Origin of the sequence: Ancylobacter sp. (assembly GCF_965279025.1) — a bacterium.
Lineage (GTDB): Bacteria > Pseudomonadota > Alphaproteobacteria > Rhizobiales > Xanthobacteraceae > Ancylobacter.
Window position 1 is genome coordinate 1,278,308 of record NZ_OZ257132.1, and the last position, 49,193, is coordinate 1,327,500.

The 49,193-nt window shown below is 66.3% G+C and carries 45 protein-coding genes, 1 tRNA gene, 2 rRNA genes and 1 riboswitch (2 of these 49 running past the window's edge); of the genes, 19 read left to right on the forward strand and 29 right to left on the reverse strand.

Translation table 11 applies throughout. The features are described from left to right. Positions 1-574, forward strand: the end of a protein-coding gene (locus ACQY76_RS05950; RefSeq protein WP_428031976.1) for a cupin domain-containing protein. It extends 674 nt beyond the left edge of the window; the window shows 574 of its 1,248 coding nt (coding positions 675-1,248); its start codon lies off the left edge, out of view; its stop codon occupies positions 572-574. A 328-nt stretch (positions 575-902) separates the two neighbouring features. Then, positions 903-1,739, forward strand: a complete 837-nt coding sequence (locus tag ACQY76_RS05955; RefSeq protein ID WP_428031977.1) for an alpha/beta fold hydrolase — start codon at positions 903-905, stop codon at positions 1,737-1,739. A gap of 87 nt (positions 1,740-1,826) precedes the next feature. Here ACQY76_RS05955 and ACQY76_RS05960 read toward each other — a convergent pair whose 3' ends face one another. The 5 genes from ACQY76_RS05960 to ACQY76_RS05980 all read right to left on the reverse strand — a co-directional run bounded on the left by ACQY76_RS05960 (position 1,827) and on the right by ACQY76_RS05980 (position 7,390). Continuing rightward, positions 1,827-2,714 carry an ABC transporter permease gene (locus ACQY76_RS05960; RefSeq protein ID WP_428031978.1) on the reverse strand — a complete coding sequence of 296 codons (888 nt, stop codon included), beginning with the start codon at positions 2,712-2,714 and terminating at the stop codon, positions 1,827-1,829. Beyond that, entirely contained in the window at positions 2,711-3,721 is a 1,011-nt protein-coding gene (locus tag ACQY76_RS05965; RefSeq protein ID WP_428031979.1) for an ABC transporter permease, read from the reverse strand. Before ACQY76_RS05965 ends, ACQY76_RS05960 begins: the two co-directional genes overlap by 4 nt. A 1-nt stretch (position 3,722) precedes the next feature. Further along, positions 3,723-4,802, reverse strand: a complete 1,080-nt coding sequence (locus ACQY76_RS05970) for an ABC transporter ATP-binding protein (RefSeq protein ID WP_428031980.1) — start codon at positions 4,800-4,802, stop codon at positions 3,723-3,725. Between the two features lie 220 nt (positions 4,803-5,022). Next, positions 5,023-6,195 (reverse strand): extracellular solute-binding protein, encoded by a 1,173-nt coding sequence (locus tag ACQY76_RS05975; RefSeq protein WP_428031981.1) that lies wholly within the window; start codon positions 6,193-6,195, stop codon positions 5,023-5,025. 178 nt (positions 6,196-6,373) lie between these two features. Next, complete coding sequence (locus tag ACQY76_RS05980) at positions 6,374-7,390, reverse strand: serine hydrolase domain-containing protein (protein WP_428031982.1); 1,017 nt, start codon at positions 7,388-7,390, stop codon at positions 6,374-6,376. A gap of 175 nt (positions 7,391-7,565) precedes the next feature. Here ACQY76_RS05980 and ACQY76_RS05985 point away from each other — a divergent pair, with 175 nt between their 5' ends. Beyond that, positions 7,566-8,708: a hypothetical protein gene (locus ACQY76_RS05985; RefSeq protein WP_428031983.1), complete on the forward strand. Its 1,143-nt coding sequence runs from the start codon at positions 7,566-7,568 to the stop codon at positions 8,706-8,708. 56 nt (positions 8,709-8,764) lie between these two features. Continuing rightward, positions 8,765-8,852: transfer RNA gene (locus ACQY76_RS05990), tRNA-OTHER, on the forward strand. A 3-nt stretch (positions 8,853-8,855) separates the two neighbouring features. Here ACQY76_RS05990 and proB read toward each other — a convergent pair. The 5 genes from proB to rplU all read right to left on the reverse strand — a co-directional run bounded on the left by proB (position 8,856) and on the right by rplU (position 12,779). Further along, positions 8,856-10,037, reverse strand: coding sequence for a glutamate 5-kinase (gene proB, locus ACQY76_RS05995; protein WP_428031984.1), 1,182 nt, complete (start codon positions 10,035-10,037; stop codon positions 8,856-8,858). A 212-nt stretch (positions 10,038-10,249) separates the two neighbouring features. Further along, positions 10,250-11,287, reverse strand: a complete 1,038-nt coding sequence (obgE, locus tag ACQY76_RS06000) for a GTPase ObgE (protein WP_428031985.1) — start codon at positions 11,285-11,287, stop codon at positions 10,250-10,252. Positions 11,288-11,355: 68 nt separating this feature from the next. After that, the gene (locus ACQY76_RS06005) at positions 11,356-12,027 is read right to left on the reverse strand and encodes a GNAT family N-acetyltransferase (protein ID WP_428031986.1); all 672 of its coding nucleotides are present in this window, start codon (positions 12,025-12,027) and stop codon (positions 11,356-11,358) included. Between the two features lie 144 nt (positions 12,028-12,171). Then, the gene (gene rpmA, locus ACQY76_RS06010; RefSeq protein ID WP_307058070.1) at positions 12,172-12,441 is read right to left on the reverse strand and encodes a 50S ribosomal protein L27; all 270 of its coding nucleotides are present in this window, start codon (positions 12,439-12,441) and stop codon (positions 12,172-12,174) included. Positions 12,442-12,470: 29 nt separating this feature from the next. After that, positions 12,471-12,779, reverse strand: a complete 309-nt coding sequence (rplU, locus tag ACQY76_RS06015; RefSeq protein ID WP_428031987.1) for a 50S ribosomal protein L21 — start codon at positions 12,777-12,779, stop codon at positions 12,471-12,473. Between the two features lie 256 nt (positions 12,780-13,035). On the opposite strand from rplU, the gene ACQY76_RS06020 reads away from it, so the two are divergent. Next, on the forward strand, positions 13,036-14,274 hold the full coding sequence (locus ACQY76_RS06020) for a CaiB/BaiF CoA transferase family protein (RefSeq protein WP_428031988.1): 1,239 nt from the start codon (positions 13,036-13,038) through the stop codon (positions 14,272-14,274). 62 nt (positions 14,275-14,336) lie between these two features. On the opposite strand, the gene ACQY76_RS06025 is transcribed toward ACQY76_RS06020, so the two are convergent. The 9 genes from ACQY76_RS06025 to ACQY76_RS06065 form a co-directional block, all read right to left on the reverse strand. Continuing rightward, the gene (locus ACQY76_RS06025; protein WP_428031989.1) at positions 14,337-15,350 is read right to left on the reverse strand and encodes an ABC transporter substrate-binding protein; all 1,014 of its coding nucleotides are present in this window, start codon (positions 15,348-15,350) and stop codon (positions 14,337-14,339) included. 32 nt (positions 15,351-15,382) lie between these two features. Then, positions 15,383-16,177, reverse strand: coding sequence for an ABC transporter permease (locus tag ACQY76_RS06030; protein ID WP_428031990.1), 795 nt, complete (start codon positions 16,175-16,177; stop codon positions 15,383-15,385). After that, positions 16,174-17,046, reverse strand: a complete 873-nt coding sequence (locus ACQY76_RS06035; protein ID WP_428031991.1) for an ABC transporter ATP-binding protein — start codon at positions 17,044-17,046, stop codon at positions 16,174-16,176. Before ACQY76_RS06035 ends, ACQY76_RS06030 begins: the two co-directional genes overlap by 4 nt. A gap of 8 nt (positions 17,047-17,054) precedes the next feature. Continuing rightward, positions 17,055-17,999 carry a hydroxymethylglutaryl-CoA lyase gene (locus ACQY76_RS06040; protein WP_428031992.1) on the reverse strand — a complete coding sequence of 315 codons (945 nt, stop codon included), beginning with the start codon at positions 17,997-17,999 and terminating at the stop codon, positions 17,055-17,057. Continuing rightward, the gene (locus ACQY76_RS06045) at positions 17,996-19,246 is read right to left on the reverse strand and encodes a CaiB/BaiF CoA transferase family protein (protein ID WP_428031993.1); all 1,251 of its coding nucleotides are present in this window, start codon (positions 19,244-19,246) and stop codon (positions 17,996-17,998) included. The genes ACQY76_RS06040 and ACQY76_RS06045 overlap by 4 nt, the downstream gene beginning before the upstream one ends. A gap of 188 nt (positions 19,247-19,434) precedes the next feature. After that, positions 19,435-20,112 (reverse strand): energy-coupling factor ABC transporter permease, encoded by a 678-nt coding sequence (locus ACQY76_RS06050; RefSeq protein ID WP_428031994.1) that lies wholly within the window; start codon positions 20,110-20,112, stop codon positions 19,435-19,437. Positions 20,113-20,147: 35 nt separating this feature from the next. Continuing rightward, a riboswitch (cobalamin riboswitch) is annotated at positions 20,148-20,385 on the reverse strand. A gap of 183 nt (positions 20,386-20,568) precedes the next feature. Continuing rightward, complete coding sequence (locus tag ACQY76_RS06055) at positions 20,569-21,813, reverse strand: class I SAM-dependent methyltransferase (RefSeq protein WP_428031995.1); 1,245 nt, start codon at positions 21,811-21,813, stop codon at positions 20,569-20,571. 12 nt (positions 21,814-21,825) lie between these two features. Further along, the gene (locus ACQY76_RS06060) at positions 21,826-22,608 is read right to left on the reverse strand and encodes a DUF1365 domain-containing protein (RefSeq protein ID WP_428031996.1); all 783 of its coding nucleotides are present in this window, start codon (positions 22,606-22,608) and stop codon (positions 21,826-21,828) included. After that, entirely contained in the window at positions 22,605-23,951 is a 1,347-nt protein-coding gene (locus ACQY76_RS06065; protein ID WP_428031997.1) for an NAD(P)/FAD-dependent oxidoreductase, read from the reverse strand. Before ACQY76_RS06065 ends, ACQY76_RS06060 begins: the two co-directional genes overlap by 4 nt. Before the next feature lie 197 nt (positions 23,952-24,148). On the opposite strand from ACQY76_RS06065, the gene ACQY76_RS06070 reads away from it, so the two are divergent. The 4 genes from ACQY76_RS06070 to ACQY76_RS06085 are packed head-to-tail and all read left to right on the forward strand — an operon-like array spanning position 24,149 to position 27,074. Continuing rightward, complete coding sequence (locus ACQY76_RS06070) at positions 24,149-24,727, forward strand: sigma-70 family RNA polymerase sigma factor (protein ID WP_428031998.1); 579 nt, start codon at positions 24,149-24,151, stop codon at positions 24,725-24,727. Beyond that, positions 24,724-25,383 carry a ChrR family anti-sigma-E factor gene (locus tag ACQY76_RS06075; protein ID WP_428031999.1) on the forward strand — a complete coding sequence of 220 codons (660 nt, stop codon included), beginning with the start codon at positions 24,724-24,726 and terminating at the stop codon, positions 25,381-25,383. The genes ACQY76_RS06070 and ACQY76_RS06075 overlap by 4 nt, the downstream gene beginning before the upstream one ends. Positions 25,384-25,389: 6 nt before the next feature. Next, positions 25,390-26,277, forward strand: coding sequence for an alpha/beta hydrolase (locus ACQY76_RS06080; protein ID WP_428032000.1), 888 nt, complete (start codon positions 25,390-25,392; stop codon positions 26,275-26,277). Continuing rightward, positions 26,274-27,074 carry a DUF1295 domain-containing protein gene (locus ACQY76_RS06085; protein WP_428032001.1) on the forward strand — a complete coding sequence of 267 codons (801 nt, stop codon included), beginning with the start codon at positions 26,274-26,276 and terminating at the stop codon, positions 27,072-27,074. Before ACQY76_RS06080 ends, ACQY76_RS06085 begins: the two co-directional genes overlap by 4 nt. 6 nt (positions 27,075-27,080) lie before the next feature. Here the strand turns inward: ACQY76_RS06085 and ACQY76_RS06090 are convergent, their stop codons facing one another. Next, positions 27,081-27,482 (reverse strand): DUF2177 family protein, encoded by a 402-nt coding sequence (locus ACQY76_RS06090; RefSeq protein ID WP_428032002.1) that lies wholly within the window; start codon positions 27,480-27,482, stop codon positions 27,081-27,083. An 89-nt stretch (positions 27,483-27,571) separates the two neighbouring features. Beyond that, the gene (locus ACQY76_RS06095; protein WP_428032003.1) at positions 27,572-28,630 is read right to left on the reverse strand and encodes a DNA topoisomerase IB; all 1,059 of its coding nucleotides are present in this window, start codon (positions 28,628-28,630) and stop codon (positions 27,572-27,574) included. A gap of 226 nt (positions 28,631-28,856) precedes the next feature. Between ACQY76_RS06095 and ACQY76_RS06100 the strand changes: the two genes are divergently transcribed. The 3 genes from ACQY76_RS06100 (at position 28,857) to ACQY76_RS06110 (ending at position 31,535) form a co-directional block, all read left to right on the forward strand. Next, a complete protein-coding gene (locus ACQY76_RS06100) occupies positions 28,857-29,354 on the forward strand; it encodes a ferritin-like domain-containing protein (RefSeq protein WP_428032004.1) in 498 nt (165 codons plus the stop codon). A 224-nt stretch (positions 29,355-29,578) separates the two neighbouring features. After that, positions 29,579-30,952 carry an NAD(P)/FAD-dependent oxidoreductase gene (locus tag ACQY76_RS06105; RefSeq protein ID WP_428032005.1) on the forward strand — a complete coding sequence of 458 codons (1,374 nt, stop codon included), beginning with the start codon at positions 29,579-29,581 and terminating at the stop codon, positions 30,950-30,952. Positions 30,953-31,256: 304 nt separating this feature from the next. After that, positions 31,257-31,535 (forward strand): hypothetical protein, encoded by a 279-nt coding sequence (locus ACQY76_RS06110; RefSeq protein WP_428032006.1) that lies wholly within the window; start codon positions 31,257-31,259, stop codon positions 31,533-31,535. Between the two features lie 34 nt (positions 31,536-31,569). Here the strand turns inward: ACQY76_RS06110 and ACQY76_RS06115 are convergent, their stop codons facing one another. Further along, on the reverse strand, positions 31,570-31,746 hold the full coding sequence (locus ACQY76_RS06115) for a hypothetical protein (RefSeq protein ID WP_428032007.1): 177 nt from the start codon (positions 31,744-31,746) through the stop codon (positions 31,570-31,572). Between the two features lie 485 nt (positions 31,747-32,231). Beyond that, positions 32,232-33,287: a GlxA family transcriptional regulator gene (locus ACQY76_RS06120; protein WP_428032008.1), complete on the reverse strand. Its 1,056-nt coding sequence runs from the start codon at positions 33,285-33,287 to the stop codon at positions 32,232-32,234. A gap of 87 nt (positions 33,288-33,374) precedes the next feature. On the opposite strand from ACQY76_RS06120, the gene ACQY76_RS06125 reads away from it, so the two are divergent. The 7 genes from ACQY76_RS06125 (at position 33,375) to ACQY76_RS06155 (ending at position 41,112) form a co-directional block, all read left to right on the forward strand. Further along, positions 33,375-34,415 carry an ABC transporter substrate-binding protein gene (locus tag ACQY76_RS06125; protein ID WP_428032009.1) on the forward strand — a complete coding sequence of 347 codons (1,041 nt, stop codon included), beginning with the start codon at positions 33,375-33,377 and terminating at the stop codon, positions 34,413-34,415. A 130-nt stretch (positions 34,416-34,545) separates the two neighbouring features. Beyond that, a complete protein-coding gene (locus ACQY76_RS06130; RefSeq protein ID WP_428032010.1) occupies positions 34,546-35,682 on the forward strand; it encodes an ABC transporter ATP-binding protein in 1,137 nt (378 codons plus the stop codon). Beyond that, positions 35,679-36,542, forward strand: a complete 864-nt coding sequence (locus ACQY76_RS06135) for an ABC transporter permease (protein WP_428032011.1) — start codon at positions 35,679-35,681, stop codon at positions 36,540-36,542. Before ACQY76_RS06130 ends, ACQY76_RS06135 begins: the two co-directional genes overlap by 4 nt. Beyond that, on the forward strand, positions 36,539-37,333 hold the full coding sequence (locus tag ACQY76_RS06140; RefSeq protein ID WP_428032012.1) for an ABC transporter permease: 795 nt from the start codon (positions 36,539-36,541) through the stop codon (positions 37,331-37,333). Before ACQY76_RS06135 ends, ACQY76_RS06140 begins: the two co-directional genes overlap by 4 nt. Positions 37,334-37,352: 19 nt before the next feature. Continuing rightward, positions 37,353-38,366: a proline racemase family protein gene (locus ACQY76_RS06145; protein ID WP_428032013.1), complete on the forward strand. Its 1,014-nt coding sequence runs from the start codon at positions 37,353-37,355 to the stop codon at positions 38,364-38,366. Positions 38,367-38,454: 88 nt separating this feature from the next. Continuing rightward, positions 38,455-39,786 (forward strand): NAD(P)/FAD-dependent oxidoreductase, encoded by a 1,332-nt coding sequence (locus ACQY76_RS06150; protein ID WP_428032947.1) that lies wholly within the window; start codon positions 38,455-38,457, stop codon positions 39,784-39,786. A gap of 30 nt (positions 39,787-39,816) precedes the next feature. Beyond that, entirely contained in the window at positions 39,817-41,112 is a 1,296-nt protein-coding gene (locus ACQY76_RS06155) for an NAD(P)/FAD-dependent oxidoreductase (RefSeq protein WP_428032014.1), read from the forward strand. A 28-nt stretch (positions 41,113-41,140) separates the two neighbouring features. On the opposite strand, the gene ACQY76_RS06160 is transcribed toward ACQY76_RS06155, so the two are convergent. The 6 genes from ACQY76_RS06160 to ACQY76_RS06185 form a co-directional block, all read right to left on the reverse strand. Further along, positions 41,141-41,968: an ABC transporter permease gene (locus tag ACQY76_RS06160; RefSeq protein WP_428032015.1), complete on the reverse strand. Its 828-nt coding sequence runs from the start codon at positions 41,966-41,968 to the stop codon at positions 41,141-41,143. A gap of 5 nt (positions 41,969-41,973) precedes the next feature. Continuing rightward, positions 41,974-43,230 carry an ABC transporter permease gene (locus tag ACQY76_RS06165; protein ID WP_428032016.1) on the reverse strand — a complete coding sequence of 419 codons (1,257 nt, stop codon included), beginning with the start codon at positions 43,228-43,230 and terminating at the stop codon, positions 41,974-41,976. 203 nt (positions 43,231-43,433) lie between these two features. Next, a complete protein-coding gene (locus ACQY76_RS06170) occupies positions 43,434-44,480 on the reverse strand; it encodes an ABC transporter substrate-binding protein (protein ID WP_428032017.1) in 1,047 nt (348 codons plus the stop codon). Between the two features lie 35 nt (positions 44,481-44,515). Beyond that, positions 44,516-45,619, reverse strand: a complete 1,104-nt coding sequence (locus tag ACQY76_RS06175; protein WP_428032018.1) for an ABC transporter ATP-binding protein — start codon at positions 45,617-45,619, stop codon at positions 44,516-44,518. 1,091 nt (positions 45,620-46,710) lie between these two features. After that, positions 46,711-46,825, reverse strand: a 5S ribosomal RNA gene (gene rrf, locus ACQY76_RS06180). A 109-nt stretch (positions 46,826-46,934) separates the two neighbouring features. Further along, positions 46,935-49,193: ribosomal RNA gene (locus tag ACQY76_RS06185) — 23S ribosomal RNA — on the reverse strand; it runs 564 nt beyond the window's last position.

The following is a 49,193-nucleotide window of genomic DNA, read 5'->3' on the forward strand; positions in this document are numbered from 1 at the left end:
CATCCCGCTGCAGGATCTGTGGATCTTCCAGGGCAAGGAGCCGCCGCCGCTGGCTGTGGACCAGGCCGCCGTCGCCACCGGCCAGTCGCCGGCCGACCCGTTCACCTTCTCGCTCACCGACACCACCCCGGTGAAGCAGAACGAGGCCGGCAATGTGCAGCTGGCCGACAGCCGCACCTTCAAGGCCTCGAAGACCATCGCCGCCGCCATCGAGACCATCAAGCCCGGCGGCCTGCGCCGCATGCACTGGCACCCCAATGCCGATGAGTGGCAGTACTGGATCAAGGGTCGCGGCCGCATGACCGTGTTCAATAACGGCCCCCGCGCCCAGACCATCGACTTCCAGCCCGGCGATCTCGGCGTGGTGCCCAAGAGCCAGGGCCACTACATCGAGAATATCGGCGACGAGGACGTGCAGGTGCTCGCCGTGTTCCGGGCGCCGGAATATCAGGAGGTCGACCTTTCCGACTGGCTGACCCACGCGCCGCCGGAACTGGTGGCCCAGCATCTCAACATCGATCCCGCCGTCATCGCCCGCTTCCCGCGCGGCCAGGTCGGCATCCAGCCGGGCTGAACCGGCGGGCACCTTCCCGCCAAATGCCTGCCGGCGGGAATGCAGCTATACTTCCGTATGTAGCGGCCATGCGGAGGTAATGGGGACTGACACCCTCGTCTGGATTACGCCTTCGCGCCCTTCAAATATCTTCGGGTCACGGCTGGTGCAGGCGGCGGGAAACACGCTCCCTCCCGTTCCGGCCCGATCCGCGCAGCGCTCCCCGCGCCGCCTTCGCCCGGTGTGTCACGCACGCCGCATAACGGCCTCATCGTCGAAGCGTGCCCGCGCCTTCGACAAGCGTCACCTTCCTTCACCTCATCGCGCACTTCAGCAAAGGACCGGTATCATGGGTTACGTCACCACCAAGGACGGCGTCGAGATCTTCTTCAAGGATTGGGGTCCGAAGGACGCCCAGCCGATCGTCTTCCACCATGGCTGGCCGCTCTCGTCCGACGACTGGGACGCGCAGATGCTGTATTTCCTCGGCAAGGGCTTCCGCGTCGTCGCCAGCGACCGTCGCGGCCATGGCCGCTCGGCGCAGGTGAGCGAGGGCCATGACATGGACCATTACGCCGCCGACGTCTCGGCCGTGGTGGAGCATCTCGACCTGAAGAACGCGGTGCATATCGGCCACTCCACCGGCGGTGGCCAGGTGGCGCGCTATGTCGCCAAGTTCGGCCTGCCGCAGGGCCGCGTCGCCAAGGCCGTGCTGGTCGCCGCCGTGCCGCCGATCATGCTGAAGACCGAAGCCTATCCCGGCGGCCTGCCGATCGAAGTGTTCGACGGCTTCCGTTCGGCGCTCGCCGCCAACCGCGCCCAGTTCTATGTCGATGTCGCCGCCGGCCCGTTCTACGGCTTCAACCGCGACGGCGCCAAGGTCTCGCAGGGCGTGATCGACAATTGGTGGCGCCAAGGCATGATCGGCAGCGCCAAGGCGCATTATGAGGGCATCAAGGCCTTCTCCGAGACCGACCAGACCGAAGACCTCAAGGCGATGACCGTCCCCACCCTGGTCCTGCAGGGCGATGACGACCAGATCGTGCCCCACAAGAATGCCAGCGCTCTGCAGGCGGAGCTGCTGCCGGACGCCACGCTGAAGGTCTATCCCGGCTTCCCGCACGGCATGCTCACCACCCATGCCGACGTCGTCAACCCGGACATTCTCGCCTTCATCAAGGGCTGATCGAGCTCTTCGTCGGCAAGACTGCGGCCGTCCCTTGCGGGGCGGCCGTTTCGTTTTGGCCTCTCGCCGCGCGCGGGGCCTTCTGCCTCAGCTCATGGCCGCCGCCGGCGTGCCGGCAAGCTCGGCTTCCTCGGCCTCCAGCGCCGCGCGCTGGCGCCGGGCGCTCGCGGCATCGGCGCGGCGCTTGTAGATTTCGAAGGCGATGGCGCCGATGATGGTCACCGCGACGATCACCACGGCCAGCGCCGAGATCGCCGGGGTCGATCCCTGCCGCACCCGCCCCGCCAGCACCGTGGTCAGCGTCTTGTCCGAGAGGATGGAGAAGGTGGTGGTGTTGTAGTTCTCGAAAGAGGAGAGGAAGGCCAGCACCGCCGCCGAGGCCAGCGCCGGCTTGAGGAACGGCAGGAGGATGTGGCGGAACACCTGCGGGTAGCTGGCGCCGAGATCGAGCGCCGCCTCTTCCTGCGAGCGGTCGAAGCGCTGCAGCCGGGCGAGGATGATCAGCATGCAATAGGCGGAGATGAAGCTCGCCTGCCCCAGCACGGTCAGCACCACGCCGTCATAGAGAAAGCGCGTGCCGGTCTGCCCGGTGAACTGGCGCCAGAACACCACGGTGGAAATGCCGATGATGATGCCTGGGGTGAGCACCGGCGACACCACGACGAGGTAATAGAGCGAGCGCACCCGGGGCTGGATCTGCGTCATGATGATGGCGCCGGCCAGCCCGATCGGCACCGAGATGCACACCACCAGCAGCCCGATCCACAGGCTCATCTTCAAGCCGGTCATCATGTCCTGGTCGGCGAACAGCGCCGCGAACCAGTCCAGCGTCACCCCCTCGATCGGCCAGACCTGCGGGTATTGCGGGGTGTTGAAGGCGGAAACCGCCATCACCGCCAGCGGGCCCAGCAGATAGAGGAAGAACACCACCGCATAGACCGCGAACATCACGCGCTGGAACGGACCCGGATTCATCGCGTGATTTCTCCAAGGCTGAGCTTGAACGCCCTGAGCACCACCAGCACGAAGATGATGCAGCTCACCAGCAGGATGAAGGCATAAGCCGCCCCCTGCGGCCAGTTGAAGGCCTGGTAGAAGCGATCATAGACGATGGGCGTGAACCACAGCGTGCGCGGCCCGCCCAGCACCAGCGGCGCCGCCAGCGCGCCCGCGGTGAGCATGAACACCAGCGTGCAGCCCGAGGCGATGCCCGGCTTGGCATGCGGCAGCACGATGAAGGCATGGATGTGCCACCACGGCGCGCCAAGGTCCCGCGCCGCCTCGACCTGGTTCTTGTCGAGGCTCTCAATGGCGTTGTAGAGCGGGAAGATCATCATCAGCAGGTACGCGTAGGACAGGCCCATATAGAGCCCGACATCGGCGCCGAGGAAGTCGATCGGCTCGGCGGTGAGCCCGCTGCCCATCAGCATCTGGTTGATGATGCCGCCCGACGACAGCAGCACCCGGAAGGCGAAGGCGCGCAGGATCTCGTTCACCCAATAGGGCAGGATCAGCAGGAGCAGCAGCACCCGCAGCCGCGCCGCCGTGGCCGATTGCGCCATGTGGAAGGCCAGCGGGTAGCAGATGACGAAATTGAGCAGCGTGATGACGATGCTCACCCCGATGGTGAGGAAGAAGGCCTTGATGTGCAGCCAGTTCCATTCCTCGGTCGAGGTGGTCGAGCCGAACAGGAAGTAGCGGTAATTCTCCAGCGTGTAGAGGTCTTTCGGTCCGCCCATCTGCGCCGGTGGCAGCTTCGGGCGGAACGACATGTCCACCATGGCGAGCTGCGGCAGCAGGATGATGAAGAAGGCCCAGAAGCCCACCGCCACCACGAGATAGAGCCCGATGGCGAGGCCGTTGCGCTGGAAGAAGCTGGACCCCGTCGCCAGCCCGGTGCGCCGCTCATAGGCGGCGAGGCCGAAGAAGAACGCGATCACCGCCAGCGGCAGGCCGAAGACGAAGGCGAGGCTGCCGCTCATCTCAGTGCCTTTCCGCCCGCGCCAGAAGCAGCGCGTCCTCCGGCTTGAAGCCGATGCGCAGATGCTCGCCGGTGGTCGGCAGGGCGGAGATGGCGCTGGCCCCGAGGCTCGCCATCATCTTCTGCCCGGTCTTCACCCGCAGCGTCACATGCGTGACGCTGCCCTCATAGGCGACATCCAGCGTCTCGCCCTCGAAGCCGGCGCTGCCGCCATTGGCGCGCAGCTGCATCGCCTCCGGCCGCACGAACAGCAGTGCCTCCTGCCCCACATCGAGCGCCACCGGGTTGCGGCCGGTGAGCGGGCCGAGCGGGGTGTCGAGCGTCGCCAGCGCCCCCTCGCGGGCGGTGATGCGGCCGCGAATCTGGTTGTTCTCGCCGACGAAGGACGCGACGAAGGGCGTGCGCGGCTCGGCATAGACGGCGCGCCCATCGCCCACCTGCTCGATCACGCCGGCATTCATCACGGCGATGCGGTCCGACATGGTCAGCGCCTCGCCCTGGTCGTGGGTGATGTAGATGAAGGTGATGCCCACCCGCTTCTGGATCGCCCGCAGCTCCGAGCGCATGTGCTGGCGCAGCTTGAGATCGAGCGCCGAGAGCGGCTCGTCGAGCAGCAGCACGGAAGGCTCCACGGCAAGGGCGCGGGCAATCGCCACGCGCTGCTTCTGGCCGCCGGAAAGCTCGGAGACGCGCTTGTGGCCGTGCTCGGACAGCGCGACCTGGATCAGCAGGTTCTTCACCTTCTCGTCGCGCTCGTGCCGGGGCACGCCGCGCACCCGCAGGCCGTAGCCGATATTCTCGGCCACCGTCATCATCGGGAACAGCGCGAGGTTCTGGAAGATCAGCGCGGTCGGCCGCTTGTTGGGGCCGATGCCCTTCATGTCGGCGCCGCCGATGCGCACCTGCCCGCGCGTGGGCTCGATGAAGCCGGAAATGGTGCGCAGCAACGTGGTCTTGCCGCAGCCGGACGGGCCGAGAAAGGAGAAGAACTCGCCCGGCTCGATGGTGAGGTTCGCGTCCTTCACCGCGACGAAATCGCCGAAGGTGACATTGACGCCCTCAAGCTCGACGGCAGCGGCCATGCGGATTTCCGTTCAGTTGGGTTGCCGTCCTCCCGGACGCCGCGACGGCGGCGGTCCGGGAGTGGGGGACGGGCGGGCGGACGCGGGCAGCCCGGTCGGAAAGAACGCCGTCATGCCGGGCCTTGGGCCGGCCATCCACGACTGCCCGCCCGGTCCAGCGGCCTCAGAAAGGCGTGGATGGCCGGGCCAGGCCCGGCCATGACGGTCCTCGCGGGAGGCGTCACGCCGCCTTGAACTTCTCGGCGTACTGGGTGCGCAGCTCGGCGTACCACGACGGCTCCGGCGGACGGCTCCACAGGTTGTCGAGCGCGTTGCCCGGATAGGCCTCGGCGAAGTTCTTCTTGGCGACCTCGGAGAGGAAGGCGTCCGCGCCCTTCACCACCGGGTTGTAGCCCGAGCCATTGGCGACCATGGCCGAGATTTCCGGCGTGTGGATGAAGTTGATGAACTCATAGGCCTGCGCGGTGTTCTTCGCCGCCTTGGTCATCGACCAGCCGTCGATCCAGGTCACCGCGCCTTCCTGCGGCGCCATATAGGCGATCGGCTTGCCGTCCTTCTTCAGCGACAGCGGCGGGCCGTCCCAGGTCTGGCCGATGACGCAGCCATTTTCCATGAAGCCGGACTTGGTGTTGTCGGCCGAATCCCAGAACTGCTTGACCTGCGCCTTGTTGGCGATGGCGAAGGCGAGGATCGGGTCGTAGATCTTCTTCATCGTCGCCTCGTCCTTGAAGGCGTCGAGCATGCGGTTGGAGGGCAGCTTGCCGGTCTTGTCCCACCACAGGCCGATGCCGAGCAGCAGCGAGTGAGGGCGGCCCTGCATCTTGCCCTTGAACTCGGGCGACCACAGCGTGCCGTAGCTGAGCGTCGGGTATTCCAGCTTGGCGAGGTCGGTGCGCCAGGAAATCGCCTCCGAGCCCCAGCAATGCGGCACATGGTACAGGCCGCCATCCCAGGTCCACACGCTGGTGGAGCCTTCCATCATGGCCGGCAGCACCTGGTCGAGCTTCAGCTTGGAGGTGTCGTAGGGGGCGAGCACGTCCAGTTCCCTGAACTGGGGCGCGCGGTCGCGGGTGGGGGCGCACAGGTCGAAGCCGTCGCCCTCGGTGGCCTGCAGCTTGTTGATCTGCTCCTCGTTCTGCGAAAACGGGGTGGAGTTGACCTTGATGCCGGTCTTCTTGGTGAATTCGGGGATCACCGGCTCGGGCAGCTCGTCCGCCCAGTTGAGCAGGTTCAGCTCGCCGGAGGAGGAGAACGCGTCGCGCACCAGATAGGGGCCGGCGGCGGTCATGGCACCGGCGGCGAGCGCGCCCTTGAACAGCACGCGGCGGGTGAAGCTGCGGGCGGCGAGCAGCGTTTCGATGGACGAATTATTGGGCTCGATCTTCTTCGTCACGACTTTCCCCTCGGGATGGCGATGGATCGGGGGAGGTGGAGCACGAAGCATGCCAGCGCCGCGCGCCGGCTGCCGCGTTGCACGGTCCCGACAGCGTCGTTGTAACGACGCGACACACAACCGCCACTGGCGCGCTTTTCATCACGCCCGCGCGCCGGCCTGCCTTTGAATCGGGCGCCTAGGCGAGGGCGGCGAGAATCTGCCCCGCCAGCACGTGCACGTCGTCGCGGTGGCCGGTGCGGCCGGAGGGCGCGTCGACGGTGGAGGTCATGACCAGCGAGACGCCCCGCGAGGGCACCACATAGAGCATCTGCCCGCCATAGCCCCAGCCATAATGCGCCGTCGCGCCGTCGATCTCGCGGGTGAACCAGCCATAGCCATAGGCGTCGCCGGTGAAGCGCGAGGCGGTGCGCGCCTGCCAGCACTGGGCGATCCACGCTTCCGGGATCACCGGCTGCCCCGCACGGTTGCGGCCGCCGTTGCGACAGCACTCGGCGAAGGCGAGCAGGGAGGTCGGGCGCATCGCCATCTGGTTGCCGCCGAAATACACCCCCTGCCGGTCGCGCTCCCAGCTGGCGATGGCGAAACCCTCGATGGGGCCGAGCCAGTCCCGCGCCAGCGCCAGCGTCGAGCGCCCGCTCGCCCGCGTCAGCATCGCCGAGACAAGGTGCGAGGAGCCGGTGGAATAGAGCATCTGCCCGCCGGGCTCATCGACAAAAGGCCGCGCCAGCGCGGCGCGCACCCAGTTGGGGCTCGCGATCCACGCGCCGTAATAGGCGCCGGAGGTGCGCTCCAGCCCCGCCTGCATGGAGAGAAGGTTGCCGAGCGTGATCGCATAAAGGCGCGGGTCGGGGTCGGCGGGCAAATCCGCCTTCAGCAGCGGCGCGATCTTCTGCGCCGCCCCCTCCAGCACGCCCTTGTCGATGGCGATGCCGGCCAGCATGGCGAGAATGCTTTTCGAGGCCGATTTGATGTTGGTCGGCCGGTCCACCCGTCCGCCGGAATAGCCCCGCGCGGCCAGCGTTTCGCCGTCCCGGCTGACCAGCACGGTGCGCAACGGCTCCAGCCCGCCGGCGCGGTCGAGCACCGCGCTCAGCGCGGGCGTGGCGGATTGGGGCGGCGGCTCAGCCTGAGCGCGCGCGAGGCGCGGGGCGATCAGAAGCAGCGGAGCGGCAAGCAGGGAACGACGGTGCATGCCGGAGAAGATAGGGCGGGCGGAGCGGAAGGGTGGTCACGAAGGGGGGAGGAAAATTTGAAGGCGAGCTTCTATTTGATGCTCCTGAAGGGATACAATATTCCCTCACTTTTCGGCCGAGCACGATATGCGCATAGTTCAGAGGATCAGGTCTGGAGATGCGTCGACCGCCGATATGATTGTCTTTATGCGACAAGCGCGACGCGTCGAACCAAGCGATGCAGTTTTTGCCGATTCTATTTTACCAGAATCGGGAGATTATCTAGATTCTCGTTGGATGAGCCGGCTAATTTCCGGAGAGCTATCGGAAGACGTTTATATACAAGAAATAATGCGACAGAAGAAATTTTTCTCTAGGCTTCGCAGATTATATCCACACTTCCTAGAATTTTTTAATGTCCCCGAGGACGAACGAATATTTAATCACGCCATGTGCGTAAGCGACTGCTTTAATGACTCAAACTTAACAGAAGGACGCGAGAGGGAAGACAAACTGAACGGTTTATTAATAAAAAAGATAGATTCTATAATCAATAAGTCTTCTTCCCTAATCAGAGATATAGATTACATCGAAAAAAATATTGATATAGATTTATCTGATATACTTATTCAAGAATCTATTGTTAATGCCGATCATCCTAATTATTGGCTATTCTCTCATTGCAATACAAAGGATGCGATCGAGCGCATTCCAGATTTCTTCCGCATACACCGTTCGGCGTTTTTGCGCAAACATTCCCAATTGCGAAATAACATAAGAAGCCTTAGAGCTAGCATTGTAGAATATGCGTATAAGATGGCCGATTTCTGGGATGGACCCCCGTTATTGACCACGCCTGGATCATCATTCTCCAATATGTGCAGTATACTTTTTGAAATTATCACCGGAAAAAAAGATTCATCACTGGCTGGCACGATAAATCGATTTGCTAGAAGTGACTCTCGGCGACAATGGGATAATGAAAGAACGGAAGAATATGAACATGAGGAACTTCAGATAAAAGATAACTTCTATCACAAGCGTAAAAATACATTAAAACTACGTAAGATTTGCCGATTTTATCTAGATCAGGCATCTTTTAATGATATTCAAGAAGGCGCGCAGCGGCTGGCGCTGGATATAGCGAGAATATACATTAGGGAACTGGAAAAAAATTTGACGGAACTTGGCCCTCACCCGCTTCCAATTTTCGTCCCTGCCGAAGCTGATCCCGAATGGTGGGATAAATTTCAGGCCGAAGTCGCCGGAAGAAAGGCGTTGGAGCGAGAGGTGGGCGAACTAAGACGGGCCATGCGATTGACGGGAAATCACGACTGAGCCCAAACTTAGCGTCAACTGCGACGACGAATGCTCCTTTAGGAATAGAGCGTTGTCGCAGCGTAGCTCAACGGGAAAGAGCCCTCGCCGTCGTCGTGCTAGGCACGGGTGAGGAGGTTGCAGGTTCGAGTCCTGCCGCTGCTTCAACTACCCACCCCCCAACACCAGATCATCCCGGTGCACCATCGCGGCGCGGCCCTCGAAGCCGGTAATCCCGACGATCTCGTCCGATGAGCGGCCCTTGAGTCGTTCGGCGTGGTCGTGGTCATAGGCCACCAGCCCGCGCCCGACTTCCGCGCCATCCGGCCCGCGCAGGATCACCGCGTCGCCCCGGCTGAAATCGCCTTCCACCCGGGCGACACCGGCCGGCAGCAGGGATGAGCCCCGGCGCAGGGCGGCGACGGCGCCGGCGTCGAGGTGCAGCGTGCCGCGCGGTTCCAGCGCGCCGGCGATCCAGCGTTTTCGCGAAGCCACCGGGTTGGCGGGGGCGAGAAACCAGGTGCAGCGCGCCCCGGTCTCGATGGCGCGCAGCGGGTTCTTCACCTTGCCGGAGGCGATGACGAGATGCGCGCCGGCCGTGGTGGCGATCTTGGCCGCCTCCACCTTGGTCTTCATGCCGCCGCGCGACAGCTCGGTGCCGGCGCCCCCCGCCATCGCCTCGATCTCCGCCGTGATGCGCGCCACCACGGGAATGAGGGCGGCATTGGGGTCCTCGTTCGGCGGGGCGGTGTAGAGGCCGTCAATGTCCGACAGCAGGATGAGCAGATCGGCGCTGGTCATGCCGGCGACGCGGGCGGCCAGCCGGTCATTGTCGCCATAGCGGATTTCCGACGTCGCCACCGTGTCGTTCTCGTTGATGACCGGGACGACCTTCAGCTCCAGGAGCTTCGCTATGGTCGAGCGGGCGTTGAGATAGCGCCGCCGCTCTTCGGTGTCGCCCAGCGTGATCAGGATCTGCCCGGCGGCCACGCCCTCATGCGCCAGCGCCTCCGACCAGGCCCGCGCCAGCGCGATCTGCCCGACGGCGGCGGCGGCCTGGCTCTCCTCCAGCTTTAGCGGGCGCTTGGGCAGCTTGAGCACGTTTCGCCCCAGCGCGATGGCGCCGGAGGACACCACCAGCACTTCCTTGCCCTCGCGGTGCAGCTGCGCCACATCCTCCGCCAGCGCCGCCAGCCACGCATGCCGCAGGGCGCCGCGCGCCGAATCCACCAGCAAAGCCGAGCCCACCTTCACCACGATGCGGCGAAAGGCGCCGAGCTGCGGCACGGCAGGGGTCGGCGCGGCCTCGGCGTGGAGGGCGTGGGGGGCGGCATCGGTGGGAAGGGTCATCACGGCGGGCTTCGATCAGAGGAGAGACGGCGCGCTACATACGCGGTTTCGCCCGCCCGCGCGCGGGAATTGTAGGGAAGGCCCGCCTCTCACCTCTCCCCGTGGGGGAGAGGTCGCCGCGCAGCGGCGGGTGAGGGGCAAGGGCCGAACAGAGCCGGGGCGCAACACCCCCTCACCCCAACCCTCTCGCCGGAGGGGAGAGGGAGCAGCCCTCACGGGTGCCAGGGCTCGGGAACGCCGGCGCGCTGCTCTTCCACCGCGCGGCCCTCGTCGATGACGCCGACCAGCGCCCGCAGCGCCTCGCGCACGCCCTCGCCGGAGGCGGCGGAAAGCACTAGCGGCTTGCGCTTGGCGGCGCGCTGCAGCCGGGCGAGCTGGGTCTTCAGCGTTTCCTTGTCAAGCGAATCCGCCTTGGACAGCGCGACGATTTCCGCCTTCTCGCCGAGATCATGGCCATAGGCCTCCAGCTCGGCGCGCACCGTCTTGTAGGCCTTGCCGGCATGCTCGCAGGTGCCGTCGACCAGATGCAGCAGCACGCGGCAGCGCTCGATATGGGCCAAGAACCGGTCGCCGAGGCCGACGCCCTCATGCGCGCCCTCGATCAGGCCGGGAATGTCGGCCAGCACGAATTCGCGCCCGTCCACCCGCACCACGCCAAGCCCGGGATGCAGCGTGGTGAAGGGGTAGTCGGCGACTTTCGGCTTGGCGGCGGTGGTGGCGGCGAGGAAGGTCGACTTGCCGGCATTGGGCAGGCCGACGAGGCCGGCATCGGCGATGAGCTTGAGGCGGAGCACGATCCAGCGCTCCTCGCCCTCCTGGCCCGGATTCACCCGGCGCGGCGCCTGGTTGGTCGAGGTCTGGAAATGCGCGTTGCCGAAGCCGCCATTGCCGCCCTTGATGAAGCGGATGCGCTGCCCGACCTCGGTCAGATCGGCCAGAACGGTCTCACCGTCCTCCTCAAGAACCTCAGTACCCGCCGGCACTTTTAGCACGACATCGTCGCCTTTCGCCCCGGCACGGTTGGAACCCATGCCGTAGCCGCCTTTTTTGGCTTTGAAGTGCTGTTGGAAGCGGTAGTCGATCAGCGTGTTGAGCCCATCGACACACTCGATCCAGACATCGCCGCCGCGCCCGCCATCGCCCCCGTCCGGGCCGCCGAACTCGATGAACTTCTCGCGCCGGAACGAGAGGCAGCCCGCGCCGCCGTCGCCGGCGCGGACATAGATCTTGGCCTGGTCGAGAAACTTCATCGTTACGGCTCAATGTTGCGGGGTCCCCGCAGCGTCGGGAACCCGTCGAGGATAGCAGAAACGCCGGCTCAATGCCGGACGGCGTCGAGCTCATGCAGCCGCGCGGGCTGGGTGGCACCCCAGGCGCGCAGCGAGGTCCACAGCCGCCGCTCCAGCCGGAAGCGGTCCACCGGCACGGAAGCCCCCATGGCGCGGACCTTGGCGAGCCCCACGCCGGTCCACTGGAAGCCGCACTTCTCCAGCACGCCGCGCGAGGCCGGGTTGACGACGCGGGCGGAGGCGGCGAGCGCGTTCAGCTTGCGGTCGCCAAAGGCGTGGTCGATCAGCGCCCGCACCGCCTCGGTGGCGATGCCGTGGTCCCAATAGGGCTCGCCGAGCCAGTAGCCGATCTCCGGCACGTCCTCGTCGCGGCGGTTGAAGCCGCACATGCCGACCGGGATGGCCGGCCCGAACCCGGCGGAACCGGGAAGGCGCAGCGTCGCCTCGTTCTTGAGGAAGATGGCGAAGGTCGCCGCCTCCGGGCCGCCCGGCAGGTTGGCGACGAAGGACGCCGCATCCGCCATGCCATAGGGATGGGGGATGTTCGCCGTCATCTCCGCCACCTTGCGGTTGTCGGCGAGCTCGGCGATCCACGTCATGTCCTCGATCCGGGGCACGCGCAGGATGAGGCGACCGGTTTCGAGGACGGCGGTACTGCTCTCGACGAGGGGTGACCCGAGGGTCGCTTCGACAATGGTCATCTGGGGGCTCCTGGGACCGGAACGACGAAGGGGAGGCGGTTTCCTCGCCTCCCCTGTCGGGTACCCCGGGTGTCCATCAGGGACGTTCGGGAAATCCTTCCGGTCGGGCGAGACCGGCGGGATTTCCAAGAACCCTCACCGGCTTTATTCGGCGGCCTCGGCGGCCGGAATGACGGATACGTACGTACGGGAATTGGCTTTGGCTCGGAATTCGACGCGGCCTTCAATAAGCGCAAAGAGGGTATGGTCTTTGCCCATGCCGACATTGATGCCGGGATGCCAGGTCGTGCCGCGCTGGCGCACGATAATGTTGCCGGCGGCGACCTTCTCGCTGCCGAACTTCTTCACGCCGAGACGACGACCAGCCGAGTCGCGACCGTTGCGGGAGGAACCGCCTGCCTTCTTATGAGCCATGTTGCTCTCCTATTTCCTAGCGGACGGTCTCAGGCGCCGACGATCGACGTCACGCGCACGACGGTGAAGTCCTGGCGGTGGCCGATCTTGCGACGCGAATTCTGACGGCGACGCTTCTTGAAGGCAATAACCTTCGCGCCACGGGTGTGCTTGACCACCTCGAGCGTGACGGAAGCGCCGTCGATCAGCGGAGCGCCGATCTTCGGGCTGTCGCCGCCCAGCATGAGCACCGGCAGGGTCAGCGAAGAACCCGCCTCGGCCTCGATCTTGCCGACGGTAACCAGCGCATCGGGGGCAACGCGATACTGCTTGCCACCCGTCTTAATGACCGCGAACATGTTTTGTCCTTTCGTTCGATGCCGGTCTCCGGCGTTGCCGCCTGGACCGGCTTCTTTCGGTCGGTTGAAATAAACGCACGGGACACAGGATCCCACGACGCAGGCCGGCTCCTTACAAAGCAGGCCCCGCCCTGTCAAGGAAAACCCGCCGCGTCAAGGTTTTTAAGCCGAGCAAACGCGGCTTCAACACCCCGATGGCGCGGCCCGCCTGGCGCGGTTATCGTGCGCGCCGCCCCGCCCGCAGGACCCCCTCCCGATGACCGATGACGATACGAGCCGCCCCCCCGCGCCGGCGCTGACCGGGATCCGGGTGCTCGATCTCTCCCGCGTTCTCGCCGGTCCCTGGGCGACGCAGACGCTGGGCGATCTCGGCGCCGAGGTGATCAAGGTCGAGAAGCCCGGCGAGGGCGACGACACGCGCGGCTGGGGGCCGCCCTGGCTGCCCGACGGCGAAGGACGGCCGACGCGCGAGAGCGCCTATTTCCTCACCGCCAACCGCAACAAGCGCTCGGTGACCATCGACATGGCGAGCCCGCAGGGGCAGGCGCTGATCCGCCGGCTGGCAGCGGCGAGCGACGTGGTGGTGGAGAATTTCAAGGTCGGCGGCCTGAAGCGCTACGGGCTCGATCATGAGAGCCTTGCCGCGCTCAACCCGCGCCTCGTCACCTGCTCGATCACCGGCTTCGGCCAGGACGGGCCGGAAGCCGGCCGCGCCGGTTATGATTTCATGATCCAGGGCATGTCCGGCCTCATGTCGGTCACCGGCAGCCCGGACACCGAGCCGCAGAAGATCGGCGTCGCGCTGGTCGACATCCTCACCGGGCTCAACGCCACCATCGCGATTCTGGCGGCGCTGGAGCAGCGCCACCGCACCGGGCGCGGCCAGCATATCGACATCGCGCTGTTCGACGTCGCGGTGGCGAGCCTCGCCAACCAGGCGCTGAATTTCCTCGTCGGCGGCACGGCGCCGCGCCGGCTCGGCAATGCCCACCCCAATATCGTGCCCTATCAGGCCTTCGAGACGGCGGACGGCCATCTCATTCTGGCGGTGGGCAATGACGCGCAGTTCGCCCGCTTCTGCCGCATCGCCGAGTTGCCCGACATCGCCGCCGATGCACGCTTCACCAGCAATCGCGACCGCGTCGCGCATCGTGAAACGCTGATCCCGGTCATCGCGGCTGCGCTGAAGCGGCAGAGCACCGGCGAATGGCTGGCCATGCTGGACGCCGCCGGCATTCCCGCCGGGCCGATCAACACTGTCGCCCAGGCCTTTGCCGAGCCGCAGGCGCTCGCCCGGGGCCTCGCCATGAGCCTGCCGCACCCGCTCGGCGGCCGCGCGCCGGGGGTGCGCAGCCCGCTGCGGCTGAGCGATTCCCCGCCCGGCGCCGCCACCGCCGCACCGCTGCTGGGCCAGCACACCGACGAGGTGCTGGAGACCCTGCTGGGTCTCGACCCCGCCGAGCGGCAGGCCCTGCGCGAGGCCGGGGTGATCTGACTCACCCCGGCTGATTTCGACCCAGCCGACTTCGCGCCAGCCAATTTCGCGCCGGCTGTTCGCTACTTGGCCTTCGCCTTGGCGAGGAAGGACCCGTCAAAGGTCTTGGACAGGTCGATCTTCGCCGGATCGATCTTCGGGTCGGTGGTGGTGATGAGGTTCAGCGCGCTCTTCATGCTGGCCTCGTCGATATTGCCGTCAGTCGAGAAGGATTCGCGCGAGGCGTTGAACGCCTTGATGTACAGCTCCTTGTCGCCGAGCCAGTATTCCTGCGGCACCGTCGCCGCCACCTCGTCCGGCGTCGCCTTCTCCAGCCATTTCAGCGTCTTGTAGAAGGCGTTGGTCATGGCCTGCACGGTGTTCGGGTTGGCCTTGATGAAGCTCTCCTTGAAGTAGAGCACCGCGGCGGGATTCTGCCCGCCGAACACCGCTTCCGTGCCGGCCGTGGTGCGGGTGTCGACCAGGATCTTCAGCTCGCCCATGTCCTGCAGCTTGGAGATCACCGGGTCGAGATGCGAGATGGCGTCGATTTCGCCCTTCTGCATCGCCGCCACCGCCGAGGGCCCGCTGCCGACGCCGATGAAGGAAGCATCGTCCGCCGACATGCCGTTCTTCATCATCAGATACTGCACGAGGATATAGGTGGAAGAGCCCGGCGCGGTGACGCCGATCTTGGCGCCCTTCAGGTCGGCGACCGATTTGATGGTGTCCGCCTTGCGCTTGCTCACCCCGACGACGATGCCGGGATAGCGGCCGAGGTCGATGACGGCGCGGATGTCCTGCTTCTTGTCCTGCATGCGGATCGTGTGCTCATAGGCACCGGTCACCACATCGACCGAGCCGCCGATCAGCGCCTGCAGCGCCTTCGAGCCGCCGCCGAAATCATTGATCTCGACGGTCAGGCCCTCGTCCTTGAAATAACCGAGCCGCTCCGCCAGCGTCAGCGGCAGGTAGTACAGCAGCGGCTTGCCGCCGACCGCCAGCGTCAAATTCGGCTTCTCGATCTCGCCGGCATGGGCGGAACCGAGGGCGGGAACCAGCAGGCTGGCCGCCAGCAGCAGGGCACGCATCTTCATGGCATTTCCTCCCGTTTATCGTGGTTGGAGCGTCAGTTCTGTTCGCTGGCCGCCTGCGGGCGCCACACCAGCAGGCGCTTTTCCACCCGCGTCACGATCCAGTCGATGAGCAGCACGAAGGCGGCGAGGATGAACATGCCGGCGAACACGCCGGTCACGTCGAACACCCCCTCGGCCTGGTGGATGAGATAGCCGAGCCCGGCGGACGAGCCGAGATATTCGCCCACCACCGCGCCCACCAGCGCGAAGCCCACCGCCGTGTGCAGCGAGGAGAACATCCACGACATGGCCGAGGGCCAATAGACATTGCGGAACAACTGGCGCTCGTTCATCCCCATCATGCGGGCATTGGCGAGCACCACCGGGCTCACTTCCTTCACGCCCTGATAGACGTTGAAGAACACGATGAAGAACACCAGCGTGACCCCCAGCGCCACCTTCGACCAGATGCCGAGGCCCAGCCACAGCATGAAGATCGGCGCCAGCACCACGCGCGGCAGGGCGTTCGCCATCTTCACATAGGGGTCGAACACTGCCGCCACCACCGGCTTGCGGGCGAACCAGAAGCCGATGACGACGCCGCCGATCGAACCGATGAGGAAGGCCAGCACGGTCTCGGTCAGCGTGATCCAGAGATGCTTCCAGATGGTGCCGGAGACGAACAGGTCGACCACCCTGGAGAGCACGTCGAACGGCTTGGAGAAGAAGAACTCGGGCAGCAGATACTCGCCGCCGATCGGCACCGTGGCGCCGATCTGCCAAAAGGCGAGCGCCGCCACCGCGACGAGCACCTGCAGGAGCAGCAGCTTGGCGGGATGGGTTTTCATGACGGCACCTCCTCGCGCCGCACATCCTCCCCGGCGAGATCGTCGCCATAGGTCTTGGCGACTTCGGCCTTGAGCTGGTTCCAGATCAGCCGGTGCAGCGCGTGGAAGCGCGGGTCGAGCCGGATTTCCGCCGTGTCGCGCGGGCGGGCGAGGTCGATCGGGTAGTCGCCGATGATCCGTGCCTCCGGCCCGGCCGACATGATGACGACGCGGTCGGACAGCGCGACGGCTTCTTCAAGGTCATGGGTGACGAACATCACCGCCTTGCGGTCCTGCGCCCATAGCCGCAGCAGCAGCGTGCCCATGATCTGCCGCGTCTGCGCGTCCAGCGGGCCGAAGGGCTCGTCCATCAGCAGGATCTTCGGCTGGCGGATCAGCATCTGGGCCAGCGCCACGCGCTTCCTCTGGCCGCCGGAAAGCTCGTGCGGGTAGCGCTCGGTGAAGCGGGCGAGACCCACCCGCTTCAGCCAGTCCAGCGCCTGCGCTTTGGCCTCGGCGCGGCGCATGCCGCCGATTTCCAGCGCGATGGCGACATTGTCGAGCGCCGTCTTCCACGGCATCAGCGCGTCCTGCTGGAACAGGTAGCCAGCCCGCGCATTGAGGCCCACCAGTGGTTCACCGAAGATCGACACCGTGCCCCCCGCCGGCGCCAGCAGGCCCGCCGTGGCGTTCAGAAGCGTGGACTTTCCGCAGCCGGTGGGGCCGACGATGGCGACGAACTCGCCCTCGTTGACATGAAGTGAGGTCGGCGCCACCGCCTTGAACACCGGCCGTCCCTTGACGGCGAAGCTGATGGCGATGTCGTCGAGCGCCACCGCCGGCGGGGTGCCGGCGTGCGCCGCAGCGGCCTCCATGGGCTGTCCTGCCATCTGTCGTCCTATTGGGCGGCGCGCAGAAGCGCCGGCACGGGGTGAAGGTCGCCGCTGCGCCCGGCCTTGGCAACCTGGCCGGGAATGTCGTGGCCGAGCAGCGCCGGCAGGCTGCGGGCCAGCGCCAGCAGGGCGGGAAGGTCGACCCCGGTCTCGACGCCCATCGCCTCCAGCATGTGGACGAGATCCTCGGTCGAGATGTTGCCGGTGGCGCCCGGCGCGAAGGGGCAGCCGCCAATGCCGCCGAGCGAGGCGTCGAAGCGGTCCGCCCCCGCCTGCAGCGCGGCGAGCGCGTTGGCGAGGCCCATGCCGCGCGTATTGTGGAAATGCAGCGTCAGCGGCACGTCGCCGAACCGCGCGCGAAAGCCGCGCACCAGCGCGAAGACCTGCGCCGGATTGGCCATGCCGGTGGTATCGGCCAGCGTCACCGATTGCAGCCCGGCCGTGAGATAGGCCTGCGCCAGGTCCAGCACCTTCTCGGGCGATTGCTCCCCCTCGAACGGGCAGCCAAAGGCGGTGGCGATCGAGCCGTTGAGCCTTGCCCCGGTGCCGGCCGCCGCGCCGGCAATGGCGCGAAAGCCTCCCAGCGACTGCGCCGGCGTCATGCGCATATTGGCGAGGTTATGCGTCTCGCTGGCCGAGAGCACGAGGTTGAGCTCGTCCATCCCCGCCTCCAGCGCCGCTTCGGCGCCGCGCAGATTGGGCACCAGCGCGACATAGGTCACATCCGGCCGGCGGGTGATGGCGCGGGCCACCTCGCGCGCATCGGCGAGATTGGGCACGGCGCGCGGCGAGACGAAGGAGGTGACCTCGATCTTCGCGACCCCGGTCTGCGACAGCGCGTCGATCAGCGCCACCTTGTCCTCGGTCGGCAGGAAACGCGGCTCGATCTGCAACCCGTCGCGCGTCACCACTTCCTGGATGAACGCGCGCGGGGGAAAGCCGGCCTTCATGCGGGCTCTCCCGCCGGCGCGTCGGCCGCCTGCGCCACCGCGCCGGCCGCCACCAGCGCCGCGATCTCCGCCGCGCCATAGCCGAGCGTGGCGAGGACGGTAGCGGTGTGCTCGCCGAGCGCCGGCCCGAGCCAGTTGACCGCGCCGGGCGTCGCCGAGAGCTTGGGCACGATGCCGGGCATCTTCACCTTCAGCCCGTCCGGCAAAATGGAGGGCAGGATCATGTCGCGGGCGAGATATTGCGGGTCGTCGACGATGTCGGCCACCGAATAGATGCGCCCGTTCGGCACCTCGGCGCGGTCGAGCGCGGCGGTCACCTCGTCGAGCGAATGCCGGCTGGTCCAGTCGGTGATAGCGCCGTCGATCTCCTCGACATGGGTCACCCGCCCATTATTCGAGGCGAGGCGCGGGTCGCTGGCAAGGTCGTCGCGCCCGATCGCCCCCATCAGCCGACGGAAGATGCCATCGCCATTGCCGGCGACGATCACATAGGTGCCCTCGGCCGTGGGGTAGGAGTTGGAGGGGGCGATGCCCGGCAGCGCGCCGCCCGAGCGGGTGCGCACGAAATCGAACGCGTCGAATTCCGGCACCAGGCTCTCCATCATGTTGAAGACGCTCTCGAACAGCGAGACGTCCACCACCTGGCCGGTGCCACGCCCGGACTTGATGTGCAGCAGCGCCATCAGCGCCCCCATGACCGCGTGCAGGGCGGCGAGCGAATCGCCGATGCTGATGCCGGTGCGCGCCGGCGGGCGGTCCGGCTCGCCTGTCGTGAAGCGCATGCCGCCCATCGCCTCGCCCACCGCGCCGAAGCCGGGGCGCTCGCGATAGGGCCCGTCCTGGCCGAAGCCGGAAATGCGCACCATGACGAGGTTGGGGTTGATCGCCTTCAGCGTCTCCCAGCCGAGACCCCAGCGCTCCAGCGTGCCGGGGCGGAAATTCTCGATCAGCACATCCGCCTCGCGCACCAGGCGGCGCACCACCTCCTGGCCCTCGGGCAGGCGCATATTGATGGCGACGGATTTCTTGTTGCGCGACTGCAAATACCACCAGAGTGAGGTCCCCTCATGCAGCTTGCGCCATTTGCGCAGCGGGTCGCCTTCGCCCGGCGCCTCCACCTTGATGACCTCGGCGCCGAATTCGGCCATCAGCCGCGCGGCGAAGGGCGCGGCAATGAGATTGCCGAGCTCGATCACGCGGATGCCGCTCAGCGGCCCCTCCGCGGAACCCTGCCGGGACGCTTCCATCACGGGCGCTCCTCACACGTCTTCTTGTCGGTTGCCGGCCGCACGCGGCCGGTGCTCCTTCCTCTTTAAGCAAAGTGCCGCGCCGAAACCAGCCGCCGCGCAGGCGGGCTGGTGGGCACGGCGCGAGGTTCGCCGCCATGCCTGGTGACAGAGGCTGGGGAGCACGGATGCCCCCAGCCTCTGTCAGGTCACGCCGCGTCGTAGAGGCGGCGCTCGAACAGCGGCGTGCCGCGCAGGCCGCTCAGCGCCTTGGCGGCCGCCAGCACGGCAAGGTCGACCAGAGGTTCGACAATGATGACAAGCATGTAGGCGGCGCCGAAGGAGAAGATCGACGAGGCGTTCTCCACGGTGAAGCCGTGGCCGTAGAAGGCCCAGAACGCCACCCAGACAACGATGCCGGCCTGGTAGGTGGTGGAAAGCGCCAGCGCCTGCCGGTACTTAAGCTCCACATAGGGCGTGTTCGGTGCGATCAGTCGGGTGGACAGTGACGCCAGTGCGAACAGTGGCACCAGCAGGGTGGTGACGTTCATGCCGTATTGCGGCAGGTCGAAGGGCGCGAAGAACACGCCCTGGAGGGCGAGGCCGGCGGCAAGGCCGATGGCGGCCGGCGCCACGCCGAAGATGAGGAACAGCGTCGAGCCGAGGATGAGATGCACCTCCGACACACCGACCGGATGGTGCGGCAGCATCTCGAAGAAGCAGAAGACCAGCGCCGTCGTGGCGAGGCTGCGGACAATGAGCGAGACGACGCCGCGCTCGGCCACCGCCTCCGCTGCGAGCTTCAGCGTGTAGGCGCCCGCTCCGGCCGCCGTCACATAGCTGAGCCAGATCTTTCCTTCGGCCACGAGGCCGGGTTCGATATGCATGGTGTTCTCCTGTGCCGTCTCACCCGACGGCGCGTGTGGGATTCATCACCATGGCCGGTCTCCTGACTCGCGGGTCACGGCATGCCTTCCGCCTTCCCGGTCCTCGCCCCGCAGGGGTCGTTCCAGTGGCACGATGGAAGGCCGCTCGCCGCTTACAGTCGCGGGGGCGGTCGGGGCTTCGGGCGAGGACCTCGCGGGTCGTCGCGCCCTACCCCGTTCCCGTTTCATCCGGAAAGGCTTCCCCATCCGGACACCATGATGAATCGATGGGTGCATCGACGCGGCGCATAAAACAGCGCGCCACCGCGAATCGCAAGCGCGCCCGATCGGCCGGGGGCCGCAGCTTGGAAAGGGGCTTTCGGCAGCTTGACGTGGCAGCAGCGCCGGCAGCTCGACCGGCAGCCACCCTTGCAGCTCGGTCCGCCGGCTGCGGCGTGACGGCTGCGGCGTGCCGGCTCAGCCCTTCAGCCGGTAGAGCCCGACATCGATGGCGCCGGCGCGGAAGCCGCCTTCGCAATAGGCGAGATAATACTCCCACAGCCGCCGGAAATCGGCATCGAAGCCGAGTTGCGCGACATCGGGCCAGGCGTTGAGGAAGCGGGCGCGCCATTCGGCCAGAGTCTGCGCGTAGCCGAGGCCGAAGCACTGGGTTTCGACAAGATCGAGACCCGCGTCCTGTGCGTGCCGGGCGAGGTGCGTCTTGGTCGGCAGCATGCCGCCGGGGAAGATGTGGCGCTGGATGAAATCGGTATGGCGCCGGTATCCCTCGAAGCGGTCTTCGGCGATGGTGATGACCTGAAGCACCGCCGTGCCGCCTTCCTTCAGGCAGGCGCGCAATTTGGCGAAATAGGTCGGCCAATAGGCCTCGCCCACCGCTTCCAGCATCTCGATGGAGACGACGCGGTCGTAACGCTCCGCCACGTCGCGATAATCCTGAAGCCGCAACGTGGCGCGGCCGGCCAACGACGGATCGGCGGCCAGCATGGCCTGCCCATAGGCAAGCTGCTCGCGCGACAGGGTAATGCCGGTGACCTCCGTGCCCGCCCGCGCCAGCGTGGCGGCAAGCCCGCCCCAGCCGCAGCCGATCTCCAGCACGCTCTGGCCGGGGGCAACCTCCAGCATGTCGACGATGCGCGCGAGACGGGCCTGCTGCGCCTCCTCCAGCGTCTGGCCGGGTGCGATGGCGATTGCGGAAGAATAGCTCATGCCGGCATCGAGCCAGGCGCGATAGAAGTCATTGCCGAGGTCGTAGTGGAACGAGATGTTGCGGCGGCTGCCGGTCTTCGAGTTGCCGCGCAGCGCGTGACGCAACCGATTCCACAGCCGCACCGGCGGCAGCGCATCGATCCGCCCGGCCAGCACCGGCAGATTATGCGCGGCGAGTTCGATGAGGGCGGGAAGGTCGGGGCTCGACCAGTCGCCGGCAATATAGGCCTGCGAGAAAGCGATATCGCCCCCGGTCACCAGCCGGCGCAGGGCCCGCCAGCGGTGCAGCACCAGGGTCGCCTCCGGCCCGGGCAGCCGGCCGCGCCCGACCAGGCGCCGCCCCTCCGGCGTCACGACAATGAGGCTGCCCATGGAAAGCTGACGCAGCAGCCGCGCCAGCGCCGCCTCGCGCAGACCCCGGCGGGCGGCCGGCGCTTCAAAAGTGCCAGGCACGTCGGTGAGACGGTCGGCAAGGCTGTCGGCGTCGCGCGGCATGCGGCTTTGTCCTCAGGATCGATGCGAGGGCGAAATGGTGACGGGCGCATCAGGCGCCTTCGGGCGCGGACGCAGGGCAATGCCCTTGATCCAGATCTTCACCGCCTCCCAATGAATGCCCGCGATCACCTTCAATGTTAGCAACGGGTAGCGCACCAACGCCAGCGCCAGCTGACGGTCGGTCAGCGGTCGGCGCGTGGCGGTGTGCACCGCGCTCAGCACCGGGCCTTCGGGGTCGCTGGCGAGGATCGCGATGCGCAGTTCCTCGCCGGGCGGGGTGACGCGGAAGGAATAGGTCAGGTCCATATCCATGAAGGGCGACACATAGAACCGCTTCTCGGATGTGTGCCGCAGCGGCGCGCCCGCGTCGGCACCCACCGGGATGAGGTAGGAATGGCGCTGGCTGAAGGTGTTGTTCACCTCATACAGCAGCGCGATCAGCACCCCATCCCGCCGATGGCAGAAATACACGCTCAACGGATTGAACGCGTAGCCGAACAGGCGCGGCATGGTCAGCAACCGGATGGCGCCGCCATCGGGCTTCAACCCGGCGGAATGGAGCAGGCGCTCCACCTGTGCCTTGAGCGGCCCGCCTGCCGGGTCGGCATAGTCGCGCTCGAAAAAGCTGAACGCGTTGAAGCGGTTGCGCGAGAACAGCCGCAGCCGGCCGTCCACCGCGTCGAGGTCGTCAAGGTCGAGCAGGAGCGAGAACAGCCGATAGGACAGCCGGTGCCGCCGCGGCTTCAGCCGCACATGCATCACCGAGCCGGCATAGAGCGCGGAAGCTCCGTTCATGACGCCAGCTCGTATGTCATGGGCGTGTGGCCCTCCGGCAGCGCGATGCGGCCGGATTCGTCCGCCACCTTCCACGGCCGGCGCATGCCCCCGAGGGCTTCGGCGACGGCGAGGCCTGCCTGCAATCCATCCTCGTGGAAGCCGGCGCCGAAATAGGCGCCGCAGAACCACACTCCACCCTCTCCCTGGAGCGACCAGAGGCGCTTCTGCGCCGCCATCGCCCCGCCGTCGAACAACGGGTGCTCATAAACGGCGCGGTAGAACACCGAGGCCTCAGCGGGAGGTTCGATAGGATTGAGCGTCACGAAAAGCGGGTGCGTCTCGGGAATCGCCTGCAGCCGGTTCATCCAATAGGTGACGCATAGTTTTTCGCCCGCGCGTCGGTCGGCAAGGTAGTTCCACGCCGCCCAGGCGGCGCGGCGCCTGGGCATTAGTCGCGCATCCGAGTGCAGCACCGCCTCGTTGCGGCTGTAGCCGAAGGCGCCGAGCACGTCCTGCTCGGCCACGCTGGGCGCTTCCAGCAAGGCGAGCGCCTGGTCGGCATGGGTAGCGAGGATGACGTGGTCGAAAGACTGCTCATTGCCGTCCGCGTCGAGCAGCGTCACCCCGGACGCATGCCGGCGCACCGCGCCTATCGCGCCGCCCGCGACGACCCGGCCCCGGAAGTCTTCACGCAGCGCGGACACATAGCGGTGGCTGCCGCCGACGACGGTGCGCCACACCGGGCGATCGGTGAGTTGGAGGAGCCCATGATTGTCGCAGAACCGCACGAAGGCCGCGACCGGGTAGCGCCCGACCTCGGCGGCGGGGGTCGACCAGATCGCCGCCGCCATCGGGTAGAGATGGTCGTAACGGAAGGCCGTCCCATAACCATGCGCGTCGAGATAGCTGTCGAGGCTCTCCAGTCCCAACCCCGCAAGGTCGCGCGGCGCGTTGCGGTAGAAACGCAGAAGGTCGCGCATCATGGAGGCGAAGCGGGGCGAGACGAGGTTGCGCGGCTGCGCGAACAGCCCGCGCAGCCCCGAGCCTGAATATTCCAGCCGCCCGCCGTCCAGCGACACCGCGAAGGACATTTCGGACGCCCGTGTCGCCACGTCGAGATGAGCGAACAGGGCCGTCAGGTTGGGATAGGTCTTCTCATTATAAACGATGAACCCGGTATCCACCGGGACACTGTCCGCCTCCACCGTATTGGAATGCCCGCCCAACCGGCTCTCGGCCTCGAACAGAGTAACGTCATGGCGCTTCGACAGCAGCCAGGCGGCGGCGAGGCCCGAAATCCCGGCACCGACGACAGCGATGCGCCGGGCGGAGCCGGGCACGAAGTCCTGACGAATGTTCATGGCGCGGCACTCCGGGCCGGTGGAGCGGCGGGGCAAGGTTGTCTAGTGTGTACGTCGCCGGCCTCGCGATGGATCACCCCTCGAGCGGGATGATCCGGCCGCGCGGTCGGCGCGTAGAAGGACCCATGAATGCCCTGCTCGAACATGCCCGATCCGGAGAGAAGACGGCGGCTTCGTCCCCGCGACGGAGGTCGGTATTGACGCGTCTGACGAAGGAAGTGGCCGTGCCCGACGGCGCGGAGCTGGCCGGGCTGATCGAGAAGGTCGCCCTCGACCGCGACCGGCAGGCCTATGCGCGGCTCTACAGCTATTTCGCCCCCCGCCTGAACGCCTTTCTCAGGAAGTCCGGCCTGCCGGCCAACGCCGCCGAGGAAATCGTCCAGGAGGTGATGCTCTCGGTGTGGCGGAAGGCGTCCTATTTCGATCCCAGCCGGGCGGGAGCGGCGACGTGGATCTTCACCATCGCCAGAAACCTGCGCATCGACCATTTGCGCCGCGCCCGCGTCGCCGCAGCCGCCGAGCATGACGAGCCGGAGGAGAGCGAGACCGCGCCCTCGGGCGAGGCCCTGCTGCTGACGGCGGAACGTGAGAGGCGGGTGCGCGAGGCGCTCAAGACATTGTCCGACGAGCAGGCCACCGTCCTGCGCCTCTCCTTCTTCAGCGAGAAGGCCCATTCGGAAATCGCCCGCGAGCTGGGCCTGCCGCTCGGCACTGTGAAATCGCGCGTGCGCCTCGCCCTCGGGCGGCTGCGCGTGCTGCTGGAAAGCCAATCATGACGATCCGTCATCATGCGACCGATGAAACGCTGATGCGCCATGCCGCCGGGCAGTTGCCGGCGGGGCCGGGCCGCATTGTCGCGGTGCATCTCGCCACCTGCCCCGCCTGCCGCGAACGCCTGGCCGAATTCGAGGCCGTCGGCGGCGCGCTGGTGGAATCGATGGAGCCGGTTCCCATGGCGCCGGACGCCTTCGCCGCGGCGATGCGCGCCATCGACGCCGAACCGGCCGCGCGGCCGGTGCGAGCCGACCGCGCCCCTGCGCCGGCGATCCTGCCCGGGGGCATCCCGCTTCCCGCGCCGTTGCGCGATTGCGAGCTCGGCCCCTGGCGCTGGATCGGTCTGGGGGTGCGGGCACGTGCGGTGAAGCTGCCGGAGGACCCGCAGGCCCGGCTGACACTGCTTCGCGTCGGCGCGGGGCGTAAATTGCCCGAGCATGGCCATTACGGCACCGAATTCACCCAGGTGATCTCCGGCTCGTTCTCCGATGATTTCGGTCGCTATGGGCCGGGTGACCTCAGCGAGATGGATCATGAAATCGAGCACCAGCCGATCGTCGACAGCGATGGCGAGTGCTATTGCCTCGCAGCGCTGGAAGGCAGCATGAGGCTGAGCGGCTTCTTCGGCCGGCTGGTGCAACCCTTCGTGCGGCTCTAGGCCGCCATGCGCGCGGCTCTCCTCGCCCTGTCTCTCCTGAACGTGGGCGCCGCCACGGCGGCCGAAGGGCCCGTGGCGGCGCTGAACGCGCTGGCGCGGCTGGAGGCTGTCCAGGTCACGGAAAACCTCTCCTATGCCGACGGCCCGCGCCACCGCCTCGACGTATATGCGCCCTCGGGGCAGGGGCAGGGCCGGCCGGTCGTAGTGTTCTTCTATGGCGGCGGCTGGGAGGCGGGCGAGCGCGCCATGTACCGCTTCGTCGGCGCCGCGCTGGCCAGCCGGGGCTTCGTCACGATCATTCCCGACTACCGGCTTTATCCCGAGGTGCGCTTCCCGGCCTTTGTCGAGGACGGCGCGCGGGCGGTGCGCTGGGCACGGGACCACGCCGCCGAATTCGGGGGCGACCCTTCGCGGCTTGTGCTCATCGGTCATTCCGCCGGCGCCCAGATCGCCACCTTGCTGGCCTTCGACGATCAATGGCTCGCCACGGTGAAGATGGTTCCCCGGCGCGACCTTGCCGGCGTTGTCGGCCTTGCCGGCCCCTATGATTTCCTCCCCCTGGGCAGCGCAAAGCTGAAGAAGATCTTCCCCGAACCGGGACGCGGATCCAGCCAGCCGATCAACGTCGTCACCGGCGAGGAGCCCCCGGCCTTTCTCGCCACGGGCGCCAACGACACCACGGTCGACCCGGCCAACAGCGCCCGACTTGCCGCCCGCATCCGCCAGAAGGGCGGCGAGGCGACCCTCATTGTCTACAAGAAGGCGGACCACCGCCTGATCCTCGGGGCGTTTTCGCGCCCGCTGCGCCTCGTCGCCCCGGTGCTGGACGATGTGAGCGGCTTCCTCGACCGCGTCACCATGCATGGGGCGCCCCCACCCGGGAATGCCCGGTGACCGCGCTCTGGCCCTTCGCTCTGCTGGCCCTCGGCTTGTCGCTTGCCATGGCCGGGGCCTGGTGGGCGGCGGAGCGCACCGGCAATCATGGCTGGGTGGACACGGTGTGGTCCTTCGCCACCGGGCTGGCCGGCGTCGCCGCCGCGCTGATGCCGCTCGGGCGGACAGGCTGGCTGCCACGGCAGTTGCTCGTCGCGGCACTCGTGGGCGTATGGTCGCTGCGCCTCGGCTCCCACATCCTGCAGCGGACGCTGCAAGGCCATGACGACCCGCGCTACGCTGATCTGCGCCGGCAATGGGGCACGTCGGCGTCGCGTCGTCTTTTCCTGTTCCTGCAGACGCAGGCGCTGGCCGGGCTGGCGCTGGCGGTGGCGGTCGCGGCGGCCGCGCACAAGCCCGGCACCTTCTGGCAGGTGGGGGATTGGCTCGGCGCCCTGCTGTTCATCGCCGCCCTCGTCGGCGCGGGATTGGCCGACCGGCAGCTCGCGCATTTCCGCGCCGACAGCGCCAACCGCGGAAAAGTCTGCGACGCCGGCCTGTGGGGCCTGACGCGCCACCCCAATTACTTTTTCGAGTGGCTCGGCTGGGTGGCCTATCCGGTTATCGCCATCACGCTGTCGGGCGGCTATGGCTGGGGCTTCGCGGCATTGGTCGCTCCGGCGCTGATGTATGTGCTGCTGGTCCATGCCTCCGGCATTCCGCCAAACGAAGCGCACATGCTGCGCTCGCGCGGTGCGGCGTTCCGCGATTATCAGCGCCGGGTCAACGCCTTCTGGCCGGGGCCGCCGCGCGACTGAGCCGTCTCAGTCGGTAAAGGCGCGGGTGATCAGCATGCCGATGGTCGCGGCAACGCCGGTGAGCAGCGTGCCCCAGGCAAGGTCGATCGCCGTCATCGCCGCCGGCCAGTTGCGCAGCGTCGCATGGTTGGTAAGATCATAGGTGCCATAGGCGATCAGGCCGAGAAAGGCGCCCAGCGCCAGCGCCGTGGTCCACCGGCCCGAGGCCAGAGCCGGCTGCACCGCGAACACCACCACGCCGACAATATAGAGCAGGTAGAACAGCACGGCCGGCGGCCAGTTCGGCTGTTCGGCCATCAGGTCGCCGATCAACGGCCGGTAGACCCGGCTCGACATGAAGCCCAGCCAGACGGCATCGAGCGCGAGGAAGACCAACCCTGTTGATGCGTAAGCGACGATGAACTGCATGGTGTGCCCCTGAAACGACCCGTCGATCTTTCTTCAGGTACGGGCTGGTTTCGCCGGCGGATCAATCCGGGGCCCGCCGTCCTGCCCGCTCAGCCGGTCGGCGCGCTTTGCTCCCGGGCCGGGCGGCAATTCTTGCTGCGCAGCAGACGCGCCAGAAGCTGCATGCGGGCGGTCGGCGAGCGGGCCGGCTGCGCGGCTTTCGCCAGCCGGCCGGCCTCGAAGGCGGCGATCACGCTGTCATGCACATAGCTGGTGCGGCACACGGTAAGGGTGTTGGCGAGTTCGTCGGCGAGCGGGGCGATGGCCTCGCGGATCTGCCGGCGCCGGGCGCGCTCGCTCCCCTCCGGCACCATGCGGCCGAGTTGGTCCAGCACGCCGAGCGAGGCGGTCAACGTGCGGAAATCCTTCAGCGAGATGTCGTGGCCGCTCACCTCCTTGAGAAAGACGTTCACGTCGCCGGCCCGCACCGGATGGAGCGCGCCGTCGTCACCGCGATATTTGAACAGCCGCGCGCCCGGCAACGCCTTCAGCCGCGTCAGGGCTTCCGCCAGCGCCTTGTCCTTCGCCTGTTTGCGAATGGCCTTGCCGCCCTTGCCGGTGAAGGCGAGCGTTACCGTGTCCCCGTCGATCGTCAGATGCGATTTCAGCAGGGTGGTGGCGCCGCGCGTGCCGTGATCCTGCGCATATTGCTCGCTCCCCGCACGAATGGCCGTGAGTGTCACCAGCTGCACCACGGCGGCGAGGGCGAAGCCGCGGTCGGAAGCCGGCCGGCGTAGCCCGCGCCGCACGGCGCGCTGAATGGCGGGCAGGGCCTGGGAGAGACCCGAAAGCCGCTGCGCCTTCAGCGTCTCGCGCACCAGGGTCCAGTCGGGGTGGTAGCGGTATTGCACGCGCCCGGCGGCATCCTCGCCGACCGCCTGGAGATGCGCGCGCGGATCGGCAGCGAAGCGCACCTTCGCATAAGCGGGCGGCACGGCGAGGCTGCGCAGCCGGCTAAGCGTTTCGGGATCGACGATCGGCGTGCCGTCCGCCATCTCATAGCCGAAGCCGCGTCCGCGTTTGCGACGGCGCAGGGGCAGATCGGCGGGCGAGGCGATGGTCAGATCGAACCGGCGCGCCAGGCGCCGGACGGATGCTTGGGGGGCCATGGATGGTTGAGACCTCAAAAACAGACGCCTCGTTGGCGCTTCGACTCAACGGCATCGCCCGCTCGGCGTTCCCCTCGCCGAGTCATGGAAGCTCAGGGAGTGAATCGTGCGAGAAGGCCCCAAGCAGAGCGGTGGTATTGCCATAGTCTTGCATCCCTGGCGGGAACGAAGACGCGTTCCCGCTGTTGTCGGCCCGAAGCAGTAACGCACACCCCAGGAGACCGACATGGCCGAAAAGACTCTCGAAACCCTCTTCCACGAAACCCTCAAGGACATTTATTACGCCGAGCGCAAGATCGTGAAGGCGCTGCCGAAAATGGCGCGCGGCGCACAGTCGCCCGAGCTGAAGGCGGCGTTCGAGAAGCATCGCGACGAAACCGAAGGCCAGATCGAGCGCCTCCAGCAGGTATTCGAGCTGATCGGCAAGCGCCCGCAGGGCAAGACCTGCGCCGCCATCGAGGGCATCCTCGAAGAGGGCGAAGAGATCCTTGAGGAGTTCAAGGGCCAGCCGGCGCTGGATGCCGGCCTCGTCGCCGCTGCGCAGGCTGTCGAGCATTATGAGATCGCCCGCTACGGCACGCTCAAGCGCTGGGCTCAGGTGCTCGGCATGAAGGACGCCGTCAAGCTGCTGGACGCGACGCTCAAGGAAGAGTCGATGACCGATGACAGCCTGTCGGCGCTGGCCGACCAGGTCGCCAACCAGAAGGCGCTCAAGGCTGCGTGAGGCGATGTGGGCGCCGACCGGATGGTTGGCGCCCTTTCGCTTCTCCGCACATCCCCTCGCGACGTGGCCCCTCGGATGGGGCTCCGGTTATATCCGGCCGGCGCCGTCACCGTTGCCGTTGGCAGTGGCGATCGCACAGGGTTGCACCGGGCCTGGTGCGGGTGCATCGATAACGTCGCGCCGCAGTGCGGCAGGGCAGACGCCATCGATGGAACAAGGTTGCCATGGCTCCACACGACGCTGGCGCGGATGACACGGAGACGGGTCCCCGCGGCCAGGTAAAAAGCATCGAGAGCGCCCCTTCCGCGCGTCCGCATGTCGTGATTGTTGGTGCCGGTTTCGGCGGGCTGCAGGCCGCGCGCGGACTTGCCGACGCGCCCGTCGACATCACGCTGATCGACCGGCACAATTATCATTGCTTCCAGCCGCTGCTTTATCAGGTGGCCACAGCCACGCTCTCGCCGGCGGATATCGCCTGGCCGATCCGCCACATTCTCTCCCGGCAGTCCAATATCACCATGCTCATGGCGCAGGCCCAAGGGGTGGACCTCGGCGACCGCGTCCTTGTCACCAGCGAAGGCCGCATCCCCTTTGACTTTCTCGTCCTCGCCACGGGCGCCACCCATTCCTATTTCGGGCATGACGAGTGGGCGCCCTATGCGCCGGGGCTGAAGGACATCGAGGATGCCACGCATCTGCGCCGGCGCATCCTTCTGGCGTTCGAGCGCGCCGAGGTTGCCGCCGATCCGGAAATCCGCAGGCGATTGCTCACCTTCGCCATCATCGGCGGCGGGCCGACCGGGGTGGAACTCGCCGGGTCGGTCGCCGAGGTCGCGCGTCACGCGCTGGCACCGGACTTCAAGCGCGTCGACCCGCGGACCTCCCGCATCCTGTTGATCGAGGCGGGCGACCGCCTGCTGCCGACCCTGCCGGAACGGCTTTCCGCCTATGCACGCAGACGGCTGGAGAAGATGGGCGTGGAGGTGCTCACCGGGCGCCCCGTGGTCGAGATCGGGCCGGACCATATTGGGCTGGCCGGCGGCGAGAACATTCCCGCCTCCACCAAGATCTGGGCGGCCGGCGTGCGGTCGTCGCCCGCCGCGTCATGGCTCGGCGCTGCCGCCGACCGGGCCGGGCGCTGCCAGGTCGAGGCGGATCTGAGCGTGCCGCAGCACCGCGACATCTTCATCATCGGCGACGCCGCCGCCGTTTCCGACAGCCATGGCCGCCCCGTGCCGGGCATCGCTCCGGCCGCCAAGCAGATGGGCAGCCATGTCGCCACGGTGATCGAGGCCCGCCTTGCGGGCACGCCCCCGCCTGCCTTCCGCTACCGTCATGCCGGAGACCTCGCCACCATCGGGCGCAACTCGGCGGTGGTGAAGCTGGGACGCTTCGAACTGGCGGGCTTCCTCGGCTGGATGTTCTGGGGCCTTGTGCACGTGTATTTTCTGGTAGGCGCCCGCAACCGCATCGCCGTGGCGATGAGCTGGCTATGGAATTACCTCACCTATCAGCGCGCCGCACGGCTGATCACCGGCGAAGTCGAGACGGCCCCCCGCCCCGAGCCGGCGGACGGCCCACCCAAGCCTCCGGCGTAAGAGAGTAACCGGCACATTTTCGCGCGGTAGGACAGTTCAACGCCTGTGCCGACGATCCGAATATTCCACCGACGCCGCCGCATCACAGGTTCTTGTACCACGAGAGCGGGGGCATGAAGGTTGATCCCAGTAGACATCGCAACCGTCCGCCCTTGTATCAAATCTGCGCCAGAAGGTATCCGCACCCGGCCCTCGGCGGCGGGTTCCATGTTACGTCCTTGGCGTCGTCGGCGGTTCGGCAGCGCCCGGTGACGGCGATCCGGGAGCATCCTCTCTTTCTTTCAACTCCAGGGGAGGCCGGCGCATGCCGTCCCACATTCTGCAGCACATCGACCCGGCCGCCCTTGACGATGCGCTGGCCGGCGCGGCCTATGAGCCGGAAGACGTCACGCTGCTGGACACCGTCTTTGCCAATGCGTGCGAGCTGGTCTCGAAGCGGCTGGTCATCGGCGAGGGCATCCGCAGCCTTCTGGCCTGCGCCATCCTGGAAGGCGCGAAATCCGGGCTCCGCAATCCCGAGCACCTCACCTCCTTCGCGCTGCGCGCGCTCCCGAGCTTCCGCACGCGTGAACAGGAAATCTGAACGCCGCGCGCGGGGCGTGTCGACGCGCCAAGCGTCACCGGCACGGCGGATAGTCGATCGTCTCGCGAACGTCGACAACGCGGCGGGCTGCGGCGTCGGTGCGTTGGACCGTGATCACCTCGCGCTTGATCCGCCCGTCTAGACTGTCGTCATGGTGGAAGGCCCGCGCCGCCGTATCAAGGCCGAATGCCGTGCCGAACATAGCCGGCAACGCAATGTCTCGCGCAAGAACTCGGCCTACCGCAAGAACTCGGCCTACGAGCATGGCCCATCATTGTGTCGAACGCTGGCACCGTTTCCACCTCGCGCCCGGCGGCGCGCAGGACATCGATGAGCGTCGGCGGGAAACGGCCCTCCAGCTTCAGCGTCACGGTTTTCGCGCCCCAGGTGCGCACCAGCAGCCAACGCGGCGTGGTGACGGAGACCTGCCATTTCCTGCCCGGGCAGCGCGTAGCGGGAGTACAGCCCCGCCTCGCTGGTCAGATGATGCGGCGAGGTCGCCATGCCGCAGCGGCACGAACGGTATCGGCATGTCACGCGTCTGCGGCTACCAGCCGATTGCCTCTGGCAGCGATGTAGCCACGGCCGGGTGACATGATAGAAGCCGACTTCCATGCCGGCGCCATCGTCCGCCAGTCCGACGGCCGGCTGGAAGGCGCCAGCGACCCGCGCGGCGATGGGCTTCTGATTGCCCCCCTAGCCGACCCGCTCGGCAAGACGTGCGGCGCGGTACTGGCGCGGCGACTGTCCGAAGGCGCTGCGGAACTCGCGCGAGAAATGCGCCGCATCCGAAAAGCCGCAATCGAACGCGATCTCGGTGATGCTGCGCGGGCTGTTCTCCAGCATCCAGCAGGCATAATCCTTCCGCAGTCGGCGCTGAAAAGCGGCGGGCGAAGCGCCCAGCGCCGCGTTGAAGGCGCGTTCCAGCTGCCGGCTGGAGCAGCCGACATAGCGGGCGATGGCGTCCATCGAGGGCGGATCGTCGAGCCGCTGCTCCATGAAATGCACCGCCTGATGCACCCGCGTATCGGCAATGCCGGCAAGGTCGGCAAAGAAATGCGGCTGCGGCAGCGCGGAGGACCGCATGCCCTGCAGCATCATGTGACGGACAGCCTGGTTGGCCTTGGCCGCTCCGCAATGGCGGGTGACGAGATAGAGGCCGAGGTCGATGGCGGCGGTGGAGCCGGCACAGGAGAGCAGATCCCCCTCGTCGACAAACAGCTTGTCGGTCACCGCGTTCAGCGTTGGAAACTGGGCCTGGAAGGCGTCCAGCACGTTCCAGTGGATGCAGACCATGCGTTTCTCCGCCAGCCCCGCCTGGGCGATGGCGAAGGTGCCGGTGCACACGCCGATGAGCCGCACGCGCTGGCTTGCGGCCCGGCGCAGATAGTCCAGCAGCGCCGGCGGCTGGTGCTCGTTGAGGTAATCATTGCCGCCGCACACCGCGATGTAATCGAACTGCGCCGGGTCGAGCAGCGGCGCGCTGTCGGAGATCATCACCCCACAGCTGGCCCGGCGGGCGGTGCCGTCCAGGCTCATCACCTTCCACGAGGCGTGGATCTGCCGGCTCCGCCCGCCATGGTCGGCAGCAAGGCGCAGCGCGTCGATCAGGCCGCCAAAGGCCGCCAGGGTGAACTGGTCGAGCAGCACGAAGCCGACGCGCAGCGGCGAGGCGCGGGACGCCTGAAGCGGCGCGGCCGTTACGGGCACGGGCTCGGCAGCGGGGGATGGCTTCTGCAGCATGTCGCCCATATCAAAGTTTCTGACCCGATCCTGCAAGCCGCCGCAGCGTCAGGGGGTGACACTGGCCACTGCCTGCACATGAGGGGAGAAAACAACATGGCACGCTTACCCGGTCTTGTTACGGCATCGGCGCTCGCGCTGGCCGCCGCCATCGCGCCGGCCTCGGCGCAGGACGCCCTGCATGTCGCCTGGTATGGCGGCAATTGGGGCGACGCCTTCAAGGCCTGCGTCGCCGATCCCTTCACCAAGGCGACCGGCATCAATGTCGTTCCGGAAGTCGGCACCTCCACGGTTACCCTCTCGAAGCTGCAGCAGCAGAAGGATGCCCCCACCATCGACGTCGCGTGGATGGATGGCGGCGTCAGCGAGCTGGCGGAAGCCGCCGGAGTCCTCGAGCCGATCACCGAGAGCGGCGTGCCGAATCTGGCGAACACCCTGCCGCAGGCGATCTACACGAACGCCAACGGCATCTACGCCGTCGGCACCGGCTATTACTCGCTCGGCCTCACCTACAACACCAAGGAAATTCCGCAGGCGCCGACCTCCTGGAACGATCTCTGGAAGCCGGAATATGCCGACGCGGTCACCATTCCCTCGCCGGCCAATTCCTCCGGCGTGCCCTTCCTGTTCTTCCTGCACAAGATCTGGAATGCCCCGGCCGGCGATTTCGCCCCGGTCTTCGCCAAGATCAAGGAGCTGAAGCCGGCGCTGTTCTTCGATTCCTCGGGCGCCGCCTCCAACGCCTTCCAGAGCGGCGAAGCCGCCATCGGCGCGCATTTCAACGTCGGTGCCTTCGATCTTATCGCCAAGGGCCTGCCGATCGGCTTCACCGTGCCGAAGGAGGGCGTATGGGCGACCGACGCCCGGCTGCACCTCGTCAAGAACGCCCCGCGCAAGGAGCTGGCGCAGAAATTCATCGACACCGCGCTCACCCCGGCGGCGTCGCAGTGCCTTGCCGATAAGCTGTTCCTCGGGCCCTCGGTGAAGGACGTCACGGTCTCCGCCGAGACCGCGCGCAAGCTGCCCTGGGGCGAGAAGGGCTCGGTCGAAAGCCTTTATCTGCTCAACTGGACGGACGTGAACGCCCGGCGCGCCGAACTGGTCGACACCTGGAACCGCGAGATCGCCCGCAAGTAGCGGCGCGCGGGTAGCGGCGCGCACCTCCCCGCGCCGCCTTCGCGACACTCGCATCCCTGCCCGGATCGCGTTGATCCAGGCAGGGACCCCGCGGCCCACCCAGCGCGGGCATCGCTCCCGATCCGGCTTCATGCCCGGTCGGCGGACGCTCTGGCGTAATCTGCTGCCCCGAAACGGGCGGCCTCGCCCTGCACCGTCCGCCTCTCCAGCCAGGACACGATCCGTGCCGCCACTTCTCACCATCGAAGCCGTCTCGAAGCGTTTCGCCGCGCATCACGCGCTGCGAGACGTCGATCTGACGGTCGATTCCGGCGAGTTCATTGCCCTGCTGGGTCCCAGCGGCTGCGGCAAGACCACGCTTCTGCGCTGCATCGCCGGCTTCCTGACGCCGGACGAGGGCCGGATCCTCATCGATGGCGAGGACATCACCCGCGCCCCGCCCTATCGCCGGCCGCTGAACACGGTGTTCCAGAGCTACGCTCTGTTCCCCCATATGAGCGTCGCCGACAATGTCGCCTACGGCCCCCGCCGCGCCGGCGTCGGCCGCACGGAGGCGCAGAACCGGGCGCGCGAGGCGCTGGCGCTGGTCGGGCTGGAGGAAATGGGCGGGCGCCTGCCGCGCGCCTTGTCCGGTGGCCAGCAGCAGCGGGTGGCGCTCGCCCGCGCCATCGTCAACCGCCCCAAGCTGCTGCTGCTCGACGAGCCGCTGAGCGCGCTCGACCTGAAGCTGCGCCGGCGCATGCAGATCGAGCTCAAGCACATTCAGGAAAAGCTCGGCATCGCCTTCGTCTTCGTCACCCACGACCAGGAGGAAGCGATGGCGATGGCCGACCGGATCGTGGTGATGAATGCCGGCCGCGTCGAACAAACCGGTACCCCCGCCGCGATCTACCGCGCGCCCACTACTCGCTTCGTCGCCGAATTCGTCGGCGAGCCCAACCTCCTCCCGCTGTCCCCGGCCGGACCCGGGCGCGCGCGCCTCGCGATCGGCGGCTTCGAACTGCCGGCAGCGGCGGCCATGCGCTGCGCCATGGTGCGGCCCGAGGACATCGTCATTGTCGAGGGAATGCCGGCCGCCGATCTTGTCACCTTTCCGGGCGTGATCGAGGAAGTGCTCGCCATAGGCCCCACCACGACCCTGTTCGTCCGCTGCGGCGAGGTGGTGCTGAAGGTGGCACGCCTGGGCATGTCGGGGGCCGACCTCACGCCGGGCAGCGCCGTGACCCTCGGCTTGCGTCCGGCCGCGCTCCACCTGATTGCGGAATGAGCCCCGTGGCCGCTTCCCGCACCACCCGTCCCCGCACCGCCGTGGCACTGCTGCTGTTCGCGCCGCTGGCCTTCTTCGCCGCCTTCTTCCTGGCGCCGATGGTGGTCGTGGCGCTCTCCAGCATCACGACGGACAATGGCGGCCTCACCACTGCCCATTATGCGCGGATCCTGCTCGACCAGTATCACTGGGATGTGCTGTGGGTGACGTTCCGCATCGCCCTCGCCACGACGGCGCTCTGCCTGCTGATCGGCTTTCCGCTCGCCTGGTATCTCGTGCGCATCGTACGCTGGCGGGCGTGGCGGCGGGCATGCGTGATCCTGATCATCGTGCCGCTGTTCACCTCGAACATCGTGCGCTCCTTCGGCTGGATGGTGCTGCTCGGGCGCACCGGCCTCATCAATCAGGGGCTGATGGGGCTCGGCCTCACCGAGCGGCCGATCCGCTTCCTCGGCACCGAGACCGGCATCCTGATCGGCATGGTCTACATCCTCATGCCCTTCGTCGTGCTGTCGGTCGGCAATGCGCTGGCCAAGATCGACACCGCCTATGAGGATGCTTCCGCCGATCTCGGCGTCGGGCCGGCGCGCACCTTCTGGTTCGTCACCCTGCCGCTGTGCCTGCCGGGCGCCATCTCCGGCGCCATCATGGTGTTCGCGCTGGCGGTGAGCGCCTATGTGACGCCCGCCCTGCTGTCGGGCGGCCAGATCACCGTCTTCTCGATGCTGATCTTCCAGCAATATTCCTCGGTATTCGATTTCCACTACGGTGCCGCTCTCAGCGTCACGCTGCTGGTGCTGACGCTGGTCCTCGTGACCATTGCCGGCCGCATCGGCGAGACGGGAAGGAGGGCGGCATGATCGCGCGTCTCCTCATCCGGATCATCGCGCTGGCGGCGATGACCTATCTGATGCTGCCGCTGGTGGTGATCATCGGGGCCTCGCTGACCCAGACCAGCTATCTCGCCTTTCCCCCGCAGGGGCTGACGCTGAAATGGTTCGGCGTGCTGTTCGACGATCCCTCCTACGTGTCGGCCTTCGTCACCTCGACCCTGCTGGCGCTGGCCGCGACGGTGGTGGCCGTGCTGCTCGCGGTGCCGGCGAGCCTTGCGCTGGCGCGCTATGTGTTCGCTGGGCGCGAGGCGGTCTCCTCGCTGCTGATGTCGCCGCTCGTGCTTCCCTATGTGGTGCTCGGCGCGGCGCTGCTTCAGTTCGGCACCGCCTTCGGCCTCGCCCGCTCCTTCGAGGCACTGCTCGTCGGCCATGTCGTCATCGTCATGCCCTTCGTGCTGCGCTCGGTGCTGCCTCTGCTCACCCCGGAGCAGCGCGCGCTGGAAGACGCGTCGATGGACCTCGGTGCCACGCCCGTGGCGACCTTCTTCCTGATCGTTCTGCCGCAGATCCGCGGCGGCATCGTCTCGGGCGGCCTCCTCGCCTTCATCTCCTCCTGGATCAATGTCGAGCTGTCGATCTTCAACACGACGTCGGCGCTCAACACCATCCCGGTGAAGATGTTCAACTACGTGCAGTACACGATCGATCCCACCATCGCGGCAGTCTCCGCGATCACCATCGTCGCGGCTGCGCTCGTCATCATCCTTCTCGATCTGCTGATCGGCCTCGACATGTTGTCCGAGCGCCAACAGCCCTAAGTCCAACGGAGCCTTCGCGATGCGCAAGCAGGATAGTTTCGACGTCATTTACACGCACACCGAGGGCGAGCCGCTCTGCATCATCCATAGCGGCATCCCCTACCCGGCCGGCTCCTCCATCCTCGAGAAGCGGACCTTCCTGGAGGCCAATTACGACTGGGTGCGCACAGCGCTGATGCGCGAGCCGCGCGGCCATCGCGACATGTTCGGCGTGTTCCTGACCCCGCCTTCCTCGCCGGATTTCGACGCGGGCCTGATCTATATCGACGGCACGCAGTACTCCCACATGTGCGGACACGGCACGATCGCCGTCGCGATGGCGATGGTCGCCCATGGCTTCGTGCGCCGCTCGGATGACGGCATCACCAAGATCCGCTTCGAAACCACCGCCGGCCTCGTGCAGGCCGAGGTCGCCACGAAGGGCGACGAGGTGCTGTGGACGCGCTTCGAGAACGTGCCGGCCTATGTCGCGGCGCAGGATGTGGCGTTCGACCTGCCGGGCGTCGGCCCGCTCAAGGCCGATATCGTGTGGGGCGGCAACTATTTCGGCATCATCGACCTACGCGGCACGTCGCTGAAAATCGGCGCCGAGAACGGCTCGGAGCTCTCCCGCCTCGGCATCCTCGCCCGCGAGGCCATCCGCGAGAAGGTGAAGATCCAGCACCCGACCGCCGGCCACATCAACAATTTCAACTTCGTCACCTTCTGGCATGAGCCGACGATTCAGGGCGCGCTGTACAAGAACGTGCACGTGTTCAGCGCCGGCCAACTCGACCGCTCCCCCGGCGGCACCGGCACCAGCGCAATGATGGCGATGTTCGAGGCCCGCGGCGTGATCGGCCTCCACCAGCCCATCACCTCCGAGGGCCTGCTCGGCACCGGCACTTTCGAGGGCGAGCTGATCGGCGAGACCCGGCTCAACGACGTGCGCGCCGTGCGCCCGACCGTGAAGGGCACCGCCGGCCTGCTCGGCACCGCCCGCTGGCTGATCGACCGCAAGGACCCGGTCGGCGCCGGCTTCCTCGTCGCCTGACACGGCGGTCTCTGGCACTGCTTTTGCTGGTCTGGGACGTCCGCTTGTCGCATGAACAAGCGGACGTCTTTCCACGCGTGAACAGGCCATCATGGGACCCCAGGTCGTACCCGTTTCCTCCGACGCCCACTGCCCGCCGAACGCCGATGTAGTGATCGTCGGCGGCGGCATCATCGGCACCACCAGCGCGCTCTATCTCGCCGAGCGCGGCCTGAAGGTCGTCCTGTGCGAGAAGGGCCACATTGCCGGCGAGCAATCCAGCCGGAACTGGGGCTGGTGCCGGCAGGCCAAGCGTGACCCGCGTGAATTCGACCTCATTCGCGAGGCGCTGAGGCTCTGGCGCGGCCTCGATGCGCATATCGGCGCCCCCACCGGCTTCACCACCACCGGCATCCTGTTCGCCGCCAATGACGCGAAGAAGGAGGCCTCCTTCGCCGATTGGGTAAAGGAGGCCGCCGGCGCCGGCATTGAGGCGCAGATGCTCTCCCGCGCCGACATATCCCGGCACATGCCGGGTGACACGAAGCCGCCGCCGGCCGCCCTCTGGTGCGCCTCGGACGGGCGCGCCGAACCGCAAAAGGCGGCGCCTGCCATCGCCGAGGCGGCAAGGCGTCGTGGCGCCGTCATCCTTACCGATTGCGCGGTGCGCGGTGTCGAGACCGGCGGCGGACGGGTGATCGCCGCCATGACCGAGCGCGGACGCATCGCCACGCCCAATGTCGTGGTCGCCGGCGGGGCGTGGACGCGGCGCATCCTCAGCGATGTCGGCATCGACCTGCCGCAATTGAAGGTGCGTGCCAGCGTGCTGCGCACCTCCCCGGTGCCCGGCGGCCCGGAACCGGCACTATGGGACCATGATTTTGCCCTCCGGCGCCGGGACGATGGCGGCTATACCCTCGCCAACGGCCATGTGAACGTGGTGCCGATCGTGCCGGACAGCTTCCGCTTCGCCCTGGATTTCCTCCCCGCCCTGCGAATGGAGTTCGCCTCGCTGCGCCTGCGCCTCGGGCCGCGCTTCGCGACCGAATGGCAGGAGGCAGCACGCCGGCCCTTCGACGAGCCTTCGGTCTATGAGGCGGTGCGCGTGCTCGATCCCGCCCCGGACAACCGCTACCTCGCGCACGCCTTCGAAGCCTTGCAGCGGCGCTTCCCCGCCTTCGCGGACGCGCGGATCGTGCAGAGCTGGGCCGGCTTCATCGACGCCACGCCGGATGCGGTGCCGGTGATCTCGGCGGTCGACGCGATAACGGGGCTCGTTGTCGCCACCGGCTTCTCGGGGCACGGCTTCGGCATCGGTCCCGGCGCCGGCCATCTCGTCGCCGATCTCGTGACCGGCGCCAAACCCATCGCCGACCCGCACCCCTATCGCCTGTCGCGCTTCTTCGACGGCTTGCGCCCGCGCCCCATGGCCGGCCTCTGAGCCCTCAGCCTTCTTCAAGCGGAGACCACCATGGCCGAGACCATCGCCCGCCGCCCCATGCCGCGCACGCTCTACCGCGCGAGCGCCGCGCCGGCCCCGGAAACCGGTGCGCTCGACCACGACATCAGCGCGCAGGTGGTTATTGTCGGTGCCGGCTTCACCGGCCTGTCCGCCGCGCTGCATCTCGCCGAGGCCGGGGTCGACACGGTCGTCGTCGAGGCCAGCGCCATCGGCTGGGGTGCATCGGGCCGCAATGGCGGGCAGGTCAATCCCGGCCTGAAATGGGAGCCGGAGGAACTGGAGCATGGCTTTGGCGCCGATCTCGGCGGGCGGATGGTGCGGCTCGGCGATGAGGCGCCCGCTCTGGTGTTCGACCTCATCGCCCGCCACGGCATTGACTGCGCGCCCAAGCGGGGCGGCACGCTGCGCGCTGCCGTTTCCGAACGTTCCGCCGAGGGCGTGCGTGCCTATCAGCGCCAATGGGCGGCACGCGGCGCCGACGTGGTGATTGCCGAGGGCAAGGAGATGGCCGCGCTCACCGGCACTGGCGCCTACCCGCTGGGCGCGCATGACCGGCGTGGTGGACAGGTCAACCCGCTCGGCTATTGCCGCGGTCTCGCCAGGGCGGCACAGGCGGCCGGCGCCCGCCTCTTCACCGACACGCCGGCGATCCGTCTCGCGCGCCATGCGGGAGGATGGGAGCTGTCGACCCCCAAGGCCCGCATAAGCGCCGCGCAGGTGATCCTCGCCACCAATGGCTACAGCGACAATCTATGGCCGGGCCTGCGGCGCAGCGTGATCCCGGTCTTTTCCTCGATCACGGCCACCGAGCCGCTGCCACCGGATCTGGCGGCGCCGATCATGCCGAGCGGCATCGTGCTCTATGAGATGTCGGCGTCCTATGCCTATTACCGCCTCGACGAGGCTGGCCGCTTCGTCATGGGCGGGCGCAGCGTGCTGCGTCCGGCCAGCGCGCCGGACGATTTCCGCGCATTGGTCGACCACGCGACCCGGCTGTTTCCGGTGCTGAAGGCGGTGGAATGGACCCATCGCTGGAACGGGCAGGTCGCCGTGACCCGGGATCACCTGCCGCATCTCCACGAGCCGGAGCCGGGCCTGCTGATCGGCCTCGGCTATAATGGCCGTGGCGTCGCCATGGCCACGGCCATGGGGCGGATGCTGGCCCGGCGCGCCAGCGGCGGCGGCCAGGAGGTTCTCGATCTGCCGGTCACCCGCATCGCGCCCATTCTCGGCCATGCCCTGTGGCCGCTGGCCGTCAAGGCCCGGCTCAAATGGGACCGGCTGCGCGAGACGTTCGGCCGCTGATCGCGCGGCCGGTCAGGCGCCCCCGGGGTCAGGCGCCGCCGGCGCGCAGGCGTTCCGAGCGGCGCCGCAGCAGTTCCAGCGTCAGCATCAGCAGCGACGCGAAGATCACCAGAAGCGTCGCGGCGGCGGTGATGGTCGGCGATATCTGCTCGCGTATGCCCGAGAACATCTGCCGCGGCAGGGTCCGCTGCTCCGGGCTGGAAAGGAACAACGCCACCACCACTTCGTCCCAGGAGGTGACGAAGGCGAACAGCGCGCCGGAGGTCACGCCCGGGGCGATCAGCGGAAGGGTCACGGTGCGGAACGTCGTCCAGGGCGACGCGCCGAGCGAGGCCGCCGCACGGGTCAGCGAGCGGTCGAAGCCGGTGAGCGTCGCGGTGACGGTGATGACGACGAACGGCGTGCCGAGGATCGAGTGGGCGAGAACAAGCCCGAAATAGGTGTTGTTGAGCCCGACGGCGGCGAAGCCGAAGAACATCGCAACGGCCACAATGACCACCGGCACGATCATCGGCGAGATCAGGATCGACAGGATCAGCCCGGCGAACGGAACGTTGCCGCGCGACAGGCCGAGCGCGGCGAGCGTGCCGAGGCCGGTGGCGATCAGCGTGGAGAAGACCGCGACGATGGCGCTGTTCTGCAGCGCGATGCGCCAGCGCTCGTCGGTGAAGAAGTCCACGTACCAGCGCAGGCTGAGACCCGGCAGCGGGTAAGTGAACCATGGCTCGCTCGAAAAGGAGAGCGGCATGATGACCAGTATCGGGCCGATCAGGAACAGGAACACCAGCGCACAGAAGAGCGCGAAGAAGAAGTAGGTGAGCTTTTCGCGCGGGGTCGCATAAGAGGGTGCCAGCATGTCGATCAGCCCAGCTTGACCTTGTCGATACCGACAAGGCGATTGAACACGGTATAGAGCGCCAGCGTGATGAGCAGCAGGATGCCGCCTAGCGCCGAGGCCTGTCCCCAGTTCATCTCGCGATTGGTGTAGAGCGCGACGAAATAGCTGACCATCTGGTCCTGCGGCCCGCCCACCAGCGCAGGGGTGATGTAGTAGCCCAGCGACAGGATGAAGGTGAGCAGGCACCCCGCGCCAACGCCCGGCAGGGTCTGCGGCATGTATACGGTCATAAAGGCGGTAAGCGGCCCCGCCCCCAACGAGCGCGCCGCCCGCAGATGCGAGGCCGGAATCGATTTCATCACCGAATAGATCGGCAGGATGGTGAAGGGCAGCTGGATATGCGTCATCGCCAGCACCGTGCCGAAACGGTTGAAGATCAGTTGCACCCGCTCTGTGGTCAGATGCAGCGCCAGCAGGATGTCGTTGATCACGCCATTGCTCTGCAGCAGCACGATCCACGCCGTGGTGCGCACCAGGATCGAGGTGGTGAAGGGCAGCAGCACCAGGATCATCAGCACATTCGCATGGCGTGGCGGCAGGATCGCCAGCAGATGCGCCACCGGATATCCCAGCACCAGCGTGGCCAGCGTCACCAGCAGGCTGATCCAGATGGTGCGGATGAAGATGTCGACGAAGATCGAATAGTCGGCGAAATTCTTTTTGATCGCGCCCTCGGCATCCTGCCGCAGATCGAGCGAGGTCAAGAGGTAGTAGGGCGTCAGCGTGTTGCCGGCCCGCTTCATGATGGCCCAGAAGTCGACGGAGCCCCATTCGGCGTCACTGGCGACGAATTTCTCTTTCCACGGCCCGCCGCCGCCGGCATCGATCAGCCGTCCAGCCTTGAGGAAGCGCGAGCGGGCGCCGGGCACCTCGTAATTGATGCGCTTGCCGACCAGCGCGGTGGTGCGATCCTTCTGCGTCTGAACAAGGTCATCGGCAAAGGCCGCAAAGACATCCTCGCCTGGCGTTGTCCGGCCGTCCCATTGGCCGAGCGCCGTCATCGTCTTGGGCAGCGCGTCCCGCACCTCCGTGTTCTCGACCGAACGCAGCAGCATCAGCCCGATCGGTAACGCGAACACCGCGAGCACGAACAGCAGCAGCGGCGCCACCAGCGAGAATGAGCGCGCCCGGTTCAGCCGCTCGGCGCGTCTCAACTTGGTCTTGAGCGAAGTGCCGTCCAAAGTGGATTCAGCGTCGCCCTTCAGGGCTGCCACGGCCATGTCGAAATCCCCCTCGGCTGGTGTCGGGCCGTCCGCCGGATGGGCTGCGGCTCGATCGGTTTTCGGCCGGGACACCGAGAGTCCCGGCCGCCAGTTCCGGCTCCCCCTTTTTGAGGAAAAGCCGTCTTCATGTCGCGATGCGCCGTCGCCTTGCCCATGCGGCTCGGGCCATCGCGGCCAGCTCCATCACAGGCCAATCCAGATTACTGGGCGATCCACGTATTGAAGCGCTTCAGCAGCTCTTCCTTGTTGTCGCCCCAGAACACCGGATCATTGGCAAGGGCGGTCTTGGCGTTGTCCGGCGCGGTGGGCAGGTCCTTGAGGATGTCGGGCGCGACGAGCGGCGTGGCCGCGAGCAGGGCCGGGCCGTAGGAGATGTACTTGGTCTGATCGGCCTGCGCCTGCGGGCTGGAGGCGAATTCGATAAACTTGTAGACCGCGTCGAGATCCTTCACGCCCTTCGGGATGGCCCACAGATCATAGTCGAGCAGCTGGCCGTCCCAGACGATCTTGAAGTTCTTCTTGTCGACCTTGTTGGCGTTGAAGATGCGCCCGTTCCAGGCAGTTGCCATCACCACTTCGCCGGAGGCGAGCAGCTGCGGCGGCTGGGCGCCAGCCTCCCACCAGACGATGTCCTTCTTGATGGTGTCGAGCTTCTTGAAGGCCCGGTCGACGCCTTCCTTGGTCTTCAGCGTCTCGTAGACCTTGTCGGCGGGCACGCCGTCGGCCATCAGCGCGAATTCGAGATTGCCGAACGGCGTCTTCTGCAGCGAGCGCTTGCCCGGCCATTTCTTGGTGTCGAACAGGCCGGCAAGGGTCGTCGGGCCGTCCTTAATCTTGTCCGCGTCATATGCGTAGATGGTCGAATAGATGATGGTCGGGATGCCGCATTCGAAGGTCGAGCCCTTCACAAAGGCCCCCTCACCGCCGAATTTGGAATAGTCGATCGGCGTAAGGAAGCCTTCGTCGCAGCCCTGCTGCGCGGTGGCAGCGTCGACATCGACCGCGTCCCAGGTGGTATTTCCGGATTCGACCATGGCGCGGATGCGCGCGGCCTCTCCATTATACTCTTCCTGAGTTATCTTGGAGCCGGTCTTGGCGGTGTAGGGCTTGAAATACGCCTCGTCCTGGCTGGTCTGATAGGCGCCACCCCAGGAGGTGATGGTGAGGTTGTCGGCCGCGAAGGCGGCACCGCACGTCGCCGAGAGGGCGAGTGCGGAAAGCGTCAAGGTGAGCGACTTCATCTGCATGGGACTGGACCCTTGGTGGCGGTTGGCGGGAGATGTCAGGCGGCGTCGAGGGCGCGGCAATCTTGTGCGCGCCAACCCAGCGGAATGCGTGCGCCGACGGTGAGAACCGGCCGGTCTTCGACATTGCTGATCTTCACGACCACATCGGCGCCGCTGTCGAGCACGCAGCGCACGCGCACATGATCGCCGAGATAGATCATCTCGGCGATCCGGGCCTCGAAGCGATTGTCGAACGGGACGTCGGGTGGGGCGATCTTGACCCGCTCGGGACGCACGGAGAGCAGGCAGTCCTCCCCCACCCGCGTCGCGTCGGTGAGGGTGGCGGTGACGATGTCGCCATTGGCGAGCACGACGGAGCACAAGGAGCCGTTTGCCGCCTCGACGCGGCCGGGCAGGCGGTTGTTCTCGCCGATGAACTGGGCGACAAAGGAGTTTGCCGGGCTCTCATACAGTTCCGAAGGCGGCGCGACCTGCTGGATGATCCCCGCATTGAACACGGCGACGCGGTCCGACATGGTCAGCGCCTCGCTCTGGTCATGGGTGACGTAGACCACGGTGATTCCCAGGCGTTCGTGCAGATGGCGGATCTCCATCTGCATGTGCTCGCGAAGCTGCTTGTCGAGGGCGCCGAGCGGCTCGTCCATCAGCACAAGCTTCGGCTCGAACACCAGCGCGCGGGCAAGGGCGACGCGCTGCTGCTGGCCGCCGGAAAGCTGGCCGGGCATGCGGGAGGCGAAGCTGCCGAGATGCACCATGTCCAGCGCACCGGCGACGCGTGTCGCGATCTCGGCCTTCGGCAGGCCACGCACCTTGAGAGGGTAACCGACGTTTTGCGCCACGCTCATATGCGGGAACAGGGCGTAGTTCTGGAACACCATGCCGATATTGCGTTTTTCCGGCGGCAGCGAATCGATGCGCGCCCCGTCCAGCATGATGTCGCCGGAGGTCGGCGTCTCGAATCCGGCCAGCATCATGAGCGTCGTCGTCTTGCCCGAGCCCGAGGGTCCCAGCAAAGTGAGAAACTCGCCGCGGCGGATGCGCAGGCTGAGATCCTTCACCACCAGGACTTCGCCGTCATACGTCTTCTGGACGCCGGCGAACTCGACGAAACTCTCGCTGGCACTGACCGGAAGCTTCATCTTTCCTCCACAAGCTGGCGGCAACGAGCCGCCGGGCACCGCGGCGGGCAGACGGCACCCGCCCGCGTGGTGGCTTCGGCTCCGCAATCCCCATGCCAGACGCGTTGACGCCCGCCGCTCCGCCGCCGGGTGGCGGTACAGCGGCGGAAATGACGTCAGATCAATTGGTTAGCGCGAAGGCGTATTGGCTCGGGCGAATTGGACGGGCGCGGCGCGGGCGCGGGCGGCAGCCTCGACCGGCAGGCAGGCGGGCGGTGCCGGCGTGCCACTGATCAATAATTACGCACGCCTATTCGGACGCCTTCGGCCCCGATACCCGGTACTGGACGGGCGGATTCCATAGCATCGGGGGAGGTGCAGCTGCGACCCGACGTGCAGCGGCGCCTCGGAAGGGCGCTGTGCCGTCATGCGGGATGCGTCATGATGGCTGTACCCGCGCGACGTCCGCCTAAGGCGGCGGCTTCCTGGCACCATAAGTGACGCTTTTCGGTGCGTATCGCCTGGGATGCCCCGCTGCGGGCGTGAAACATCTGGTTCGGCATCGAGGGAGAGCGGCCGGGCAGTTCACTGCGCCGTGTGCCGTATGCCGCGGCGGGTGGTACATCCAGCACCCGGACCGGCTATGACGATGCCGCGCGAGCTTAGAGGGGGGTGCTTTCGGATGTTGGCTGAGATTCGGATCGACAGCCACCGGCACCCGCCCCACTAGGTGCGCCATGCGGATCCGTCCCTCCGCTGCGGGCGACCCGGTCCTGCACGCCGGGTCGACGATGTTGTCGCGACAGGAGACTCTCGCGCGCCATCTCTGGATCAGGCGGGCGCGGATAGCGTCACGTGGCGAGCTGCGTCGCCGCTTCGCTGCCCGCGCGCCCATCCTCCAGAATGCGAGGCTGGCTTCGTGGGAGCCACGCAGCATTCAGGCAACGCCTGAAATGGGAACACGCCACGCCGGCATCGGCCGGCAGCTTCTTCAGCCGCGCTTTTGGGCGGCTAGGGTGTGATGTGTGTGACAGCAAAAACCCCGCCCTGGACGTGTCCTGGGCGGGGTTTTTGGTGGGTGTGAAGAAGCGTTGATTTGCTGTGCTTTGCAGGCCTGGCAGCGACCTACTCTCCCAGGTCTTGAGACATAGTACCATCGGCGCTGAGGAGTTTAACGGCCGAGTTCGGGATGGGATCGGGTTGGGGCTCCTCGCAATGGCCACCAGGCCGGCGAAGCACAGCATTTTGCGAAGCAAGGATCCTTTCGGATCGGGCCTTGTGAGGCTCTGGTCTCTGGATTGCTTTAATCCTTGATGGATGACCATCGAGGATGAGAACGATCAAGCCAATCGAACGATTAGTACCGGTAAGCTCAATATGTTGCCATACTTACACACCCGGCCTATCAACGTGGTCGTCTTCCACGGTTCTCAAGGGAATACTCGTTTTGAGGTGGGTTTCCCGCTTAGATGCTTTCAGCGGTTATCCCGACCGTACATAGCTACGCTGCACTGCGGCTGGCGCCACAACAGCTCCACCAGAGGTACGTTCATCCCGGTCCTCTCGTACTAGGGACAAATCCTCTCAATATTCCTACACCCACGGCAGATAGGGACCGAACTGTCTCACGACGTTCTGAACCCAGCTCACGTACCACTTTAATCGGCGAACAGCCGAACCCTTGGGACCTGCTCCAGCCCCAGGATGTGATGAGCCGACATCGAGGTGCCAAACGATGCCGTCGATATGGACTCTTGGGCATCATCAGCCTGTTATCCCCGGCGTACCTTTTATTCGTTGAGCGATGGCCCGTCCACGTGGGACCACCGGATCACTATGGCCGACTTTCGTCTCTGCTCGACTTGTCAGTCTCACAGTCAGGCGGGCTTATGCCATTGCACTCGACGACCGATTTCCGACCGGTCTGAGCCCACCATCGCGCGCCTCCGTTACTCTTTGGGAGGCGACCGCCCCAGTCAAACTGCCCACCATGCAATGTCCCGGATCCGGATAACGGATCGCGGTTAGACATCCATATCTATAAGGGTGGTATTTCAAGGATGGCTCCACGAGAGCTGGCGCCCTCGCTTCAAAGCCTACCACCTATCCTACACATACCGACACGAATGCCAGTGCAAAGTTGCAGTAAAGGTGCACGGGGTCTTTCCGTCTGACCGCAGGAACCCCGCATCTTCACGGGGAATTCAATTTCACTGAGTCTATGCTGGAGACAGCGGGGAAGTCATTACGCCATTCGTGCAGGTCGGAACTTACCCGACAAGGAATTTCGCTACCTTAGGACCGTTATAGTTACGGCCGCCGTTTACCGGGGCTTCGATTCAAAGCTTGCACCTCTCCTCTTAACCTTCCGGCACCGGGCAGGCGTCAGACCCTATACGTCATCTTGCGATTTCGCAGAGCCCTGTGTTTTTGCTAAACAGTTGCCACCCCCTGGTCTGTGCCCCTCCCGCCTGGTTGCCCAAACGGAAGGCCTCCTTATCCCGAAGTTACGGAGGTAAATTGCCGAGTTCCTTCAGCATAGTTCTCTCAAGCGCCTTGGTATACTCTACCAGTCCACCTGTGTCGGTTTCGGGTACGGTCTATAATGTGGGAGCTATTTCCTGGAACCCCTTCGAAGCCAGAACAGAACCAATTCGTCTGACAACACACGGGATTCGTCACTACCCACAGGCTCAGGAATATTCACCTGATTCCCATCGACTACGCCTTTCGGCCTCGCCTTAGGGGCCGGCTAACCCTGCGCAGATTAGCTTTACGCAGGAACCCTTGGACTTTCGGCGACAGTGTCTCTCACACTGTTTGTCGTTACTCATGTCAGCATTCGCACTTCCGATACCTCCAGAGGCCCTCACGGGTCCTCCTTCGCAGGCTTACGGAACGCTCCGCTACCGCTTGCAACAAGTTGCAAACCCTAAGCTTCGGTGCATGGCTTGAGCCCCGTTACATTTTCGGCGCAAGAATCCTAGACCAGTGAGCTGTTACGCTTTCTTTAAAGGATGGCTGCTTCTAAGCCAACCTCCTGGTTGTTTTCGGACTCTCACATCCTTTCACACTTAGCCATGACTTGGGGACCTTAGCTGTAGGTCAGGGTTGTTTCCCTCTCGACGACGGACGTTAGCACCCGCCGTCTGTCTCCCGCGCAGTACTTCCAGGTATTCGGAGTTTGGTTAGGTTTGGTAAGATGGTAAATCCCCCTAGCCCATCCAGTGCTCTACCCCCTGGAGTATTCACGCGAGGCACTACCTAAATAGTTTTCGCGGAGAACCAGCTATTTCCGAGTTTGATTGGCCTTTCACCCCTAGCCACAAGTCATCCGAGACCTTTTCAACGGGCACCGGTTCGGTCCTCCAGTGCGTGTTACCGCACCTTCAACCTGCTCATGGCTAGATCACTCGGCTTCGGGTCTAATCCGACGAACTGAACGCCCTGTTCAGACTCGCTTTCGCTGCGCCTACACCTATCGGTTTAAGCTTGCTCGCCAGACTAAGTCGCTGACCCATTATACAAAAGGTACGCAGTCACCCAGGACGAACCTTGGGCTCCTACTGTTTGTAGGCATCCGGTTTCAGGAACT

Coding starts and splice junctions, on each gene's coding strand:
- ACQY76_RS05955 (WP_428031977.1), top strand. CDS start 903: ATGGGTTACGTCACCACCAAGGACGGCGTCGAGATCTTCTTCAAGGAT.
- ACQY76_RS05960 (WP_428031978.1), bottom strand. CDS start 2,714: ATGAATCCGGGTCCGTTCCAGCGCGTGATGTTCGCGGTCTATGCGGTG.
- ACQY76_RS05965 (WP_428031979.1), bottom strand. CDS start 3,721: ATGAGCGGCAGCCTCGCCTTCGTCTTCGGCCTGCCGCTGGCGGTGATC.
- ACQY76_RS05970 (WP_428031980.1), bottom strand. CDS start 4,802: ATGGCCGCTGCCGTCGAGCTTGAGGGCGTCAATGTCACCTTCGGCGAT.
- ACQY76_RS05980 (WP_428031982.1), bottom strand. CDS start 7,390: ATGCACCGTCGTTCCCTGCTTGCCGCTCCGCTGCTTCTGATCGCCCCG.
- ACQY76_RS05985 (WP_428031983.1), top strand. CDS start 7,566: ATGATTGTCTTTATGCGACAAGCGCGACGCGTCGAACCAAGCGATGCA.
- proB (WP_428031984.1), bottom strand. CDS start 10,037: ATGACCCTTCCCACCGATGCCGCCCCCCACGCCCTCCACGCCGAGGCC.
- obgE (WP_428031985.1), bottom strand. CDS start 11,287: ATGAAGTTTCTCGACCAGGCCAAGATCTATGTCCGCGCCGGCGACGGC.
- ACQY76_RS06005 (WP_428031986.1), bottom strand. CDS start 12,027: ATGACCATTGTCGAAGCGACCCTCGGGTCACCCCTCGTCGAGAGCAGT.
- rpmA (WP_307058070.1), bottom strand. CDS start 12,441: ATGGCTCATAAGAAGGCAGGCGGTTCCTCCCGCAACGGTCGCGACTCG.
- rplU (WP_428031987.1), bottom strand. CDS start 12,779: ATGTTCGCGGTCATTAAGACGGGTGGCAAGCAGTATCGCGTTGCCCCC.
- ACQY76_RS06020 (WP_428031988.1), top strand. CDS start 13,036: ATGACCGATGACGATACGAGCCGCCCCCCCGCGCCGGCGCTGACCGGG.
- ACQY76_RS06025 (WP_428031989.1), bottom strand. CDS start 15,350: ATGAAGATGCGTGCCCTGCTGCTGGCGGCCAGCCTGCTGGTTCCCGCC.
- ACQY76_RS06030 (WP_428031990.1), bottom strand. CDS start 16,177: ATGAAAACCCATCCCGCCAAGCTGCTGCTCCTGCAGGTGCTCGTCGCG.
- ACQY76_RS06035 (WP_428031991.1), bottom strand. CDS start 17,046: ATGGCAGGACAGCCCATGGAGGCCGCTGCGGCGCACGCCGGCACCCCG.
- ACQY76_RS06040 (WP_428031992.1), bottom strand. CDS start 17,999: ATGAAGGCCGGCTTTCCCCCGCGCGCGTTCATCCAGGAAGTGGTGACG.
- ACQY76_RS06045 (WP_428031993.1), bottom strand. CDS start 19,246: ATGGAAGCGTCCCGGCAGGGTTCCGCGGAGGGGCCGCTGAGCGGCATC.
- ACQY76_RS06050 (WP_428031994.1), bottom strand. CDS start 20,112: ATGCATATCGAACCCGGCCTCGTGGCCGAAGGAAAGATCTGGCTCAGC.
- ACQY76_RS06055 (WP_428031995.1), bottom strand. CDS start 21,813: ATGCCGCGCGACGCCGACAGCCTTGCCGACCGTCTCACCGACGTGCCT.
- ACQY76_RS06060 (WP_428031996.1), bottom strand. CDS start 22,608: ATGAACGGAGCTTCCGCGCTCTATGCCGGCTCGGTGATGCATGTGCGG.
- ACQY76_RS06065 (WP_428031997.1), bottom strand. CDS start 23,951: ATGAACATTCGTCAGGACTTCGTGCCCGGCTCCGCCCGGCGCATCGCT.
- ACQY76_RS06075 (WP_428031999.1), top strand. CDS start 24,724: ATGACGATCCGTCATCATGCGACCGATGAAACGCTGATGCGCCATGCC.
- ACQY76_RS06080 (WP_428032000.1), top strand. CDS start 25,390: ATGCGCGCGGCTCTCCTCGCCCTGTCTCTCCTGAACGTGGGCGCCGCC.
- ACQY76_RS06090 (WP_428032002.1), bottom strand. CDS start 27,482: ATGCAGTTCATCGTCGCTTACGCATCAACAGGGTTGGTCTTCCTCGCG.
- ACQY76_RS06095 (WP_428032003.1), bottom strand. CDS start 28,630: ATGGCCCCCCAAGCATCCGTCCGGCGCCTGGCGCGCCGGTTCGATCTG.
- ACQY76_RS06100 (WP_428032004.1), top strand. CDS start 28,857: ATGGCCGAAAAGACTCTCGAAACCCTCTTCCACGAAACCCTCAAGGAC.
- ACQY76_RS06105 (WP_428032005.1), top strand. CDS start 29,579: ATGGCTCCACACGACGCTGGCGCGGATGACACGGAGACGGGTCCCCGC.
- ACQY76_RS06110 (WP_428032006.1), top strand. CDS start 31,257: ATGCCGTCCCACATTCTGCAGCACATCGACCCGGCCGCCCTTGACGAT.
- ACQY76_RS06120 (WP_428032008.1), bottom strand. CDS start 33,287: ATGGGCGACATGCTGCAGAAGCCATCCCCCGCTGCCGAGCCCGTGCCC.
- ACQY76_RS06125 (WP_428032009.1), top strand. CDS start 33,375: ATGGCACGCTTACCCGGTCTTGTTACGGCATCGGCGCTCGCGCTGGCC.
- ACQY76_RS06130 (WP_428032010.1), top strand. CDS start 34,546: ATGCCCGGTCGGCGGACGCTCTGGCGTAATCTGCTGCCCCGAAACGGG.
- ACQY76_RS06135 (WP_428032011.1), top strand. CDS start 35,679: ATGAGCCCCGTGGCCGCTTCCCGCACCACCCGTCCCCGCACCGCCGTG.
- ACQY76_RS06140 (WP_428032012.1), top strand. CDS start 36,539: ATGATCGCGCGTCTCCTCATCCGGATCATCGCGCTGGCGGCGATGACC.
- ACQY76_RS06145 (WP_428032013.1), top strand. CDS start 37,353: ATGCGCAAGCAGGATAGTTTCGACGTCATTTACACGCACACCGAGGGC.
- ACQY76_RS06155 (WP_428032014.1), top strand. CDS start 39,817: ATGGCCGAGACCATCGCCCGCCGCCCCATGCCGCGCACGCTCTACCGC.
- ACQY76_RS06160 (WP_428032015.1), bottom strand. CDS start 41,968: ATGCTGGCACCCTCTTATGCGACCCCGCGCGAAAAGCTCACCTACTTC.
- ACQY76_RS06165 (WP_428032016.1), bottom strand. CDS start 43,230: ATGGCCGTGGCAGCCCTGAAGGGCGACGCTGAATCCACTTTGGACGGC.
- ACQY76_RS06170 (WP_428032017.1), bottom strand. CDS start 44,480: ATGCAGATGAAGTCGCTCACCTTGACGCTTTCCGCACTCGCCCTCTCG.
- ACQY76_RS06175 (WP_428032018.1), bottom strand. CDS start 45,619: ATGAAGCTTCCGGTCAGTGCCAGCGAGAGTTTCGTCGAGTTCGCCGGC.